General features: G+C 69.6%; 56 protein-coding genes (1 of these 56 only partly in view). 38 read left to right on the forward strand and 18 right to left on the reverse strand.

Annotation, left to right across the window (positions count from 1 at the left end):
* Positions 1-73 precede the first annotated feature (73 nt).
* On the forward strand, positions 74-1,147 hold the full coding sequence (locus VGB24_RS10535; RefSeq protein ID WP_331072904.1) for a M28 family metallopeptidase: 1,074 nt from the start codon (positions 74-76) through the stop codon (positions 1,145-1,147).
* A gap of 81 nt (positions 1,148-1,228) precedes the next feature.
* Here the strand turns inward: VGB24_RS10535 and VGB24_RS10540 are convergent, their stop codons facing one another.
* The 7 genes from VGB24_RS10540 to VGB24_RS10570 all read right to left on the reverse strand — a co-directional run bounded on the left by VGB24_RS10540 (position 1,229) and on the right by VGB24_RS10570 (position 5,344).
* Positions 1,229-1,516 carry a hypothetical protein gene (locus VGB24_RS10540; RefSeq protein ID WP_331072905.1) on the reverse strand — a complete coding sequence of 96 codons (288 nt, stop codon included), beginning with the start codon at positions 1,514-1,516 and terminating at the stop codon, positions 1,229-1,231.
* An 86-nt stretch (positions 1,517-1,602) separates the two neighbouring features.
* Positions 1,603-2,550, reverse strand: a complete 948-nt coding sequence (locus VGB24_RS10545; RefSeq protein WP_331072906.1) for a zinc dependent phospholipase C family protein — start codon at positions 2,548-2,550, stop codon at positions 1,603-1,605.
* Positions 2,551-2,552: 2 nt separating this feature from the next.
* Entirely contained in the window at positions 2,553-2,957 is a 405-nt protein-coding gene (locus tag VGB24_RS10550) for a hypothetical protein (protein ID WP_331072907.1), read from the reverse strand.
* A 17-nt stretch (positions 2,958-2,974) separates the two neighbouring features.
* Positions 2,975-3,502, reverse strand: coding sequence for a hypothetical protein (locus VGB24_RS10555; RefSeq protein ID WP_331072908.1), 528 nt, complete (start codon positions 3,500-3,502; stop codon positions 2,975-2,977).
* A complete protein-coding gene (locus tag VGB24_RS10560; protein ID WP_331072909.1) occupies positions 3,499-4,137 on the reverse strand; it encodes a hypothetical protein in 639 nt (212 codons plus the stop codon). Before VGB24_RS10560 ends, VGB24_RS10555 begins: the two co-directional genes overlap by 4 nt.
* Entirely contained in the window at positions 4,134-5,000 is an 867-nt protein-coding gene (locus VGB24_RS10565) for a nitrilase-related carbon-nitrogen hydrolase (RefSeq protein ID WP_331072910.1), read from the reverse strand. The genes VGB24_RS10560 and VGB24_RS10565 overlap by 4 nt, the downstream gene beginning before the upstream one ends.
* Complete coding sequence (locus VGB24_RS10570) at positions 4,997-5,344, reverse strand: P-II family nitrogen regulator (protein WP_331072911.1); 348 nt, start codon at positions 5,342-5,344, stop codon at positions 4,997-4,999. Before VGB24_RS10570 ends, VGB24_RS10565 begins: the two co-directional genes overlap by 4 nt.
* Before the next feature lie 266 nt (positions 5,345-5,610).
* On the opposite strand from VGB24_RS10570, the gene murA reads away from it, so the two are divergent.
* Genes murA through VGB24_RS10585 form a run of 3 tightly spaced genes read left to right on the forward strand, consistent with a single transcriptional unit; the run spans position 5,611 to position 8,159 of the window.
* The gene (gene murA / locus VGB24_RS10575) at positions 5,611-6,945 is read left to right on the forward strand and encodes a UDP-N-acetylglucosamine 1-carboxyvinyltransferase (RefSeq protein WP_331072912.1); all 1,335 of its coding nucleotides are present in this window, start codon (positions 5,611-5,613) and stop codon (positions 6,943-6,945) included.
* A 14-nt stretch (positions 6,946-6,959) separates the two neighbouring features.
* The gene (locus VGB24_RS10580; RefSeq protein WP_331072913.1) at positions 6,960-7,373 is read left to right on the forward strand and encodes a hypothetical protein; all 414 of its coding nucleotides are present in this window, start codon (positions 6,960-6,962) and stop codon (positions 7,371-7,373) included.
* Complete coding sequence (locus VGB24_RS10585; protein ID WP_331072914.1) at positions 7,374-8,159, forward strand: polyphenol oxidase family protein; 786 nt, start codon at positions 7,374-7,376, stop codon at positions 8,157-8,159.
* Between the two features lie 33 nt (positions 8,160-8,192).
* Here VGB24_RS10585 and VGB24_RS10590 read toward each other — a convergent pair whose 3' ends face one another.
* From VGB24_RS10590 to VGB24_RS10610, 5 genes are all read right to left on the reverse strand, one after another.
* Entirely contained in the window at positions 8,193-8,591 is a 399-nt protein-coding gene (locus VGB24_RS10590) for a type II toxin-antitoxin system VapC family toxin (protein WP_331072915.1), read from the reverse strand.
* The gene (locus VGB24_RS10595; RefSeq protein ID WP_331072916.1) at positions 8,591-8,824 is read right to left on the reverse strand and encodes a hypothetical protein; all 234 of its coding nucleotides are present in this window, start codon (positions 8,822-8,824) and stop codon (positions 8,591-8,593) included. The genes VGB24_RS10590 and VGB24_RS10595 overlap by 1 nt, the downstream gene beginning before the upstream one ends.
* Before the next feature lie 86 nt (positions 8,825-8,910).
* On the reverse strand, positions 8,911-9,732 hold the full coding sequence (locus VGB24_RS10600) for a LytTR family DNA-binding domain-containing protein (protein WP_331072917.1): 822 nt from the start codon (positions 9,730-9,732) through the stop codon (positions 8,911-8,913).
* Positions 9,729-10,898 carry a sensor histidine kinase gene (locus VGB24_RS10605; RefSeq protein ID WP_331072918.1) on the reverse strand — a complete coding sequence of 390 codons (1,170 nt, stop codon included), beginning with the start codon at positions 10,896-10,898 and terminating at the stop codon, positions 9,729-9,731. The genes VGB24_RS10600 and VGB24_RS10605 overlap by 4 nt, the downstream gene beginning before the upstream one ends.
* Positions 10,899-10,978: 80 nt before the next feature.
* Positions 10,979-13,723: a DUF5916 domain-containing protein gene (locus VGB24_RS10610; RefSeq protein ID WP_331072919.1), complete on the reverse strand. Its 2,745-nt coding sequence runs from the start codon at positions 13,721-13,723 to the stop codon at positions 10,979-10,981.
* A gap of 405 nt (positions 13,724-14,128) precedes the next feature.
* On the opposite strand from VGB24_RS10610, the gene VGB24_RS10615 reads away from it, so the two are divergent.
* The gene (locus VGB24_RS10615) at positions 14,129-14,356 is read left to right on the forward strand and encodes a hypothetical protein (protein ID WP_331072920.1); all 228 of its coding nucleotides are present in this window, start codon (positions 14,129-14,131) and stop codon (positions 14,354-14,356) included.
* 103 nt (positions 14,357-14,459) lie between these two features.
* Here the strand turns inward: VGB24_RS10615 and VGB24_RS10620 are convergent, their stop codons facing one another.
* The gene (locus tag VGB24_RS10620; protein ID WP_331072921.1) at positions 14,460-14,699 is read right to left on the reverse strand and encodes a hypothetical protein; all 240 of its coding nucleotides are present in this window, start codon (positions 14,697-14,699) and stop codon (positions 14,460-14,462) included.
* Between the two features lie 200 nt (positions 14,700-14,899).
* On the opposite strand from VGB24_RS10620, the gene VGB24_RS10625 reads away from it, so the two are divergent.
* Complete coding sequence (locus VGB24_RS10625; RefSeq protein WP_331072922.1) at positions 14,900-15,139, forward strand: hypothetical protein; 240 nt, start codon at positions 14,900-14,902, stop codon at positions 15,137-15,139.
* Between the two features lie 130 nt (positions 15,140-15,269).
* On the forward strand, positions 15,270-16,784 hold the full coding sequence (locus VGB24_RS10630) for a hypothetical protein (protein ID WP_331072923.1): 1,515 nt from the start codon (positions 15,270-15,272) through the stop codon (positions 16,782-16,784).
* A 114-nt stretch (positions 16,785-16,898) separates the two neighbouring features.
* Here the strand turns inward: VGB24_RS10630 and VGB24_RS10635 are convergent, their stop codons facing one another.
* Complete coding sequence (locus VGB24_RS10635) at positions 16,899-17,132, reverse strand: hypothetical protein (protein WP_331072924.1); 234 nt, start codon at positions 17,130-17,132, stop codon at positions 16,899-16,901.
* Between the two features lie 433 nt (positions 17,133-17,565).
* Between VGB24_RS10635 and rimP the strand changes: the two genes are divergently transcribed.
* From rimP to VGB24_RS10685, 10 genes are all read left to right on the forward strand, one after another.
* Positions 17,566-18,057 carry a ribosome maturation factor RimP gene (gene rimP, locus VGB24_RS10640; protein WP_331072925.1) on the forward strand — a complete coding sequence of 164 codons (492 nt, stop codon included), beginning with the start codon at positions 17,566-17,568 and terminating at the stop codon, positions 18,055-18,057.
* Between the two features lie 44 nt (positions 18,058-18,101).
* Positions 18,102-19,553 (forward strand): transcription termination factor NusA, encoded by a 1,452-nt coding sequence (gene nusA, locus VGB24_RS10645; protein ID WP_331072926.1) that lies wholly within the window; start codon positions 18,102-18,104, stop codon positions 19,551-19,553.
* A gap of 52 nt (positions 19,554-19,605) precedes the next feature.
* On the forward strand, positions 19,606-19,923 hold the full coding sequence (locus tag VGB24_RS10650) for a L7Ae/L30e/S12e/Gadd45 family ribosomal protein (RefSeq protein WP_331025194.1): 318 nt from the start codon (positions 19,606-19,608) through the stop codon (positions 19,921-19,923).
* Positions 19,923-23,048 (forward strand): translation initiation factor IF-2, encoded by a 3,126-nt coding sequence (infB, locus tag VGB24_RS10655; RefSeq protein WP_331072927.1) that lies wholly within the window; start codon positions 19,923-19,925, stop codon positions 23,046-23,048. Before VGB24_RS10650 ends, infB begins: the two co-directional genes overlap by 1 nt.
* 19 nt (positions 23,049-23,067) lie before the next feature.
* On the forward strand, positions 23,068-23,349 hold the full coding sequence (locus VGB24_RS10660; RefSeq protein WP_331025196.1) for a DUF503 domain-containing protein: 282 nt from the start codon (positions 23,068-23,070) through the stop codon (positions 23,347-23,349).
* A gap of 126 nt (positions 23,350-23,475) precedes the next feature.
* Positions 23,476-23,925, forward strand: a complete 450-nt coding sequence (gene rbfA / locus VGB24_RS10665; RefSeq protein WP_331072928.1) for a 30S ribosome-binding factor RbfA — start codon at positions 23,476-23,478, stop codon at positions 23,923-23,925.
* Positions 23,922-24,800, forward strand: coding sequence for a tRNA pseudouridine(55) synthase TruB (gene truB, locus VGB24_RS10670; protein ID WP_331072929.1), 879 nt, complete (start codon positions 23,922-23,924; stop codon positions 24,798-24,800). The genes rbfA and truB overlap by 4 nt, the downstream gene beginning before the upstream one ends.
* Positions 24,801-24,802: 2 nt before the next feature.
* Complete coding sequence (locus tag VGB24_RS10675; protein WP_331072930.1) at positions 24,803-25,768, forward strand: bifunctional riboflavin kinase/FAD synthetase; 966 nt, start codon at positions 24,803-24,805, stop codon at positions 25,766-25,768.
* A gap of 131 nt (positions 25,769-25,899) precedes the next feature.
* Entirely contained in the window at positions 25,900-26,298 is a 399-nt protein-coding gene (locus VGB24_RS10680) for a hypothetical protein (RefSeq protein ID WP_331072931.1), read from the forward strand.
* A 19-nt stretch (positions 26,299-26,317) separates the two neighbouring features.
* Positions 26,318-28,117, forward strand: a complete 1,800-nt coding sequence (locus VGB24_RS10685; RefSeq protein WP_331072932.1) for a S8/S53 family peptidase — start codon at positions 26,318-26,320, stop codon at positions 28,115-28,117.
* A gap of 167 nt (positions 28,118-28,284) precedes the next feature.
* On the opposite strand, the gene VGB24_RS10690 is transcribed toward VGB24_RS10685, so the two are convergent.
* Complete coding sequence (locus VGB24_RS10690) at positions 28,285-28,434, reverse strand: hypothetical protein (protein ID WP_331072933.1); 150 nt, start codon at positions 28,432-28,434, stop codon at positions 28,285-28,287.
* A gap of 303 nt (positions 28,435-28,737) precedes the next feature.
* Complete coding sequence (locus VGB24_RS10695) at positions 28,738-28,977, reverse strand: AbrB/MazE/SpoVT family DNA-binding domain-containing protein (protein ID WP_331072934.1); 240 nt, start codon at positions 28,975-28,977, stop codon at positions 28,738-28,740.
* Between the two features lie 205 nt (positions 28,978-29,182).
* On the opposite strand from VGB24_RS10695, the gene rpsO reads away from it, so the two are divergent.
* Both rpsO and VGB24_RS10705 read left to right on the forward strand, forming a co-directional pair.
* A complete protein-coding gene (rpsO, locus tag VGB24_RS10700) occupies positions 29,183-29,452 on the forward strand; it encodes a 30S ribosomal protein S15 (RefSeq protein ID WP_331025201.1) in 270 nt (89 codons plus the stop codon).
* 257 nt (positions 29,453-29,709) lie between these two features.
* Complete coding sequence (locus tag VGB24_RS10705; RefSeq protein ID WP_331072935.1) at positions 29,710-31,857, forward strand: polyribonucleotide nucleotidyltransferase; 2,148 nt, start codon at positions 29,710-29,712, stop codon at positions 31,855-31,857.
* Positions 31,858-32,352: 495 nt separating this feature from the next.
* On the opposite strand, the gene VGB24_RS10710 is transcribed toward VGB24_RS10705, so the two are convergent.
* Positions 32,353-32,973 (reverse strand): RNA polymerase sigma factor, encoded by a 621-nt coding sequence (locus VGB24_RS10710; RefSeq protein ID WP_331072936.1) that lies wholly within the window; start codon positions 32,971-32,973, stop codon positions 32,353-32,355.
* A 152-nt stretch (positions 32,974-33,125) separates the two neighbouring features.
* Here VGB24_RS10710 and VGB24_RS10715 point away from each other — a divergent pair, with 152 nt between their 5' ends.
* The 17 genes from VGB24_RS10715 (at position 33,126) to VGB24_RS10795 (ending at position 53,624) form a co-directional block, all read left to right on the forward strand.
* Positions 33,126-34,259, forward strand: a complete 1,134-nt coding sequence (locus VGB24_RS10715) for a citrate/2-methylcitrate synthase (protein WP_331072937.1) — start codon at positions 33,126-33,128, stop codon at positions 34,257-34,259.
* A gap of 100 nt (positions 34,260-34,359) precedes the next feature.
* The gene (gene icd / locus VGB24_RS10720) at positions 34,360-35,616 is read left to right on the forward strand and encodes an NADP-dependent isocitrate dehydrogenase (protein WP_331025205.1); all 1,257 of its coding nucleotides are present in this window, start codon (positions 34,360-34,362) and stop codon (positions 35,614-35,616) included.
* Between the two features lie 115 nt (positions 35,617-35,731).
* Positions 35,732-37,252 (forward strand): leucyl aminopeptidase, encoded by a 1,521-nt coding sequence (locus VGB24_RS10725; protein ID WP_331072938.1) that lies wholly within the window; start codon positions 35,732-35,734, stop codon positions 37,250-37,252.
* Entirely contained in the window at positions 37,252-39,201 is a 1,950-nt protein-coding gene (locus VGB24_RS10730; protein ID WP_331072939.1) for a Plug domain-containing protein, read from the forward strand. Before VGB24_RS10725 ends, VGB24_RS10730 begins: the two co-directional genes overlap by 1 nt.
* 568 nt (positions 39,202-39,769) lie before the next feature.
* Positions 39,770-40,663 (forward strand): YicC/YloC family endoribonuclease, encoded by an 894-nt coding sequence (locus VGB24_RS10735; protein ID WP_331072940.1) that lies wholly within the window; start codon positions 39,770-39,772, stop codon positions 40,661-40,663.
* Positions 40,660-41,307 carry a guanylate kinase gene (gmk, locus tag VGB24_RS10740; protein WP_331072941.1) on the forward strand — a complete coding sequence of 216 codons (648 nt, stop codon included), beginning with the start codon at positions 40,660-40,662 and terminating at the stop codon, positions 41,305-41,307. Before VGB24_RS10735 ends, gmk begins: the two co-directional genes overlap by 4 nt.
* 37 nt (positions 41,308-41,344) lie before the next feature.
* Positions 41,345-41,587, forward strand: a complete 243-nt coding sequence (rpoZ, locus tag VGB24_RS10745) for a DNA-directed RNA polymerase subunit omega (protein WP_331025209.1) — start codon at positions 41,345-41,347, stop codon at positions 41,585-41,587.
* Positions 41,588-41,592: 5 nt separating this feature from the next.
* Positions 41,593-42,831 (forward strand): bifunctional phosphopantothenoylcysteine decarboxylase/phosphopantothenate--cysteine ligase CoaBC, encoded by a 1,239-nt coding sequence (gene coaBC / locus VGB24_RS10750; protein ID WP_331072942.1) that lies wholly within the window; start codon positions 41,593-41,595, stop codon positions 42,829-42,831.
* The gene (locus VGB24_RS10755; protein ID WP_331072943.1) at positions 42,828-43,745 is read left to right on the forward strand and encodes a uracil-DNA glycosylase family protein; all 918 of its coding nucleotides are present in this window, start codon (positions 42,828-42,830) and stop codon (positions 43,743-43,745) included. Before coaBC ends, VGB24_RS10755 begins: the two co-directional genes overlap by 4 nt.
* A gap of 74 nt (positions 43,746-43,819) precedes the next feature.
* Positions 43,820-47,200: a replicative DNA helicase gene (dnaB, locus tag VGB24_RS10760; RefSeq protein WP_331072944.1), complete on the forward strand. Its 3,381-nt coding sequence runs from the start codon at positions 43,820-43,822 to the stop codon at positions 47,198-47,200.
* Between the two features lie 20 nt (positions 47,201-47,220).
* Entirely contained in the window at positions 47,221-48,603 is a 1,383-nt protein-coding gene (radA, locus tag VGB24_RS10765) for a DNA repair protein RadA (protein WP_331072945.1), read from the forward strand.
* Positions 48,578-49,285 (forward strand): 2-C-methyl-D-erythritol 4-phosphate cytidylyltransferase, encoded by a 708-nt coding sequence (ispD, locus tag VGB24_RS10770; protein WP_331072946.1) that lies wholly within the window; start codon positions 48,578-48,580, stop codon positions 49,283-49,285. The genes radA and ispD overlap by 26 nt, the downstream gene beginning before the upstream one ends.
* 208 nt (positions 49,286-49,493) lie before the next feature.
* Positions 49,494-50,903, forward strand: a complete 1,410-nt coding sequence (locus VGB24_RS10775; RefSeq protein ID WP_331072947.1) for a competence protein CoiA family protein — start codon at positions 49,494-49,496, stop codon at positions 50,901-50,903.
* 79 nt (positions 50,904-50,982) lie between these two features.
* The gene (locus VGB24_RS10780) at positions 50,983-51,534 is read left to right on the forward strand and encodes a low molecular weight protein arginine phosphatase (RefSeq protein WP_331072948.1); all 552 of its coding nucleotides are present in this window, start codon (positions 50,983-50,985) and stop codon (positions 51,532-51,534) included.
* The gene (aroE, locus tag VGB24_RS10785) at positions 51,531-52,385 is read left to right on the forward strand and encodes a shikimate dehydrogenase (RefSeq protein WP_331072949.1); all 855 of its coding nucleotides are present in this window, start codon (positions 51,531-51,533) and stop codon (positions 52,383-52,385) included. The genes VGB24_RS10780 and aroE overlap by 4 nt, the downstream gene beginning before the upstream one ends.
* Before the next feature lie 66 nt (positions 52,386-52,451).
* Entirely contained in the window at positions 52,452-53,168 is a 717-nt protein-coding gene (locus VGB24_RS10790) for a hypothetical protein (RefSeq protein ID WP_331072950.1), read from the forward strand.
* A 69-nt stretch (positions 53,169-53,237) separates the two neighbouring features.
* Positions 53,238-53,624, forward strand: a complete 387-nt coding sequence (locus tag VGB24_RS10795) for a VOC family protein (RefSeq protein ID WP_331072951.1) — start codon at positions 53,238-53,240, stop codon at positions 53,622-53,624.
* Positions 53,625-53,670: 46 nt separating this feature from the next.
* Here VGB24_RS10795 and VGB24_RS10800 read toward each other — a convergent pair whose 3' ends face one another.
* Positions 53,671-53,952 (reverse strand): hypothetical protein, encoded by a 282-nt coding sequence (locus VGB24_RS10800; RefSeq protein WP_331072952.1) that lies wholly within the window; start codon positions 53,950-53,952, stop codon positions 53,671-53,673.
* Between the two features lie 155 nt (positions 53,953-54,107).
* On the opposite strand from VGB24_RS10800, the gene VGB24_RS10805 reads away from it, so the two are divergent.
* Positions 54,108-54,464: a hypothetical protein gene (locus VGB24_RS10805; RefSeq protein ID WP_331072953.1), complete on the forward strand. Its 357-nt coding sequence runs from the start codon at positions 54,108-54,110 to the stop codon at positions 54,462-54,464.
* A 65-nt stretch (positions 54,465-54,529) separates the two neighbouring features.
* Positions 54,530-56,037 carry the 5' portion of an NAD(P)/FAD-dependent oxidoreductase gene (locus tag VGB24_RS10810; RefSeq protein WP_331072954.1) on the forward strand. 43 nt of this gene lie beyond the right edge of the window, so 1,508 of the gene's 1,551 nt are visible here — the first part of the coding sequence; it begins with the start codon at positions 54,530-54,532; the stop codon falls past the right edge of the window.

Below are 56,037 nucleotides of genomic sequence, written 5' to 3' on the forward strand. Positions count from 1 at the left end.
GCGTCCTTCCGTGGAGCCGTGACGCGGGGCGGGCCGTCCGGCTCGCTCCGGTGAACCATTCGGAGCGAGCCCCATGACCCGACCCACGTACGCCGTCCTTTCCGCCGCGCTGGCACTTGCTGCCTGCGCGGCGCCCGTTTCTCCCCCCGCGTCCGCACCGGCTCCGGCGCCGGTCTCCATCCCGCTCTCGGCCTCGGGACTCACGGCGGAGCAGGCGGCGGCGACCATCACCCCGCAGGACGTCTACGCTCGCATCGAGTTCCTGGCGTCGGACCGCATGCGCGGGCGCAACACGCCCAGCCCCGAGCTGGAGATCGCGGCCTCGTACCTGGTCAACCAGTACAAGCTGTGGGGGCTGCAGCCGGGCGGGGAGAACGGCACCTTCTACCAGTGGTGGCCCTTCCGTGGCCGGGGCGCGGCGGCGGGCACCGCCGGGGTGCCGGTGCCCAACGTCGTCGCCGTGCTGCCCGGGAGCGATCCCGCGCTGCGCGACGAGTACGTGGTGCTCTCCGCGCACATGGACCACGTGGGCGTGGGCCGGGCGGTGAACGGCGACAGCATCTACAACGGGGCCGACGACGACGCCAGCGGCACCACGGGGCTGCTGGAGGTGGCCGAGGCCTTTGCGCGCATGGGGGTGCGCCCGCGCCGCAGCATCGTGTTCCTGCACGTGAGCGGCGAGGAGAAGGGGCTGCTGGGCTCCGCCTGGTACGCCGACCATCCCACGGTGCCGCTGGCGCAGATCGTCGCCAACGTGAACGTCGACATGATCGGCCGCAACGACCCCGGGATGGTGGTGGTCATCGGCAAGAAATACTCGAGCCTGGGTCCCCTGGCGGACCGGGTGGGCGCCGCGCGCCCCGACCTGCGGCTGCGCCTGTCCGACGACCTCTGGCCCGAGGAGCGCTTCTTCTTCCGCTCCGACCACTTCCACTTCGCGCGCAAGGAAGTGCCGGCCCTCTTCTTCTTCAGCGGCGTGCACGAGGACTATCACCAGCCCTCGGACGAGGTGGAGACCATCGACACCGATAAGGCGGCGCGCATCGCCCGGATGGTGTTCTACGTGGTGATGGAGATCGCCAACGACCCCGAGCGGCCGCGGTGGGACCCGGCGGGGCTGGAAGAAGTGCGGCGCATGCGGCGGTAGAAGTCCGAACCGCGCACGACGAGAGAGGCCGGCGGCTCCACGGGGGAGCCGCCGGCCTCTTTCACATCAGGAGCGTGCCGATCAGTAGCAGAGCCGCTGCGATGCCGGGGCCACCGTCACCTGGCCCGGCTTGCGGATCTGGTTGCTGAACCGCGTGTTGGCGATCATCGCCTTTTTCTGGTACGCCTGCATCTGCCCGATCTGCTGGTGGCGCATGGCGGACACGTTCAGGCGGCTGGCCCCGTCGGTCATGGGGTCCATGGCGTTCATCCCGCAGCCGTTGCTCAGGCTGAGCCCGGCGCACCCGGACGCGCCGAGGGTCACCAGCAGGGCGAGCGCGGGGGCGGCGATCCGGCGTGTGATCATCATGCGGGTCCTCCGGGATGCGTGGGTTCCTGGTCGGGCGGACGGGCCTGCAAGGCGCCGGCCACGTCGGTACGATCAACGCGCGAAGGTCAGGCTTCCTGACGCGCGGGGTGCTGCAGGCGGTGCCGCGAGCCGTCCGGGAGGGTGCGCAGGTGCCCGAACGGCGCCTCGGGAAGCGGAAAGAAGTTGTCGGCCATCTCGCGCAGCAGCGACGGGTTCTCCCACGCGCCGTCGCGCATGGCCATCCGCCGCACCTGCTTGCTCATGGCCAGGTTGCGCTCGCCGATGGGGTCCAGCGCCGCGCACAGGGCCTCGCCCCGGCGCGACAGGTAGTCCACCACGTAGTCGAACGAGCGCTCCAGGTAGGCGTGCACCGCCGCGTCCGTCAAATCCCACCGCGAGCGGGCCACCATCGTCCCGAACACCGTCTGCCAGCGGTCGTTGTCCTGAAAGCGGATCATCCCGCGGAACAGCCGGCGGTTGGTGCGGAACGAGAAGAGCGTGGCGCTCAGCACCTGGTCGAACAGCGCGTCGGCCTCGCTGTGGTCGTGCTCCATCACCACGTGCCGCGCCAGGGTCCGGTAGCGCTCCGGCAGGTGCGTGTCCATCCTGGCTTCCCAGTAGCCGTGCCCCAGCCCCTTGGTGGACGAGGTCAGCAGCAGCTGGCGGGGGACGAAGTAGTTGTGGGCGATGGTGTCGGCGGCGAGGTGCGCCAGGTAGCCCAGCCCCATGGCCTTCAGCCGGTCCGTCGGCGCGCTCGCCTGGATTTCTTCGCCGATGTGCCAGTGGTGGCAGTGGCGCCCCTCGGGAACGTACTTCTTGGCCAGGGAGATGTCGGCCGCCAGCGAGCCGTAGAGGAAGTCGTACGGGTACGCCGCCACCAGCACGCGCACGGCCTGCGGCACCAGGTGGAGCGAGTCGAGCAGCGCGCTTCCCAGGTACACGTGCGTGGCCGGGCCCCAGGCCCACGCCGCGGCGGGAAAGAGCGCGACGGCGGCCAGGGCCGCGCAGGCGGCCCACGCGAGCCGGCGGCTCACGGTCAGGCGTCCACCCCGGCCGCCGGGGCGGGCGGCTGCCCCGCGTCGAGCCCCATCGACCGCAGCTCCTCTCGCGCTTCGTCCAGAATGCGCTGCACCTCGGCGCGGAACTCGGCCAGCAGCTCGCGGCCGGTGGCGATCACCTCGCGCGTCATCTCCTGCGTCGCGTCGGCGCCCATCCCCGCCGCGGCCCCCAGCCCCGCCACGGCCGCGTCGCCGCCCTCCAGCCGCACGGAGCGGATGCGGCTGCGGCGGGCCAGCCTGCGCCCGCTCCGCGGCTTCAGGCGCTTCGCCAGCCGCTTGCGCGGGTTGGGTCGCGCCGGGCGCAGCAGCAAAATGGCGCCCGCGCCCAGCGCCGTGCCGATGGCGAACGCGGTAAGGAAGTCGCTGGTGTCGTTGCTGGCCATCGTGGCTTCTCGTCGGGTCAGTCGAGGATGGTGCGCCGCCGCGCCCGCGGGGCGGCGGCGTCCACCGTGTCGTCGTCCATCGCGCCGTCGCGCCGCTGCATCCGCGCGAACGCACCCGCACCCGCTTGCACGCCCCGGACCGCGGACGCCGTGCGGATGAAGATGTCTTCGGCCTCGGCCTGCACCACGTCCATCAGCGCGTTCAGCTCCGCCAGCCGCTTGGCCGCCGCGTCGGCCGCGTGCTGCACGCGGTCGCTCGTGCTCTTCACCGTCTTGCTGACGGCCTCCACGTCCTGCCGCACGGCGAGGCTCACGTACTCCACGTTGGCGGCGGCTGCCTCCAGGTGCTTGCGGACGGGGGCCAGGTCGCCGCGGAAGCGCTTGGCCATGCCGCGCACCTTGAGCGCCACCGCGATCACCGCCAGGCCCACGACGATGATGGTGAGGGCGATGATGATGGTGGCCACGTCGGCCATCACGTCCACCACGCGCTCGAAGCCGCTGGCCTGGATGGCGAGAAGCGGGGGCTGGATCACGGGCATCATTCGAAAAGGTCGGTGCGGAGGGTGCGGCTTCCCAGCTTCGGGACGATGAACGGGTCGCGCCGCCACGCCGCGCCGGCGCCGATGGCAAGCCGCACCCGTTCGCGGACGGTCGGGGGCAGGCCATCGTCCCAGCCGATAGAATCGCGGCGGTCCACGAGCCGGCGCAGCGCCGCGTCCAGCGTCGCGATGCCGCCGGCCTCATCCGCGATCGACCGCAGCTCGGCGGTGCCGGACCAGGCGGCGCCCAGGGCCAGCACGTCCGTCGCCCACAGGTCGCCCAGCGGCAGCATCGGCTCGGGAGGCAGCGCGCCGCCCATCATCAACTCGGTCTTGCTGGCGGGATGCGCGGCGAGCGCGTCCGTCAGCCGTGCGCGCATGCGGCGGAGCTCGTCTTCCACCCGATGGCGCGGTACGCCTTGGCAGGCAGGCAAGAGCGGTTCCACCTCCGCGGCCGTGACGGTGACGCGCTCCACCGCCGACTCGCCGAGCACGTGGACAAGCAGCCGCGCCGCGAGATCCGCCTGCTCGTTCCCGTCGTCAAGGAGGGCAATGCGCGACAGCCCGCGGTCCGCCAGCGCCTGCCGGGCCACCGCGCCGACGATCTCCGCGACCCGAATCCAGCGCGCGTCGCTCATCGATCTGCGAGGACGCGGGCCAGCTCGCGCGCCACCAGGTGCGGGTCGTCGTCGCGGGCGTGGGCGTAGGGGCGGCGCGCGGCGGCGACGGCGTTGAGCGACAGGTCGGCCGTGATGCGATCCTCGGCCAGGTCGTCCGCGCGGGCGATCACCGCGCCGTCGGGGCCCACGATCATCGATCCACCCGCGAAGCAGAGGGGGCCCTCCACCCCGACGCGATTGGCGAGCACCACGTAGACGCCGTACGCGATGGCCGCGGCGCGGGCCAAGTGCTCCCACGCATCCCAGCTGGCGAATCGCCCCCCGTTGACGCCCCCGTCCCACGAGCCCCGCCCGGCCGCGGCGGACTGGACCACGAGGAGGTTGGCGCCCTGCGTGGCCAGCAGCCAGGCCAGCCCCGGGTGCCAGAGGTCTTCGCACACCAGCAGCCCCACCCGCCATCCGCCGCCTGCGTCGTACGCCCGCACGTGCTGCCCCGCGCCGAACCAGCGGGCCTCGTCGAACATGCCGTACGTGGGCAGGTACACCTTGCGATGCCGGTGCAGCACGGTGCCGCCGCGCAGGTGCAGCATTCCGTTGTACGGAACGAACGCCGCGTCGCGCTCGATGGCGCCGACCACCACGTCGGGGCCAGCGGCCAGGGCGGGGAAGGGGTGCGGCGACTCCGCGACGGCCAGGGAGTGCACCGCGTCGCGCACGTCGTAGCCCGTCACCGACAGCTCGGGGGTTACCACCAGGTGCACCCCGTCCGCCGCCGCGTCCGCCTGCGCCTGGGCGATGCGGCCCAGGTTGGCGCCGGGATCGGCCAGCGCCGGGGCGAACTGCTCGATGCGCAGCCGCAGCGTTTCGCCAAACTCCGTCATCCGCCCGAGAGTTCCGGCTTCAGGCCCACGACGCGGGTGACGGGGACGGTGAAGGCGATGCCGCGCGCCGGCTCGTCGAAGCTGCCGCACACCTCCTGCAGCAGGCGCAGGGCGCGCTCCACCTTGTCGTCGTCCTCGATCACGCTGAACAGCGTCTGGTTGCGCGGGCGCGTGCGGTCGGCGAACGCCTCCAGCCCGGCGAAGATGGGCACCTCCGACGAAAGCAGGCGCCCCATCCCCTCGCTGCTGATGACGGTGGCGCCCGTAACGCCGATCTCCATGAACCCGGACAGCACCTCTTCGAGCTTTTCTTCCTGGTTCACCACGGCGATCAGCAGGTGCACGGGCGGCCTCGCGTACGGTGCGGACAAGGGCGGCGGTCCCGGCAATTGTACGCCGCGTGCAGGGGCGGGTCAAGCAACGGCGGGGCCGGATTCGGGTCCTCCGCGGACGTCGATGGAGGGTGCCTGTGACGCCCCTGCTACGGTCCACGACGCGCACGATCCTTGCGCCTGTGCGCGTCCCGATCGCCATCCTGGACGCCGACGGCCTTCCACCGGGGAAGGCCGGGAGCGTTTTTTTCTGAAATCTCGATCTCTCGGAGACGCGAGTGCCCAAGTTCATCGTCCACGGCGGCAAGCGCCTGCAGGGAACCGTTCGGCCCAATGGCAACAAGAACGCGGCGCTGCCCATGCTGGCGGCCACCCTCCTCACCGACGAGGAGGTGATCCTGGAGAACGTCCCCCGCATCAAGGACGTGCTCACCCTGATGGACCTGCTGCGGGTGCTGGGTGCCGAGGCCGAGTGGACGGGCGACAACGAGGTGCGCGTGCGTGCCGTGAACATCGGCAACACGCAGCTGGACGCGGGTGCCGCGGCGCGCATCCGCGCCAGCATCCTGCTCGCCGGGCCCATGCTGGCCCGCGCGGGAGGGATGCAGCTTCCCCCGCCGGGCGGCGACGTCATCGGCCGCCGCCGCGTGGACACGCACTTCTTCGCGCTGCAGAAGCTGGGCGCCGAGGTGGTGGAGGAGAACGACGTCTGGCGGCTCCAGTCCAGCGGGCTGAAGGGCGTCAACATGTTCCTGGACGAGCCCAGCGTGACGGCAACGGAGAACGCCGTGATGGCCGCCTCGCTTGCCGAGGGCGAAACGGTCATCCGCAACGCCGCCGCCGAGCCGCACGTCCAGGACCTGTGCCACATGCTCGTGAAGATGGGGTCCGAGATCGAGGGCATCGGCACGGGCACGCTGCGCATTCAGGGCAAGAAGCGCCTGGGCGGGTGCCGCACGCGCATTACGGCCGACCACATCGAGGTGGGATCGTTCATCGGCCTGGCGGCGGTGACGCGCGGCGAGATCACCATCGAGGACGCGGCGCCGGAGCACCTGGACAGCACCCTGAACGGCTTCCGGCGGCTGGGGCTGACGATCGAGGTGCGCGGCCAGGACCTGTTCATCCCCGGCGACCAGGACCCCGAGGTGGTGCTGGACCTGGGCGGCCACATCCCCAAGGTGGATGACGGCCCCTGGCCCGCGTTCCCGGCCGACCTGACGTCCATCGCGCTGGTGACGGCCACGCAGGTGAGGGGCACCATTCTCATCCACGAGAAGATGTTCGAGTCGCGCATGTTCTTCGCCGACAAGCTGGTGGGGATGGGCGCGCGCCTGGTGCTGTGCGACCCGCACCGCGTGCTGGTGATCGGCCCCAGCCAGCTGCACGGCGCCATCGTCGAAAGCCCCGACATCCGCGCCGGCATGGGGCTGCTGATCGCCGCGCTGGGCGCCGAGGGGCGCAGCGAGATCTTCAACGTCGGGCAGATCGAGCGCGGCTACGAGCGCATCGACGAGCGCCTTCGCGCGCTGGGCGCCGACATCCGCCGCGCCGACTCGCGCGGCGACGTGGACGACGCGCACGAAGCGGTGGCGCGGGCCGGCCGGCACTGATGGAGGGGGACGGGATGGACGAGCAGAGGCGCAGGCCTGGGATCGGCGAGGGGATCCGCTCCGGCATCGGCATGCTGACGGCGTTCAAGGAGGCCATCGAGGAAAGCATCCGCGAGGCCTCCGAGCGCGGCGACCTGAAGCCGGAGCGCGCGCGGCAGTTCCTGAACGACGCCATGGAGCGCGCGCAGGACGCCGTGGGCGACGTGCGCGAGCGGCTGGACTTCGTGCCGCGCAAGGAGTTCGATGAACTCCGGGCCCAGGTGGAGGAGCTTCGCCGCCGGCTGGATGCGCACCAGGGCAGCCACGGCGGCGGGTCGCCCACGCTGGTGCTGCCGCCCGTCTCCGGGTTCGGCGGCACCACCGCGGCCGAGCCGGCGTCGACGGAGCGCACGGGGGGCGAGGGGCCCACCGAGGCGAGGATGGCGTAGGTGGCGGCTTCTGCGGACGTGCGCGTCGTCGCCGAGGAGCTCGCGCCCGGCGACGTGCCGTTGTGGGTGCACCCGGAGTGGCGCGAGCGGTTCCCCTGGCTGGTGCAGGGCACCACGGGCCGGGGAAACGCGGAAGACCCGTTCGACCTGGGCCTGTCGAGCGCGCAGCCGGTGTCGACCGTGCTCGGGCGGTGGCGGAAGCTGCTGGAAGCGACGGGGATGGAGACGGTGGCGCACGCGCGCCAGGTGCACCAGGCGGACCTGTGGATCCACCGCGAGGCCGGCGCGCCGGGGATCGTGGTGATGGACGGCTTCGACGGGCACGTCACCGACCGCCGCGGGCTGCTGGTGACGGCCAGCGTGGCGGACTGCGTTCCCGTATTCGTGGTGGACCCCGCCTCGTACGTCGTGGCGATGGTCCACTCCGGATGGCGTGGAACGGCGGCGGGGATCGTGGAGCGCGCCGTCCACCGCGTGGTGGAAAGCTGGCAGTCGGACCCCGCGCGGCTGTTCGTGCACTGCGGCCCGGCCATTTGCGGAGAATGCTACGAGGTGGGCCCGGAGGTGCACGCCGGCGTCCGCCCCGGCGCCGATCCTCCCGCGGGACCCACCTGCATCAACCTGCGCGCGGCCATCGCGGAGCGGGTGATGGCCATGGGCGTGCCGGCCGCGCAGGTGACGGTGTCCGCCCACTGCACCCGCTGCGGCGAGCCCGACTTCTTTTCGCACCGTGGCGGGTCGAGTGCCCGGCAGATGGGCATCCTCGGCATGCGCGCCCTGGACTGACACTGCTTGGCCTCACGCACTACGGCAGCCGCTTCATCTCAGCCAGTTTTCTACCGGCAGTTCCAGGATCCGCGTGAACTCCCGCTCATTGTCGGTGACCAGGGTGTAGCCGAGGGCAACGGTCTGCGCGGCGATGAGCAGGTCATTGCCGCCGATCGGCTGACCCAGCCGTTCGAGGCGCGCGCGCAGGTCCCCGTACACCGCGTCCGCGGGGGCCTCAAGGGCAAGGACGTCCAGGACCCCGAGCACCGCTTCCACCTGCCCGGTCAGCCGTGCCGAGCCCTTTTTCTCGGCGCCGAACCGGAGCTCCGCCGCCACGACGATGCTCGTGCAGACCTTCGCCTCGCCGATCTGGCGAATGCGCTGGGCGACGGGTCCCTGCGGCCGGCGTACCAGGTCCGAAACGATGTTCGTGTCCAGCAGGTAGCGCATCAGAGATCCACGGAATCCATCGGTAGCTCCGGGATCGGCGGGAACGCCTCGTCGATCGGCTCCAGGGTCGCCAACAGGGCCAGCAACGAGGGCGGCGGCGGGGCTTCGATGATCAGCCGCTCACCCTCCTTGCGCAGGATGGCTTCGTCGCCGGGCAGTTCGAACTCGCGAGGGATGCGTACGGCCTGGTTCCGGCCGTTCCTGAACAGCTTGACGCGACGTTGTGCGCTCACGAGTCATCTCCGGTTGGCATATGCTCAACCATATGCCAACCTCTGTCAAACGTCAACCACCCCACCATAAGCAGCCCGGCCGGCGGCTACAGCGCCTCGTCGATCAGGTGCTGGAGGCGCCGGCGGTAGCCGCGGGAAAGGTTGAGCCGGGTGCCGTCGTGCAGCAGTACGGCGTACTCGCCGCGGAACGATGGGCGCAGCTCGCGGATGCGGTCCACGGCCACGATGGCCGAGCGGTGGATGCGGACGAAGCGCGCCGGGTCCAGCCGCGCCTCCATCTGCGCCATGGTGCGCCGGATCAGGTGCTGCCGCGCCCCGCAGAAAAGGCGCACGTAGTCGCCGTCGGCTTCCACGCGGTCCAGTTCCGCCACGGGGACGAAGGCGATGCGGGCACCGTCGCGCACCACCAGCCGCTCGGCGTAGCACCGCGCTTCTCCCGCATCCTCATCGCCTGCCACCGCGCCGCCGCGTGCCCCGCTCCCCAGCCCCAGCTCGGCCATCAGCCCGGAAAGCCGCTCGCCCACGCGGCCGGCGTGGCGCTCGGCCACGCGCTCGCGCACGCGGCGCAGGGTGGCAGCAAAGCGGTCGTCGTCGAAGGGCTTCAGGACGTAGTCCAGCGCGTGCGCCTCGAAGGCACGCAGCGCATACTCGTCGTACGCGGTGACGAAGACCACCACCGGCGCCTGCCGCGGATCGATCTCCTCCAGCACCTCGAAGCCGTTCAGCCCCGGCATCTGCACGTCCAGGAAGACCACGTCCGGAGCGTGGTCGTGGATCGCCTCCACGGCCTCCAACCCGTTCGCGCACTCCCCAACCACCTCGAACCCCGCCTCGCGCGCCAGCCGCAGCCGAATCCCCTCGCGGGCCAGCGGCTCGTCGTCCACCACCAGCGTGCGCACCGTCATCATCGCCCCACCTCATCCGGCACGTGCGCTCCCGGCTCCGCGCCAGTCTCGGCAGTGCGGAAGGGCACCTCCACCGTGACCACGGCGCCGCCTTCCGGCGCGTTCTCCAGGGTGAAGCGGCCCTCCTCGCCGTACAGGCACGCCAGCCGGTCACTCACGTTGGCGAGCCCGATCCCCTCGCGCTGCACCCCCGCGGGGGGAAAGCCGGGACCCGTGTCGCGCACCTCCATCCACAGCCGATCTCCACGGCGCTCCGCACGCACCTGCACCCGCCCGGCGCCCACCGTCTGCGCGATACCGTGGCGGATGGCGTTCTCGACCAGCGGCTGCAGGAGCAGGGCGGGGACAAGGGCGTCGTACGTTTCGGGGGCGGCGTCAACGCGCACCTCCAGCCGGTCGGGAAAGCGCACACGCTCGATGTCCACGTAGCGCTCCAGCATCGCCAGCTCCCGCCGTAGTGTCACCTCCTGTCCCGGCGCGCCGTCCAGCGTAAGGCGCAGCAGCTCCGACAGGCGCGACAGCATGCGCACCACCGCCTGCGTCTCGCCCTTGAGCGCCAGCACCGACACGGCGTTGAGGGTGTTGAAGAGAAAGTGCGGCTGCAGCTGCGTGCGCAGCGACTGGAGCTGCGCCTGGGCCAGCCGGGTGCGCAGCTCGGCGGCGGCGGCCTCGCGCTCCTGCAGCCGGCGGTGGTACTCCAGCGCGTGGTGCACCCCCACCAGGGCTGCATAGATCAGCAGGTTGACGTGCAGCCGCCTTGGCAGGTAGCGCTCTACCAATGTACCCCAGGTGTGGCCGCCGGCCGCCGGCCACCCCAGCCCGATGGCGATGGCGGAAACGGCCAGCGCCCACACCGACACGAGCGCCAGCGCCGCCACCAGGTGCAGGGGCAGTACGCGCCGCAGGTTGCCCCGCTCCAGGGGAACGCGCGCGGCCACCGCGAAAACCACAGGGGTGAGCAGCGCCCAAACCGCCCACGAGGGCACGGCGCGCTCCATCGCGTTGATCCACCCCAGGTGGGGCTCATGGTCGCGGTAGTAGAATCCCAGCTGCGTGGTGTCGATCACCGCCATCAGCGTCCACGCACACACCACCGACGCCCAGAGGAGGCGGCGGTTGCCGGACGGGGCGGGGACCGGCTCCGAGGTGGACGGAGGGAGTGGGGGCATGGGCGGGGCCGGGGATGGGGAGACGCGCGGACCCGGAAATATGCGTGCTGTCCCACCGTAGGAGTAGCCCCGCCCGCCGCTCACAGGCTCAGCCAGTAGTTCATCTTCAGGATCAGGACGTTGTCCGGCTGCTCGTCCAGAAGCCGGCCGAAGTCCTGCCGCAGTCCGAACTCGTTGGCCGCCCGGTCTTCGAAGTACCGCCGCTGCTGCCATACGAGGAAGAGCGTGGAGCCCGGCCGATACTCCCATCGCAGCACCGCGTTGCCGCGCAGGCTCCGCACGCGGAAGTCGCGCTCGGTGAAGGAGAAGTCGCTCGCCCCATCGCCCTGGAAGTCCACGTAGCGCGTATCACCGGACCGGCAGGTAGTGCCGCCCACGCAGCGAACCGGGGTGCCGGCGAGGTCCGCCGTCCCCTCCGCGAAGGGCTCGAACCGGTCGGTCCCCGCCTGCGCGAACTGCTTGTAGGTCACGAACTCGCCGGCCGACAGGAGGGGCTGGGCGAAGAGCTGCAGCGTCAGCCGCGGCGTGAAGGTGACGTTCAGGCGGGTGCCGAGAGAAAACGTGGTCCGGTCGATGTCCGCAAAGATGAACCGCTGCCCGAAGGTGGGGGCGAAGGACGGGTCGTTGGCCGTAGCCACGTACTGCCGCGGGTCTCGCTCGCGCGCAAGCGACGGCTCCACCCGTATGTCCACCTGCGGCGACGGACGATAGCCGACCTCCAGGTTGAGAGACGAAGACCACGCCTGGGGGGTAGACCGCGTGAACTGCGCGGCGGGAGTGAGGGTGAGCCGCGCCCGCGGATCGGTGTTCGCGCGCAGGCTGTACGTCACACGAGCCGGTTCCAGCATCAGCGGCCCACCGCGGGTGGGTACCTCCGAGCGCACCTCGGGGCCGTAGCTGACGCCCGTGATCAACCTCCAGTAGTTGAGAAAGGTCAGGTCCGCGGTCGCCGAGACGGCGCCCGCCTTGTGCGCGTCTCCCCACGTGGAGTAGGAGAAGGGCTCGCGCAGCGCCTCGTGCCGCCAGTTGTGGAAGGTGACTCCCGTCAGCCGATAGCTGCGCAGCACGCGCCCCGGTGTAATCTCCTGGTAGGAGACCCGCACCCCGCCGTCCAGGCGCTCGCTCCCCTGGAAGTAGCCGACGTCGCTGACCTCGAAGCCGGGCGTGCGCTGCGCCGCCCACACCGCGCCCGTCCAGTGCCGGCCGCTGCGTCGCTCCAGCTGCAGCCGCCACTCCGCGCCCGTCAGGCTGGTGGCGCTCGAGTCCACGCCCAGCCGGTACGCGTCCGGCCGTTGCCGGTAATGGTTGGGGCCGCGCTGCAGGCGGATCATCGCCTGCTCCGACCCCGCCGTGTAGCTCCCGGCGAGAAAGCCCCAGAACGCCCACGCTCCCTGGCTCCAGGTGTGCTGAAAGTTCACACCGCCATACGCGGCGCTGGACGGGAGGAAGTCGAGCGATCCGTCGCCCGGCAGGCCGCGGTGCATGGTGCTCAGGATGCCGCCGACCACCGACGCGCCGCCTCTCAGCTCCTGCTGGGCGCCAAAGACCGCATACTGGCTGGGCGGCTCGGCGACGAACCGCGTGAGGCTGTCTCCGCCGGCGAAGTAGGCCCGCCCCTCCTCGCGACCCGTCAACGCCCCCAGGACGCCCAGCGAGAGTCCGCCGGCGGTCCGGCCGGTGAGCTTCATCGCGCCCAGGATGCTCGTCTGCTCAGCCACGTCCACGTAGCTCGCGCCGCTGAACGACGACCGCTGCGGCTTCCGGCCGATCCGGCGGCTGTAGAAAAGCGAGTTCTGCCCACCGGAGAGAGCGAAGTCGAAGATGCGGGCATCCTCCACGAAAAAGGGCCTGCGCTCGGGGTAGAACGTCTCGAACGCGCTGAGGTTGATGACCGCGGGGTCCACCTCCACCTGCCCGAAGTCGGGATTCGCGGTCACGTCCAGCGTGAAGTTCGCGCCGATGCCGTAGCGCGCATCCAGGCCCGCGCTTGCGTTCGCGTCCCGCGGCTGCTGGAAGGGATTGCCGTCCTGGACGGGGCCGGCCCGTCCGCGTGTCAGCACGTAGGGGCGCAGCTCCAGCCTCGACACACCCTGCGCGAGCTGCAGCCCGCCCAAACGGCCGAAGACGCTCACCCGCCCATACCGCTGCCGCGATTCCAGGGAGAAGTAGCTCCGCTCGTTGGACGCCACGCGCCGGCGGGAGAAGTTGATCCCCCAGTCCTGCGGGTTCGGCGAGGGAAGGTAGCGGATCTGCGAGAGGGGGATCCGCAGCTCCGCGGTCCACCCCTGCTCGTCCACCTGCACCGCCGACTCCCAGACGGCGTCCCACGACCGGTCCTCGCGCACGTCCTCGAACAGATAGGCGTCGCCCTGGACGCCGGCTGCCGAGATCTGAAAGACGTAGCCGGTGCGGAGATCGAGGTCGGGGTCCAGCGAGAGCTCGAAGAAATCGAACTGACCCGTCTCGTCGCGCCGCACCAGCTGCCGGCTGATGGCATTCGGTGCGTCGTCGTACATCCGGGCGCCCACGTACAGCGCCTGCTCGTCGTAGAGCACGCGCACCTCGGTGCGCTGCTGCGCGGGCGCGCCCTCGATCGGCTCGCCTTGCACGAAGCCGGTCGCCGCCGGAGCCGCGGTCCACACCTGGTCGTCGAGCCGCCCGTCGATCCGGACGGGAGATGTGCTGCGATGCACCTGCAGCACCGGAACCTCGCGGGAGGCGGCAGGCACCGGGGCTTCCTGGGCGAGTGCGGCGGCGGGCTGGGCGGAGGCCAGCGCCAGTAGCACGGCGGCCAGGACGGATCGGGGGGAGACGGGGAGCCGCATGCAGAAGAGCCTTGCTGGATGTGGGCGCAAACGGTCGTGGAGCGGCCGGCGTCGCACAACCTGAGGGGTTTCGCGTACAGGCGCAGCGGACGCGCGGCGAAACTGTGGCCCGGTGCGGCGGGCGGTGCGCCGCGCGCGACGAATGTGCAGCCGTGTCGCGTGCCCGGAAACCATCCGGCCCGTCGACTTACACTGCTGGAGGTCACGCGGAAGCGCGGGGGGACGCGGAAGAGGTGGGGCCGTGCCTTCTGACTGCGCGGGGGACGGTCTGCTTGTGAGCTGGTGGGTCCAGCGACTCCGGCGAGAAATGATCGCGCGGAGGCCGACAGAGTGTCGTAGGAGAGTTCGCGAATGCAGCTCGCCACGTTCGTGGACTGTACAGTAACCGCCTAGAAGGAGAATCAGATGGCACTCTACAAGCACAGCGCGTATGTGAAGACGTCTACCAGCGACGAGTTCGACAAGGTGTACTCGCCTGGTGCCAGCACGCCGCATTCCGGTATCTACCGGTGCGAGGGCTGTGCGAACGAGATCGCCGCGAATCAGGGAAATCCCCTGCCGCCGCAGAATCATCACCAACACACCTCAGCGCAGGGCAGCATCCGCTGGCGGATGATCGTCTACGCGCAGTAGATCCATTCGACCAGTAACCAGCGGCTAAACAGTCGCTCCTGACGGCTGGTTGCTCGCAGGCACGCACGACCGGCCCCGCGGCGACGATGCCGCGGGGCCATGATCACGCGAGCGGTGCCACTCCCCGCGCCCGCGCCCACTCCATCGCGCCGTCCCCCGCCTCGCGGAGGCTGCTGCCGAACTCCAGCACTGCCTCCGCAACGAGCAGATCCATCGCCAGTTCGTCCTCCGGTGCGTAGCGGGCCAGCTTGATTGACGAGTTGGCGACCGCTTCGAGCGCGCCGAACCTGTCCTTAAGGATCTCCAGGAGCCGCATAGGCGAGGGTGGGTGCTGCTGTTCCATGCTGTACCTCCTTCTCTTGACCCGCGCCGCCGAGCAGGGGTATCCTTTGCAGGCGCGCAGGCTTGCGGGTCTGTTCGCATCCAAGGCTGGCCGCGACTTCGTGATGGGAGGAGCGGCCAGCCTTGTCTCTTTCCCCTGCTGTCAGTAATCTACCTGACAGAGTACGGGTTGTCAAGTGCGCTCCTGACACAGGCGGAGAGTTGAACTTCAAAGCAGCGACCGATCGGCTGATCACCAGAGTGACGCTGCCTGAGATCGCCGCAGCATGTGGCGCCGCGGTCAACTCGATCGAACGTGCCAGAATGGATCCCGCGAGCGGTTCCTACCGAAGCCCGCCCCCAGGTTGGGAGCTTGCCGTCGCCAAGCTCGCTCGGGAACGGAGCGGTGATCTTCAATCCCTTGCCGAGGATCTGGAAAAGCAGCACCGCAGCCGGGCCTAATGATCGGCTGCAGGTGCGCGAGGCCGGCTGCGTGTCCAACGGAACTTGAGCGCTGAGATATGACGGTAGGCTGTTGTTATAGCGCACTCCTGAAGGCAATGGTTATCGCGAGCATCCCTCAAGACAAGAGTTGACTACACAAATGGTTGAAGAGCACAACCCTGCTACCGATGTTCTCCAGCGGCAGCGAGCCATCCGTTTCGACGATCTGGACGAAGTGTTCCTCGCGCGTCTATTGCTTCGAAAGGTCTTATCGCCTCGTGATGCCGGCTTGATCACCATCAATGTTGATTTGAGTACCCTCTTTCAGACGATGAAGTCACATGAAGAGGCGCTCGAAATGGCTGACGTTCGATTCCTTCACTCTCCTCGGATGGTGGAAGATGTGTTCGGCATGCTTGCGTCGATTACTGGTCCAATTTCTCCGCCCAGACAGGAGTACGTTGCTAAAGATTTCTATCTTGATAGACTCCGAAAGCACTTGCATTTCCTCCAGTGCGGAGATCACCTTGGGTTTCCGCCGATCATCCGCGCATGGAAAGAAGACGATGCTGGTCGATTTTCCATTTCACTTGATGCTGCGGAAGCCATAGAGCGCCTTGGCCAAGCTATAACGTGTCGGCTGACGTTGGCCAATGACCTACTGGCGAAGCTGCCTGCTGGAGTTACGGCGGGGCTCCCGCGGATTGACCTTAGTAAGGAACTCGACCTCTTGCGTGGGTTTCTCGAACGTCGGCAGGAGCTAACCGGCGAGAACGTTATCACGTTTGCCATTAGTGAAGTACCATTCCGGCATGCTATTGCGAGGTACGGTGATTCTGGGGCTATGCCGTCTCCCGCCACGTGTGGGCCTGCCGAGCGCGTATTGCTTCCCCTGTTCCTCGAAGCAAGCGGAGTACTAGATATAATCGATGTCGGTCTAGCCAGCTCGCCGGCTGAGCCGAATGATCTATCCGTTGTCTACTCGATCAGGATCCCCCCACGGGATAACCTGTACTCTGTCGAGTATCAGGGGCTGTCCCCTGCCGACCGTCGCGGAATGTCGGAATTCCACTTATCGGTTTATCAGCGGATTCACAAAGAAATGCAAGCTCGTTGGGTGTTTGCCGGCCGTCCTGAACTCGAGCGATCCTTCGCTGCGCTTGCTTGTTGGTTGATTCGCAAACTCGACTTTTCACTTGAGCAGAGTTCCTTTCTCTGCAAGCCTGCACGGGAATGGCTTGCGTCCCAGGATTCTGACCAAGTGAGGATGGAAGACGAGTTCTTCCTACCCTTTGTTCACGAGCGCCTCTTCGAGTCTTTCGGCACGCGGGTAAAGAGAAAGCCTGAGGCGTTTGCGGGGGAAGTCGATCTCCTCATTGACGAGATTCCGCTTGAACTCAAAGTTCGGCGGGGAAACACTCGTCCACTCGGGGACGCGATCGTAGACGACACCTACCGCCCCGCAAGCCAAGCGGCCGCATACGCTGCTCGCACTCGCCTGGGTATGATTGCCGTGTTAGATATTCTCACTGGACCTCCAACTGTAACCAACCTCGATACCTGTGTTTTCGTAAAGGAGAGGAATTCCGATACCTCGTTTCCGACGTGTATTGCAGTGTTTGTTTTCCATTGCCACCCTACGGTGCCAAGCAGGCTGAAGTAGGTGAGGACCGCCAGGAGGGCCGCGTATCGAGCGCGAGAAAAGCTCCGGTTCATTCTGAGCAGGCGCTCCGCGTATAAGTGCCGCTCGGCGCAGCCGTGGTGAGCGGGTAGCGCATCAGAGATCCATGGAATCCGTTGGTAGCTCCGGGATCGGCGGGAACGCCTCGTCGATCGGCTCCAAGGTCGCCAGCAACGCCAGCAGCGACCGGGGCGGCGCGGCTTCGATAATCAGCCGCTCACCTTCTTGACGCATGAGCGCTTCCTCGCTGGGCAGTTCGAACTCGCGGGGGATGCGTACGGCCTGGTTCCGGCCGTTCCTGGATAGCTTGACGCGACCTTGTGCGCTCACGAATCACCTCCGGTTGGCATATGCTCGACCATGTGCCAACCGGTGTCGGACGTCAATTACCTTCGACCCGTGCTCGACACACGCCCGGCCGCGGGTTCGAGCCGCGCCGACCGGAGAGGTTGATGCAAGAGTTGCAGTCGGGGGACGTACACTGGCTCACGAGAAGAAGCCCGGGGCCCGCGACGGGATCCCGGGCTTTATCCATCTAGGCAGGAGAGGTGGCCCGTGCCTCTCCGCGGCTCCGCGGCTCTGCGTGACGTCCGTCGGAGTTCGGAGCGCGAGGCGCCACGGGTTGCACTCAGGCGAGACAACGCCTATATTCCTTGTTGTCCGAGCATGGCGAGGGGCGCCACGGACGGTTCGCGCAGCGAAGTGGGGTGCGGTTGCCCCGCTTTTTTTATTGCCCTGAAAACGGCAACGAGGGGGAGGCGGCGTGGCGGACGAAACCCTTGCCGCGGAGATGGCCCAGCGCGTCGAAGAGCTGGGCTACGAGATGGTGGAGCTGGAGCAGGCCGGAAGCCGCGCGCGGCCCATCCTGCGCCTTTCCATCGACCGCCCCGACAGCAAGCCCGGCGAGCCCGCCGTCAGCCTGGACGACTGCAGCCGCGTCAGCCGCGCGCTGGAGCCCTGGCTGGACCAGCGCGAAGGGCTTTCCGACCGCTACGTGATCGAGGTGTCCTCGCCCGGCGTGGAGCGCCCGCTGACGAAGCCCCGCGACTGGGACCGCTTCGCCGGCGCCGAGGTGTCGGTCAAGACGCGCGTGCCGATCGAGGGACGAGGCAAGAAGGTGCAGGGAACGCTGGTCGGGCTGCGCGACGGAGAGCGCGTGGCCCTGCAGGTGGACGGCGACGAGGTGGAAATCCCGCTCGGCGAGATCGAACGGGGGAACCTGGTCTTCCGGTGGGAGCGCGGCCAGAAGCGCTGACGGATGGCGCCCGCGCGCCCGTGACAGAAAAGGGACCGACTTCCATGAACAACGCAACGCAGGTGCTCGCGGCCTTCCGCGAGATGACGGCCAACAAGGCGATCTCGCGCGACGAGCTGTACGACCTGATCAAGGACGGCATTCTCGCCGCCCTGGCCAAGCGCTACGGCCCCAACGTCGAGGCCGAAATCGAGATCGACGAGGCCACCGGCAAGATCGGCATCACCGTCCTCAAGGAGGTGGTGGCCGAGGTGCAGGACGCGTCGCGCGAAATCCTGCTCGAAGAGGCGCGCTGGGACGACCCCGAGTTCGAGGTGGGCGACATCCTGGAGGTTCCCGTGGAGTTCGCCCAGTTCGGGCGCAACGCCGTGATGGCCGCCAAGCAGCGCATTCTGCAGCGCGTTCGCGAAGGCGAGCGGCAGAAGATCCGCGACGAGTACGAGCACCGCGTGGGCGAACTGCTTTCCGGCGAGGTGCAGCAGGTGGAGCGCGGCAAGATGGTGCTGCTGCTCAACCGCAGCCGCGACGCCGACGCCATCGTGCCGTGGAAGGAGCAGAACCCCCGCGAGCGGTTCCGCCAGGGCGAGCCCATTCGCGCCGTGCTCAAGAAGGTCGAGGAAACGCCCAAGGGCCCGCGCCTGATCCTGTCGCGCGCCGACCCGCTGTTCGTGGCGGCGCTCTTCAAGCTCGAGGTGCCCGAGATCACGCAGGGGATCGTGGAGATCCGCGGCGCCGCCCGCGAGGTGGGCTTCCGCAGCAAGATCGCCGTCAGCTCGCGCGACGAGAGCATCGATCCCGTGGGCGCCTGCGTGGGCCTCAAGGGCAGCCGTGTCCGCGCGGTGGTGCAGGAGTTGGGCGGCGAGCGCATCGACATCGTGCCCTGGCACCCGGACCCCGAGACGTACGCCAAGCGCGCGCTGGCCCCGGCCCGCGTGGCCAAGGTGATATCGGACTACGAAGCCCGCACCATGACGGCCATCGTGGATGAGGACCAGCTGTCGCTGGCGATCGGGCGGAACGGCCAGAACGTGCGCCTGGCCAGCCAGCTGATCGGCTGGCAGATCGACCTGTTCGGCTCGCGCGAGTGGCTGGAGCGGGGCGCCGAGCGCGCGCTCTTCGGCGGCGGCGACGAGGCCGAGTACGAGAGCACCGACTTCGCCCTGCGCGACCTGGACCTGGCGCCCGCCACGCTGGCGGCGCTGGAGGCGGCCGGCTACAACACCTTCTTCGACATCATCGACCTGGAGCGCGAGGACTTCCTGCGCATCCCGGCCATCGGCGCCGCCGAGGCGGACCGCCTGGTGTCGGAAATCGAGCGGCTGACGGTGGAAGACGAGGACGAGGCCGCCGGCGGGTACGATGAGGGCACGGGCGAAGCGTTCCCGGTATCGGACGAGGGGAACGAAGGCGGGGGCGAGGCCTGGACGGAGGACGGAGAAGCTGCTCCGGACTTGACTTCGGGCGCGGAACCGGAGAATTTGCCGCATTCCGACTGAGCCGATCGACGGACCCGCGCCGGGCCAGGGGGAGCGCGCGCTGCTGAACCTGATGGGGCTGGCCGCGCGCGCGCGCAAGCTGGTGTTCGGCACCGACATGGCCCGCGGCGCCGCCCGCGACGGGTCGCTGGCCGCCGCGCTGGTGGCGGCCGACGCATCGCCCACGCAGAGCAAGAAGCTGGTTCCGCTGCTGCAGGCCCGCGGCATACCCTACGCCGTCTGCCTTACGAGAGCCGACATCGGCGCCGCCATCGGGCGGGGGCCGGTTTCGGCCGTTGGATTCACTGACAAGAGTTTTGCGCGCCGTGCCCTGGAGTTGGCGGGCAGTCCGCCACAGGTGCAGGAACGAGCTGGAGGAGAGCCGTACTGATGCGAGTCTTAGAAGTCGCCAAGGAGCTGGGCGTTCCGGCAGAGGCCTTGGTGCACCTCCTCCGGGAGATGGACGTACCCGTTCGCAGCCACATGAGCGACGTGCCCGAGCAGGCCGTCGCCCGGGTGCGCACCGTCATCGAGCGGGAGCGCCGCCACGGCCACGCCGAGGCCGCCGAGGCGGTTTCGGCCGCCCTGGGCGACGCTTCCGCCGCGCCGCGCCGCCGCCGCCGCCGTCGTGAAGACGAAGGCGAGGACATCCCCGCCGAGGCTTCGGCCGAGGTGGCGCCGCCCGCCGCGCCCACGGCCGCCGCGCAGACGGACGTCGACGCCGGCCCCGCCGCCGGCCAGAAGCCGGCGCAGGCCGACAGCACCGCGTCGCCCATCGCCGACGCGGCCGAGGCCATCGCCGCCGAGGCGGCCATGGAAGCCGCGGACCGCGGCGCCGACCTGGTGACCCGGGGCGGCCAGCCTCCCAAGGACGTCACCGTCGTCGTGGAGTCCACGGACACCGATTCGGCGCCGCCGCGCGTGGATGCGGCACAGCCCGCCGTTCCCGCGCCGCCCGCGGGCATCGTCGAGGACCGCCCGGCCCGCGCCGACGGCGACGAGCGCCCGGCCCCGCCGCGGCGCGACGAGCTGCGCCCGGCCGCTTCCGCGCGTCCCGGCCCGCAGTCCGCCCGTCCCGGCGGTCCGCAGTCGGCTCGCCCCGGCGGCCAGCCGGGTGGACCGCAGTCCGCTCGCCCCGGCGGCCAGCCGGGTGGACCCCAGTCGGCTCGCCCCGGCGGCCCGCAGGGAGGACCGCAGTCGGCCCGTCCCGGTGGGCAGCCCGGCGGCCCGCAGTCCGCGCGTCCGGGTGCCGACCGCCGTCCGTCACCGCCGCCGTCGGTGCGCCCCGGCGCACCCGCCGGTCCGCGCCCCGTTCGCCCCGAGGGGCAGCAGGCTGGGGGTGACGCGGCCCGTCCGCCGCGTCCCGAAGGGTTCGTACCGCGCTCGGCGCGCAGCATGGCTCCGCCCGCGCCGCCGTCCTCGGCCCGCACGCAGTCGTTCGGCGGCCGTCCCGGCGACACCGCCGGCACCACGCCCACGGGAGGCGGCACCGCCGGTGCGGGCAGCGCCGCGGGGAAGAAGAAGGACCGCAAGAAGGGCAAGAAGGGCCGGGCCGGCGTCGACCAGGGAGCGGTGGACGACAACTTCCGGAAGACGATGGCCGCGATGGAGACCGGCGGGCGCAAGAAGCGCCGGTCCCCCCGCGACCAGGGCCCCTCGCAGCACGAGCGCCGCGAAGAGGAGATTTCGCGCCGCCGCGCCGAGGAAGCCACCACGGTCCGCGTCAACGAGTTCCTTACCGTGGCGGAGCTGGCGGAGCTGATCGACGTTCCGCCCACGCAGCTGATCGGGTCGGCGTTCAAGAACCTGGGGCTGATGGTCACCATCAACCAGCGCCTGGATTTCGACCAGATCGAGCTGCTGCTGGACGAGTTCGGCTACAAGGCCGTCCGCGAAGAGGAGTACGGCGCGGACATGGAAGAGGCCGTGGAGGCCGACGCCGACGAGGACCTGCTGCCGCGTCCCCCCGTGGTCACCGTCATGGGCCACGTGGACCACGGCAAGACCTCGCTGCTGGACTACATCCGCAAGACCAACGTCATCGCGGGCGAGGCCGGCGGCATCACGCAGCACATCGGCGCGTACCATGTGGAGCTGCAGGACGGCCGCTCCATCGCCTTCCTCGACACCCCGGGCCACGCGGCGTTCACCGCCATGCGCGCCCGCGGCGCCGAGGTGACGGACGTCGTCATCCTGGTGGTGGCGGCCGACGACTCGGTGATGCCGCAGACCATCGAGGCCATCAGCCACGCCCGCAACGCCGGCGTGCCGCTGATCGTGGCGGTGAACAAGGTGGACCTGCCCGACGCAAATCCCAACCGGGTGAAGCAGGACCTGCTGCAGCACGGGGTGGTGCTCGAGGACTTCGGCGGCGACGTGATGAGCGCCGAGGTCTCGGCCAAGAAGGGGCAGGGGATCGAGGCGCTGCTGGAAAAGGTGCTGCTGCTCGCAGACCTGCAGGAATTGACCGCCAACCCCAACCGCGACGCGGTGGGCACGGTGATCGAGGCGCAGCTGGACGTGGGCAAGGGCCCGGTGGCCACCGTGCTGGTGACCAACGGCACCCTTCGCGTGGGCGACCACGTGGTGTGCGGCATGTACAGCGGCCGCATCCGCGCCATGCTCGACGAGCGCAACAAGCCGGTGGCCACGGCGGGGCCGGCCACGCCCGTCCAGATCCTGGGCCTTCCCGGCGTGCCGGGGGCGGGCGACCAGCTGATCTCCATGGAAGCCGACCGCGCGGCCGAGATCGCCCAGACGCGCCAGCGGCTGGAGCGCGAAAAGCGCATGCGCATCAAGAGCCGCGGCGTGAAGCTGATGGACCTGTCGCGCATGCTGGCCAAGGGCGAGCAGGCGCACCTGAACCTGGTGATCAAGGGCGACGTGGACGGCTCCGTCCAGGCCCTGGGCGACGCGCTGGAGCAGCTGTCGACCAACGAGGTGAGGGTGCAGGTGATCCACCGCGGCGTGGGCGCCATCAACGAGTCCGACGTGCTGCTGGCCACCACCTCGGGCGCCATCGTCATCGGCTTCCACGTCCGCCCCACGGGCGAGGCGCGGGCCGTCGCGGAGCGCGAGGAAATCGACATCCGCCTGTACAACATCATCTACGAGGCGGTCGAAGAGGTCCGCGCGGCGATGGAGGGGCTGCTTACGCCCGAGGAGCGCGAGGTCATGCTGGGCACGGCGGAGGTCCGCCAGCTGTTCAAGGTGCCGCGCGTGGGCACGGTGGCCGGCTGCATGGTCACCAGCGGCGTGCTGGACCGCCGCGGCAAGATCCGCATCGTGCGCGACGCGGTGCAGATCTACGAGGGCGAGCTGGAAAGCCTCAAGCGCTTCAAGGATGATGCGCGCGAGGTGCGCGAGGGCTTCGAGTGCGGGTTGAACATCCGCAACTTCAACGACGTCAAGATCGGCGACGTCCTGGAGTGCTACCGCGTGGAAGAGGTGGCCCGCACGCTGGCTGGTGCGGCTGCCGCTTCGGCGGCGGCGGCCGAGGCCGCGCGCAACGCCTGACCGGCACGGCGGCCGCGCGATGGTCGTGGGGCTGGTGGTCTGGGAGCTTCACATCCCCGGCTGCGCCTCTCTCAAGGAGAAGCGCTCGGTGGTGAAGAGTCTGAAAGACCGCCTGCACGCCAAGTTCAACGTGTCGGCCGCCGAAACGGCGCACCAGGACCTGCTCCAGCGGTCCGAGATCGCCGTCACCGTGGTTTCGGGAGACCGGAAGCACGCCCAGTCGGTGCTTTCCTCGGCGGACCGGCTGGTGGCCGAAGAGGGCAGGGCGCGGATCATCGATTCGTACACGACGTTCTACTAGACGGCGGGGGGACGGAGCGCGGAACCGGGGACGCTGGCGGCAATGGCCTTGCTGTTGCCTGCTGTCCCCGGTCTTCCGTACCCTGTCCCCTCGCCTTTTTCTTTTTAGCCGGGAGGCTGTGCGCATATGCCCAAGTTCAGGCGGACCGACCGCATCAACGAGCAGCTGAAGCAGGAGATTTCGCTGCTGATCCGCGACCAGGTGCGCGACCCGCGGGTGGGGCTCGCCACCATCACGGCCGTGCAGACCTCGCCCGAGCTGGACCACGCCAAGGTGTACATCACCGCCCTGGGCGACGAGGCCGAGCGCGAGGAAATCCTCGTCGGCCTGCGTAGCGCGGCGCCGTTCATCCGCCGCGAGCTGGGCAAGAGCCTGCAGATGCGCCGCATCCCGGAGCTTCACTTCGAGATCGACCGCGTGCTGGCCGAGGCCATGAGGATCGAGCAGCTGCTTCGCGAGGCGCTTCCCTACGACGCCTCCGCGTCGGCCGATGGCGGTTCGGACGACGCCGCCGCCGAAGAGTCGGCCGACGAGCAGCCGTCGGGCGACCAGGCCGAGGGAGAGGGCCGGGAGTGAACGGTGTTCTGCCGGTAGACAAGCCCGTGGGGCCCACCTCGCACGACGTGGTGGGCGCGGTTCGCCGTGCGCTACGCATCAAGCAGGTGGGGCACACGGGAACACTGGATCCCTTCGCCTCCGGGCTGCTGCTGGTCTGCATCGGTCCGGCGACGCGGCTGGCGGAGTACATCACGCCCCTGCCCAAGACCTATCTGGCCACGATGCGCCTGGGCGAGGCGACCGATACGGACGACCACACGGGAACCGTCGTCTCGTCGTCCGAGTCGTGGCGCGACGTGTCCAGCGACGCGATCGAGGCGGCGCTGATGGCGCAGGTGGGCGAGATCGGCCAGGTGCCTCCGGCGTACTCGGCGAAGAAGGTGGCGGGCGAGCGGATGTACGACGTGGCGCGCCGGGGCGGGGAAGTAGGTCTTCCGCCCGTGCGCGTGACCATCCATTCGCTCCAGGTCGTCTCCATCGACCTTCCCGATGTCGTCTTTGAAGTGGAGTGCGGCAGCGGCACGTACATCCGGGCGATCGCCCGCGACGTGGGGCGCGCGCTGGGTGTGGGCGGCCACCTACGCGAGCTGCGGCGCACCCGCATCGGCGCGCACGACGTCGCCCGCGCGGTGCCCATCGATCAGCTGGGCGACGAATCGCTCGTCGCGTCCGCGCTGATCGCTCCCGCGGACGCGGTGTCGCACCTCGCGCACGGGCGCGTGGACGAGCGTGGCGTGGCGGACCTGGGATTCGGCCGCGCGGTCCACGTCGACGCCGAGATCGCTGAGGGTGAGACGGTGGCGGTGCTCGGGCCGGATGGCGCGCTATTGGCGATCGGTGAGGCGGCGGGCGGGCGGGTGAGGCCGCGCAAGGTGTTCGCGGCGGGCGCGTGAGCATGCGATCCACCGGACTGGCCCCGTTTGCCATCGACCCCGCGCTCCCCCCGGCGCTTCCGCGCGACGGGCGGCCGGCCATCGTGACGGTGGGCACCTTCGACGGCGTGCACCGCGGCCACTGGGAGGTGCTCCAGGAAATCTGCCGCCGCGCCCGCGCCACCGGCGGACGCAGCATCCTGGTGACCTTCCATCCGCATCCCCTGCGCGTCGTCCGTCCCGAACACGCCCCGCCCCTGCTGACCACGCTGGCCGAAAAGCGCGAGGTGCTGGCCGAGTCGGGGCTGGAGTACGTGGTGTTCCTTCCCTTCACGCGGACGCTGCAGCACTACCCGGCGCGCCGGTTCGTGGAAGAGATCCTGATCGGGCGCATCGGGATGAACGAGCTGGTGATCGGGTACGACCACGGGTTCGGCAAGGACCGCGAGGGGGGCGTCGATACGCTGCGGGAGATCGGCCGCGAGATGGGGTTCGACGTGGACGTGGTGGATGCGTTCGAGGCGGAGGGCGGCGCGGTGTCGTCCAGCCGCATCCGCGGGCTGCTGGGCGAGGGGCGGACGGACGAGGCCGCGGCGCTGCTCGGGCGGCCGTACACGCTGTCGGGCGTGGTGGTGCGGGGCGAGCGGAAGGGGCGCGAGCTGGGGTTTCCCACGGCCAACGTCGAGTTGGGCGACGCGGAGAAGATGCTGCCGAAGGAGGGCGTCTACGCGGCGTACGGCCGCGTGCGCGGCGAGCGCGTCCCCGGCCTTCTGCACCTGGGCCCGCGCCCCACGTTCCCCGGCTTTTCACCGACGATCGAGCTTCACCTGCTGGACTGGAGCGGCGACATCTACGGCGACCACGTCCGCGTGGAGGTGATGGGCCGCATCCGCGACATCCTCCCGTTCTCCTCCGTGGACGCCCTTGTCGAAGCCATCCGTGGGGACGAGCGGGACGGTCGCGAGATGCTGGGGCTCGCAACCGGGTAAAGCCCGCGTGGTCCGTCCCGTCACGTTAGCTAACAATGAGCCAAGAACATTGCGCACGTGGACGCACGCGTTTACCGTAGAACAGCACCGCCCCCCCCGCTCCTAAACGTGCATTCCTGCAGCGAGATCATATGCGAGCAACACTCGTCGCCGCCCTTGCTCTGGCGTTTGTCCTGACCACCCCTGCCGCCAGCCAGCAAGTGGAATCCCAGCCGGTGGAGCGCGCTGGTTCATCGACGATTCGAGCGGCTCCGGACGGGCTTCTCGCATCTGTGGATGCATGGTTTCTGCCGGATTCCAGCGCTGTTGTCGTTCGGCCTCCGGTTACGATTCATGCGCTCACTACCGCAGGGGAGGGGCGCCCCGGCTGGGCACTGCCCGTTGCGGGGGCGGTGATCGGCGGTCTGCTCGGGGCCCTCAGCCAGCAAGATTGCCACGAATGCATGGTTTCGATCCCGGCTCCTCTCACGGGCGCTTTGTACGGTTTGACCGCCGGAATTCTTATCGAGCTGATCCTTCCCAACGAATAGGCGTTCAGGAGGTCCCAGAATGCGTTCATCCACACTGCTGGCGGTGCTCGTCGTGGCGCTCACTGCGTGCTCGGACGATGCGGATCGATTGATGGATCCTGTCCGGTCTATCGCTCGCGCGGACAACGTTCCCGCGCGAACAGCCGAACCGGCGACTTCATGGGTCCATCGCTCGGACGTAGAAGTGTGGAACGAATCGGCAGAACTGGACTCCACCTTCCTCGTTGGGCTCAAGGCACCGGGCCAGCCACGCGGGATTTGGGAAGCCACGATTCTTGTCGACCGCCGTGAAGCTGAAGACTTCAAGCGGGCGCTTGCCGCGCAGCCCGGCGTAGAGCTTGTGAGAGCGGACCCGGTAGTGCCGATCGTGCTGTTGCGGATCAGTGATTTCTCAACGCTCGCCGCAATTCGCCGCCTGCCTTTCGTAGACTACGTGGAGCCGCACCACGGGAGGCGGCGGGCACCGTCTCGTCAGGAGGCCGCAGCGGTGAGTCGGCCAACGCTCGTAGCGCCACGGTTCAGCGAGAGCGGGTCGTCGTCCCCAGGCTGCTCGAACCCGGACGTGTATACTGAATACGGCGGCTACACGGCACTCGGCGATCCGTACTCGTGGAGCTACACTGAGCGATACAACAACATCGTTGGCGCGTGGCGCCGCAGCCAGGGAGACAACGTCCGGATCGCCCTGATCGACACGGGTGTCGATTCGGAGCAGCCGCAGTTGACCAGCCGCTTCGGGTTCACCTCGGATGCCACTTGGTCGCGGCAGATCTGGTATGAGTGGGTGCGGCCATCCGGCCGCTCGCCCGCGTGGCGGGACGATTGCGGCCACGGCACGCGCATGGCGGGTGTGATCGCCGCTCCACACGACGGACAGAACACCGTCGGCACTGCCTGGAAGGCGGATCTGATCAGTATTCGTACCGATGACGACGTGAATATGCGGTTGTCGGAGTCCGAGGTTGCCGACGCCATCCACAAGGCGATGGACCCGTGGCGTCCCGCGCACGTAATTGTGTTTGCCTTCTGGAGCGACGACGACAACTGGGTCACGTCATTGGCCGACGTCATCAGGTACTACTATTACCGCACCGACTCCACAGGGCGCCGCAACGGGCCGCTTTTCGTGGGCGCCGCGGGCACGTCCAGTGCCTGGGATCCGTTCGTCAACTGGAACGTCGTCTTTCCAGCCGAGATGGAAGAAGTGATCGCGGTGTCCGGCGTGAACTCAAACCGGATCCTCGATGACGAATCCCACTACGGCCCAGAGGTGGATCTTGCAGGGTATACGCCGCAGATGACTGTCGGGGTACCTGGAGTTCACTACCAGAGCGCGTTGCTCACGAGTATCCGGGGCAGTTCCGGACCCACTGCGTCAGTCGGTGCGATCGCCGCCTTGGTCTGGTCGCGCTATCCGCATATGACGAACGTGGAGGTTAGGCAGCGTCTGATATGGGCAGCGCTGCGCCCTCAGGAACGGCGCAGCGATGACGGCTATGGTCCCGTCAACGCGTATAAGGCGGTCGGAGGGTTTTCGGGGCTGGCGATTCACGGTCCGGAATTCGTCCCGCCGTACACGACGTTCGCAGTCGAGGCCGTCAGCTCCGGCGATGGTCCCTTCACCTATCGTTGGAACAACGGCGCAACCACCAAGCGAACCAGCTACCGGTCTACGACGGCGGGGTACACCGTTCCGGTCCGCGTCGATGTTACCGACACCTTCGAGGGTGTCACCCGAACAGCCTACCTGAACGTGGCGGTACAGAGCAAGCCGTCGCCGAACACGTGTGACCCCAATGTCGAGTTCTGTCCGAAATGAACCGCGATGTACGACCTGCGTTTGTCGGAGAGATCCTGATTGGGCGCATTGGGATGAACGAGGCTGGGATTGGGTGATCGGGTACGCCACGATTTCGAATACGCGTAGGCGGCGACGAGCGGAAAAGACGCCGACGTGGGACTCGCCCGAGTAGTCAGATCAAGGCCTCACTTCGTGCTGACGTGCCGCGCCTGGGCTTTCGCGCGATAGAACTGGGCCCGCTCTTCCGGGGTGGCATCCTGCAGTTGCTCGTGATGCGCGTGGCGGACGCCACGCGTAAACGCGACCGCATCAAACGCCTTGATCTTCCGCTTCATAGCGCATCACCTCACGCGGCAAGTAGGCAGCCTGCACTGTCATCCCGATGGAGCGACCTCAAGAAGCCTGTCGTAACAACATACTGCGCAGCGACTGAGGGATCCACCACACACTACGCGGTACGCGCCAAGGCAGAGGCCGATCCGATCCATCTTTCTCGATCCGCGGAAACAACGGGAGCGGGCGCAATCGGACGGACCGGTGCCCTTCGGAGAATGTGTGGCGGATCCCTCAGTCGCTGCCATCAACGGTGCGCAGGCAGGTTCGGCTTGGCCGCTCCATCGGGATGACAGCGAGGCGCCTCAGCGTTCCGACGGCCCAAGTGGGCGGCCGGTTTTGCCCCACTCGGCATCCCGTTCGAAATCGGTCGACATGCCTTTGAGGAAGCCGCGCATTTCCACTGGCGGACGCAGCGGGATGAACTCCATGCGGTTCTCATAGGCGATCACCTGTACTTGCTGTCCCGGCCTCAAGTGTAGTCGCTCGCGGACGCTGAGGGGGATGACGACCTCAAAGCCTGGTGAGATGGTTACCACTTCCACGGCATCCTCAATCGTCAGGTGACAGTCGCGAGGGGCTACGAGCTCTCCGCGAACTCCGCGCCTCCCTGTGAGACCCGTGTCCGGGTTGCAGGAATCCGTCCGCTTCGTTAGATTCCTGGGCTTGTTGTTGATCCGCTCGGACGAATGATCTGATTGGATCGGCTGACTTCCCGACCAGCATCGACTCTTCAGGAGGCTCCGATCGATGGCACTCACGGCTGAAAACCGCGACGAAATCGTCAAGAAGTACCAGCTGCACGAGAACGACCGTGGCAGCACCAAGGTTCAGATCGCGCTGCTGACCGCGCGCATCAACGACCTGACCGGGCACTTTCGCGCCCACAAGAAGGACCATCACAGCCGCCAGGGGCTGCTGAAGATGGTGGGCCAGCGCCGCAGCCTGCTCGACTACCTGCGCCGCAACGACCTGGACGCCTACCGCGCGCTGATCGCGGACCTGGGGCTGCGCCACTGATCGGCACGGCGGCGGGCCCGCGGCGGGAACACGGGGTGGCGCACACGCGCCGTCCCGTCCTGAACGCGTGTCCCCGCCTGGTGGAACGCAGGGAATACTAGAAGGAAACACGCCGGCCGCACGGGCCAGTTCCGTGCGGCCGGCGTGCGTTTTTGCACAGCGGCGACGAAGTGAACATCAAAGCGACCGGGCCCCGCCTGCGGGGGAGTGGCGTCCGGAGTGCGGCTTCCCCCGAGCAATCAAACAGGAAAGACCCAATGGCAAAGCTGGAAAGGCAGTTCGCGGGCCGTCCCCTGATCATCGAGACGGGCAAGATGGCCCGGCAGGCAGACGGCTCGTGCACGGTGCAGTTCGGCGAGACGATGGTGCTGTGCACGGCGGTGGCCCAGGACAAGCCCACCCACCTTCCGTTCTTCCCGCTCACCATCGAGTACCGCGAGCGCACGTACGCGGCCGGCAAGATCCCGGGCGGCTTCATCAAGCGCGAGGGGCGCCCCTCCGACAAGGAAATCCTGTCGGCGCGCCTGATCGACCGCCCCCTGCGCCCGCTGTTCCCCGAGGGGTTCTACAACGAGACGCAGGTCTTCATCTACGTGATCTCGGCCGACCAGGAGAACGACGCGGACGTGGTTGCGCTCACCGGCGCCTCGCTGGCGCTGAACATGAGCCGCATTCCGTTCGCCGAGCCGGTGGCCGCAGTGCGCATCGGCCGCATCCAGGGCCAGTGGGTGCTGAACCCCACCTTCGCCCAGCTGGAGTACTCGGACCTCGACGTGATCGTCGCGGGGAGCGAGGACGCCATCCAGATGGTGGAGGGCGGCGCGCTGGAAGTGCCGGAAGAGGAGATCGCCGAGGGGCTGGTGGTGGCGCACGCCGCCATCAAGGAGCTGATCGGCATCCAGAAGGAAGTGCTGGCGGCCATGGAAGTGCCCGCCAAGATGGAGTGGACGCCGCGCGCGGTGGACGCGGCCATCCGCGAGCGCGTGGAGAGCGCCGCCGGCGACCGCGTAAGCGAGGCGCTGAAGGTGCCCGGCAAGCATGAGCGCGCCGACGCCCTCAAGGCCATCCGCACCGAGATCTCCGCCGCGCTGGCCGAGGAGTTCCCGGACAGCGACAAGGACGTGGGCGACGTGCTCAAGGACCTCGAGAAGCGTGGGACGCGCGAGATGATCCTGGGCACCGGCACCCGCTCGGACGGCCGCGGCCTCGACGAGGTGCGTCAGATCAGCGTGGACGTGGGCGTGCTGCCGCGCGCGCACGGCTCGGCGCTGTTCACCCGCGGCCAGACGCAGGCGCTGGGCGTGGCCACGCTGGGCACGCAGGGCGACGAGCAGGCGTACGACACGGTGGACTTCGCCACGCAGCAGAAGAAGTCGTTCATGCTGCACTACAACTTCCCCCCGTTCAGCACGGGCGAGGTGAAGCCCGTGCGCGGCACCAGCCGCCGCGAGATCGGGCACGGCGCCCTGGCCGAGCGGGCGCTCGAGGCCATGCTGCCGCCGTTCGACGAGTTCCCGTACACCATCCGCGTCGTGAGCGACGTGCTGGAAAGCAACGGCTCGTCGTCGATGGCCAGCGTGTGCGCGGCGTCGCTGTCGCTGATGGACGCGGGCGTGCCCATGCGCGCGGCCGTGGCCGGCGTGGCGATGGGGCTGATCGCCGAGGGCGACCGGGTGGCGGTGCTCACCGACATCCTGGGCTCCGAGGACGCCCTGGGCGACATGGACTTCAAGGTGGCGGGCACCCGTGACGGCGTGACCTCCATCCAGATGGACATCAAGATCGAGGGGCTGACCATCGAGCTGATGCGCGAGGCGCTGCAGAAGGCCAACCGCGCGCGGATGCACATCCTCGACGAGATGGAGAAGGTGCTGAACGCGCCGCGCACCGAGCTGTCGCAGTACGCGCCGCGCATCATCACCATCAAGATCGACCCGGCCAAGATCGGTGAGATCATCGGGCCCAAGGGCAAGACGATCCGCGGCATCCAGGAGGCCACCGGCGCCACCATCAACATCGACGACGACGGCACCATCACCATCGCGTCGGTGAGCGGCGAGGGCGGCGAGCGCGCCCGCAGGATCATCGCCGGGATGACGGAAGAGGCCGAGGTGGGCCGCATCTACGAGGGCCAGGTGAAGAGCACCACCACCTTTGGCGCTTTCGTCGAGATCATGCCGGGGACCGAGGGGCTGCTCCACATTTCCGAGCTGCAGGCCGGCCGGGTGGAGAAGACCGAGGACGTGGTGAAGAAGGGCGACATGGTGCAGGTGAAGCTCCTCTCCATCGACGAGAAGGGCCGCCTTCGCCTGTCGCGCAAGGCCGCGCTGGCCGAGCTGGCCACGGGCGACGGCGCCAGCGGCGCCAGCGCCACCGGCGCCCCGGCACCGGGCGGAGCCGCGTAAGGGACTTCCCCGGCGTCACGGTACGACGAAGCCCCCGCCCGGTTCGCCGGGCGGGGGCTTCGTGCGTGAGTGCGTGAGTGCGTGAGTGCGTGAGTGCGTGAGTGCCGGCGAGGGGCGGCTCGGTTGGATAAGGCGCGTGCCTCGGCGCCCCCCATCCCCAACCCTTCCCCCGCAAACTGCCGCGGGGGAAGGGCGCCAGTGCCGTGCGCTTCGAGGGCTGCGGTGGTTGGGCCGGGCTTGCTCACGGGCGCTGGAGAGGTTCGATCTGCCGCGGCGCATGCCTCGGCCGCCCTCTCCCCCCGGCCCCCTCTCCCGCAAGCGGGAGTGGGGGAGAATTCGACCGCGCTTCGGCAATTTCGGCGGACGTGCAGGTGAAGCCCCGAACGGACGCGCGAGCGGCCGTGTCGGGGCTTTCCGCGTTTCCAGCGGCGGGTTCACCCGCTCCCGGAGGGGGCCGCACCCGCGTCTGGTCGCTACCCCTCGTTCCGCCGCGCCTCAGATCTTGTCCCGCAGCAACTCCTGTAGCGCCTCGCGCGCCCGCATCACCCGCATCTTCAGCGCGCTGACGCCGGTGTCCAGCATGTCGGCCATCTCCTCGTACGAGCGGCCTTCCACGTGCTTCAGGAGGAAGGCCTCGCGCTGGGCCTCGGGAAGCCGCGCGAGCGCGGCGGAGACCACCTGGCCCAGTTCGGTGCTTTCCAGCGTGCGGAGTGGGTCGTCGGACGAGGGGGCGGCGTGGGCGTCGTCTACCAGGGGGACGTCGCGGCGGCGGCGGCTCTTCAGCCAGTCCTTGCAGCGGTTGCGCAGGATGCGGAAGAGCCACGCCGCGAACCGGTCGGGGTCGCAGGTGCCCAGCCGCGTGTAGGCCTTGACCAGCGAGTCCTGCACCAGGTCGGCCGCGGCGTCGGCGTCGCCCACCATCCCTAAGGCGTGACGGAACAGCGATTCCTGGTAGCGCCCCACCAGGACTTCGTAGGTGGGTGCGTGGCCGCCCAACACCCGCTGAACCAGCTCCGCGTCGCTCGCCGCCTCCACCGCCGCCCGTGGTTCGCCCGTGTGCTGGATGGCCGCCGCTCCGGACGCCCGGAGAAGCGCGTGCGTGCCTTGCTCGTGCACTCCGCAACCCGCACGCCGCGGCGGCTTGCGGGCGTCGCAGGCCGTTGCTATGTTGGCGCTTCCGTTGGCCCGGACCGTGCTGCGAGGCACGCCATTCGTTCCGGCGGCGGAGCCGGAAAGTCGTCACGGAATCGCGTTACGAGAAAGCTGAAATGGCTGCCAAGGGTCTCGAGGGGGTCGTCGTCGCACAGTCTCGGCTGAGCGACATCAACGGCGAAGTGGGAGAGCTGATCTACGCGGGGTACGACATCGACGACCTCGCCCGCAATTCCACCTTCGAGGAGGTGTGCTACCTCCTGTGGAACGGCGAGCTCCCCAACCAGCAGCAGCTGGAGGAGTTCCGCGCCCAGATGGAGCCGCAGTACGTGCTGCGCCCCGAGGTGCTGGAGATGATCCGCAACTATCCCCGGGACGCCGACCCCATGGCCGCCGTGCGCACGGCCGTGTCGGCGCTGGGGATGTTCGATGCGGACGCGGACGACATCTCGCCCGAGTCGGTGCGCCGCAAGGCGATGTTCCTCACGGCGCAGACGCCCTCCATCGTGGCCGCGTTCGACCGCGTGCGGAACGGCAAGGAGCCGCTGCAGCCGAAGCCGGGCCTGAGCTTCGCGGGCAACTTCCTGTACATGCTGAACGGCGAAGAGGCCAACGACACCCGCTGCCGCACCATGGACGTGGCGCTGGTGCTGCACGCCGAGCACGGCATGAACGCCAGCACCTTCGCCGCGCGCGTCACGGCGGGCACCCTGTCGGACGTGTACAGCGCCGTCACCTCGGCCATCGGCACCCTGAAGGGGCCCAGCCACGGCGGCGCGAACGTCGAGGTGATGAACATGCTGCGCGAGATCGACGAGAGCGGCCAGGACCCCCAGGAGTGGGTGCAGAACGCCCTGTCGAGCGGCAAGAAGATCATGGGCTTCGGCCACCGCGTGTACAAGGCCACCGACCCGCGCGCCACGGTGCTGCGCGAGCTGGCCGACAAGATCATGGCCGAGGCGGGCGAAACCCGGTGGCTGGACCTTTCCGACCGCATCCGCGCCGTCATGGCCGAGGAGATGGAGCGGAAGGGCAAGAAGATCTACCCCAACGTCGACTTCTTCTCGGCCTCGGTGTACACCACGCTGGGCATCGGGATGGACCTGTTCACGGCCGTGTTCGCCATCGCCCGCATGCCGGGGTGGACGGCGCACCTGATGGAGCAGTACGTCGACAACCGGCTGATCCGGCCGGGGAGCGACTACATCGGCCCGCGCGACCTGAAGGTGCGCCCGATCTCGGAGCGCTGACGGGCAGCGCGATCTCGCGCGTCCGGGGCGCGGCGGGCTCCCCGCCGCGCCCCGGTTTTCGTTTACGGCACCATTCACCTCCACTGACGCAGATACAGCAATGGCGAGCGACTGGAAGCCCACCGTCCCCCAGGACGGCGAGCGCATCACCATTCGGGACGGGAAGCTGCAGGTTCCCAGCACCCCCGTCCTTCCCTTCATCGAGGGCGACGGCACCGGCCCCGACATCTGGGCCGCCTCGCAGCCGGTGTTCGACGCCGCGGTCGAAAAGGCCTACGGCGGCGAGCGCCGCATCGTGTGGATGGAGGTGCTGGCGGGTGAAAAGTCGTTCAACCAGACGGGCGACTGGCTCCCCGCGGCCACGCTCGACGCCTTCCGCGAGTACCTGGTGGGGATCAAGGGCCCGCTGACCACCCCCGTGGGCGGCGGCATCCGCTCGCTGAACGTGGCGCTGCGCCAGGAGCTGGACCTGTACGCCTGCGTGCGCCCCGTGCGCTGGTTCGAGGGCGTGCCCTCGCCGGTGAAGGCGCCGGGCGACGTGGACATGGTGATCTTCCGCGAGAACACCGAAGACATCTACGCCGGCATCGAGTTCGAGGAAGGCACCGAAGACGCGGCGAAGTTCCGCGCCCTGCTGGCCGAGAACTTCGGCCCGCGCTTCAAGAAGGTGCGCTTTCCCGACACGTCGGGCTTCGGCATCAAGCCCGTGTCGCGCGAGGGAACGGAGCGCCTCGTCCGCTCGGCGCTGGACTACGCGTTCGCCAACGGCCGCTCGTCGCTGACGCTGGTGCACAAGGGCAACATCATGAAGTTCACCGAGGGCGCCTTCCGCGACTGGGGCTACGAGCTGGCCAAGCGCGAGTACGGCGCCGTGGACTATGAGGGCGGCCCCTGGCAGGTGATCCGCCGCGACGGCCGCGAGCTGATCGTCAAGGACGTCATCGCCGACGCCTTCCTGCAGCAGATCCTCACCCGGCCGCGCGACTACGACGTGATCGCCACACTCAACCTGAACGGCGACTACGTGTCGGACGCGCTGGCGGCGCAGGTGGGCGGCATCGGCATCGCGCCGGGCGCCAACATCAACTACCTGACGGGCCACGCCATCTTCGAGGCCACGCACGGCACGGCGCCCAAGTACGCGGGCAAGGACATGGTGAACCCGGGCTCCGTGATCCTGTCGGGCGAGATGATGCTTCGCTTTCTGGGCTGGGGCGAGGCGGCGGACCTGATCATCAAGGGGCTGGAGAAGTCCATCACCCAGAAGACGGTGACGTACGACTTCGAGCGGATGATGGAGGGCGCGACCAAGGTTTCCTGCTCCGAGTTCGGCCGGAAGATCATCGAGAACATGTAAGGGAAGTGCCGAGTACAGAGTGCCAAGTACCAGGAAAGACCCGGTACTTGGCACTTTGTACTTGGAACTTGGTACTTCCTCGCACAGACCTTTTTTCATCACCGGACCCGTGCCCATGAAGATCACCGCGCTGCGCGCCGACCCCGCCGGCCATGCCGCCCCGCTGCTCGCCGTTCCCGTGCTGGAGGGCGGCGACCAGGACGCCGCGTTCACCGCGCTCGACCAGGCGCTGGGCGGGCAGCTCGGCGCCCTGCGCACCCGCGGCGACCTGCGCGGCACCCTCGGCGAGGCGGTGCTCTTCTTTCCCGCCGCGGGCGCTGTCCCGGCCGAGCGGGTGCTGCTGGTGGGCATGGGCAAGGCGGCGGACCTGACGGCGGAGCGCCTGCGCCGGGCCGCTGGCTCCGCCGCCAAGCAGGCCGCGAAGTCCCGCGCGGCGTCGCTGGCCTTCGCCCTCCCCGCGTCCATCGTCGCGGACCGGGTGGCGGCTCGCGCCGTGGCCGAGGGGCTGGTGCTGGGCGCGTACGACTTCCGGGAGATGAAGTCCACGGACGACACGAAGCCCGCTCCCGTGGCGCTCGACGAGGCCGCCATCCTGCTCCCCGACGGCGCGGACGCGGGCGAGGCGACGGAGGGGGCGCGCGTGGGCGAGATCGTCGCCCGGGCCGAGAACCTGGCGCGCACCCTCGGCAACCTGCCCGGCAACGTGGCGACGCCCGCCTACCTCGCGCAGACGGCGGAACGCATCGCCGGCGAGCAGGGGCTGCGGGTGACCATCCTGGGGCCCGAGGAGATGCGTGCCGAGGGGATGGGCGCGCTGCTGGCCGTGGCACAGGGGAGCGAGCAGGAGCCGCGGCTGATCGTGCTGGAGCACCGCGGCGGAGCGGAGGGCGACAAGCCGCTGGTGATCGTGGGCAAGGGGCTGACGTTCGACGCGGGCGGCATCTCCATCAAGCCCGCGCAGGGGATGGAGGACATGAAGTTCGACATGTGCGGCGGCGCGGCCACGCTGGCGGCCATGCAGGCCATCGCCGAGCTGGACGTTCCCGTGAACGTCGTCGGCATCGTCCCCTCGTCCGAGAACCTGCTCGGCGGCGCGGCCATGAAGCCGGGCGACATCCTTCGCGCGCACGGCGGCAAGACCATCGAGGTGGTGAACACCGACGCCGAGGGACGGCTGATCCTGGCCGATGCCATCTCCTACGCGAAGCGCTTCGACCCGGCCGCCATGCTGGACGCGGCCACGCTCACCGGTGCCTGCGTGATCGCGCTGGGCCACGCGGCCACGGGGGTGATGGGCAACGACCAGGCCCTGGTGAACGAGGTGCTGGCCGCGGGCGAGGCCACCGGCGAGCGCTGCTGGCAGCTGCCCATGTTCGACGATTACCGCGAGCAGATCAAGAGCGACTACGCCGACATCAAGAATTCGGGCGGCCGGCCGGCGGGGGCCATTACCGCCGGCTGGTTCCTGCGCGAGTTCGTGGGCGACTGGCCGTGGGTGCACCTGGACGTGGCGGGAACGGCGTACGGCGACGGCAAGGTGTCGTACCTGACCAAGGGAGGCACGGGCGTCCCCACGCGCATCTTCGTGGAATGGGTGATGGGCCGCGCCGCGGCTTCGGAGCAGCCGTCCGCGTGATGCTGCGGCGTTCTCTCGTCGCGCTGCTGGGGTCCGCCGCCGCCGTCCTGCTGGCCGCGGCGGACCTTCGGGCGCAGGATCCCGTTCCGCGCGACACGCTTCCCCGCGACAGCACCACCATCGCCATCCCCGGCGAGGCGGTGCGCTCCGACACACTTCCCGACCGCCGCCCGAAGCCCGACAGCGTCCCGGCCGATTCCACGCTTCCCGCGCCGAACTTTCCGCTCTTTCCCGAGGGCCGGTTGGAGGGGTTCGGCGCGGGCACCTGGGTGTTCGGCCCCGAGGAGCTGGGGCGCTTTCACGGGCTTTCGCTGCTGGAACTGCTGGACCGCATCCCCGGGCTGGTGATCACCCGCGAGGGCAGCCCCGGCCGCCCGGCGGGGGTGGCCAGCTACGGCGGGGGCGGCGGCCGGCTGCGCGTGTTCATGGACGGGTGGGAGCTGCCGGCTCTGGGCGCGTCCAGCCCCGAGCTGCAGCGCATTCCCCTGGTGGACGTCGCAGAGGTCCGCGTCACCCGCGGGCTGGCGGAGACGCGCGTGGACATCCAGACCATCCGCCTGTCCGACCGCCGCCCGTTCGCGCAGATCGACGGCGGCGAGGGCGACCTGTCCACGCGCGTGTTGCGGGGCCTCTTCACTCGGCCGCTCGGCGGACGCCTGATCGGCGCGGTGGGGCTGGACCTGGTGGAGACGCGCGGGTATCGCGGCGCCGAGCCGTTCAACGAGAACACGGTGTTCACCCGGCTGAGCTACGCGTTCACCCCCAACCACGCGCTGCAGCTGGACTACCGGACGACGGCAATCACCTCCAACCGACGGCTGGTACTGCTGGGCAGCGACTCGCTGCCACGCGAGGAGTACGACCGGGGCGAGCTGCTGCTGCGGGGCCGTGGACGGTTCTTCGGCCGGGTGTGGCTGGACGGGGCTGTGGGCCGCAGCTGGCAGACGACGGTGGACGACGTGACCCTGGAGCGCGAGGCCGTGCAGGCCTACGCGCGGGCGGCGCTGGACGTGCCGCTGGGCACGGTGACCGGGGCGTTCCGCTGGCGCCAGGTAGACGCCGAGGGCTTCACGGCGAACGGCACGGAGCTGTCCGCGCGCGCGGAGCTGGCGCCGCTCCCCTTCGTGGCGGCCTGGGGCGAGGTGCGCGCCACCTCGTGGGGCGGCGTCACCGGGCTGGAGGTGGAGGCGGCGGGACGGGCGGGGCCGTGGGGCGGGCTTTCCGTCTTCGGCTCGCTGGCGTCGGGGAACCGCGGGATCAACGCGTGGGTGAACGACACCAGCATCGTTCCCAACCTGGGGCACGCCGTCAACCCGGAGCTTCCCGAGTTCGACACGCTGACGGTGGTGCGCTTTCCGGGGATCGACGCGCGCGTCAATGGCGTGCGCGCGGGTGCCGAGTGGTCGCGCGGCCCCCTGCAGGCGGGTGCCGCGTTCGTGGCGCACGACCTGAACACGGTGGCGCCGTTCGGCTTCTGGTTCGACCGCGGGCAGCCCACCGTCAGCGGGGGCACGGTTTCCGGGATCGAGGCATATACCAGCTTTCCCGTGCTCGTGCGGCAAATCCGGGCCGACGTGCAGTACACGGACTTCTTCATCACCCCCGAGCGGCCGTACACGCCGGCGCGGTTCGGGCGGGCGGCGCTGGAGTATCACTGGGTCTATCGCAGTGGCAACCTGGAGCCCACGATCCGCGTGGAGATGATCGGGCGCGATGAGGCGACGCTGCTGAATCCCGAGACGGGCGCACCGGACGTGCGGACGCCGCGGTACGCGCTGATGAACCTGTTTGTGCAGGTGCGGGTGCTGGACGTGCGCGTCTTCTGGCGCCTGGATAACCTGGCGAACTATAACTCCGCGTTCGACGTCGTGCCCGGCGACCTGACCGGCGTGGCGGGGCTGCCGGGAGTGCGGGCCCTATTCGGCGTGAGATGGTTCTTCCGGGATTGATGCGGAGGCCCTCGGCTGCCGTGGGGGCCCTCACCCGGCCGCGCTGACACGCGTGCCACCCTCTCCCACAAACAGCGTGGGAGAGGGGGTACACTTCGGGTTTGGGTGCGTGGAGCCGGGGTGCGGTGCTCGGGCCGGCGCCCCCCGATCCGCAACCCTTCCCCCGCAAACTGCCGCGGGGAAGGGAGCCAGTCTGCACTCGAATTCTCCTCTCCGCCATGGGGTTTTATGGGGGAGAGGCCGGGAGAGGGGGGCGGCCGCGGCATGCGTCAGTCTTAGCCCAATCCGGCAGCAGGTCTCCCTCTCCCCTGCGCAGCGGGGGCCGGGGGGAGGGGGCTCCCAAGGCATGCACCGGCCCCCAGTCGACCCCCACCCGACGTTCTCCCCTCTCCGCACAGCAGTACCGTGCGGGGAGGGGCCGGGGGAGGGGCCTCCCGCCCCGACATCTCCAGTCCCCGCCCCGAAATCGCATCCCCAGACCCCGCCGACACTTGCAAGTGGCCCGTTGTCAACGGATTGACGCGCCCCGCGCACTCCGGTAAACTTCCGGGTCCCTGACGGAGGCGCGATGATCCGGAGCATGACGGGGTTCGGGGAAGCGGAGCGGGAAACCGAGGCGGGTACGCTGCGCGTCGAGATCCGGACCGTGAACCACCGGCACCTCAGCGTAAACTTTCGCACCCCCGCTTCGCTGGCGAAGTGGGAGCCGCAGATGCGCGAGTGGCTTCGCACGCAGCTTTCGCGCGGCCACGTGAACTGCGCGGTGCGGCTGGAGCCCTCGGGCGCGGCGGGCGCCGCGGCCATCGGCCTGGCGCTGGACGAGGAGCGGGTGCGGGCGTACCTGTCGCTGTTCGGCGAGCTGCGGACGCGCTTCGGCGTGGGGGGCGAACCGGACCTGGCGTCGCTCCTTCGCTTCAACGACGTGATCGTCCGGGACGACGATGGCGCGCGTGCCGAGGTGCCCGTGGACGACCTGCGGGCCGTGGTGGAAGACGCGGCGCGCGCCACCACCTCCATGCGCGAGGACGAGGGGCGGCGCCTGGCGGCGGACCTGGACGGCCGCATCTCCGCCATCGAGACGGCGCTGGACGCCATCGCCGAGCTGGCGCCCTCGCGGCTGGCGGCCGAGCGCGACCGGCTCCGCCAGGCGGTGCGCGAGCTGGCGGGTGGGGTGGCCGTGAGCGAGGACCGGCTGGCGCAGGAGATCGCCTACCTGGCCGAGCGCTGGGACATCAACGAAGAGCTGGTGAGGTTTCGCTCGCACGACGAGCTCTTCCGCGAGCTGATGGCGGCGAACCCCGAGGAGCCGGTGGGCAAGCGCCTGTCGTTCCTCGTCCAGGAGATGCACCGCGAGGCCAACACCATCGGCTCCAAGGCCAACCACGCGGGGATCGCGCACCGCGTGGTGGCCATCAAGGAAGAGGTGGAGCGGCTTCGCGAGCAGGTGGAGAACGTGGAGTGAGCGGCCGGCGGACCTTTCCGCTGGTGCTTTCGGCCCCGTCCGGTGCCGGCAAGACGACCATCGCCAATCGCCTTCGCGATCGCAGGCACGACGTGGCGTTTTCCGTCTCTGCCACCACGCGGAGCCCGCGCGATGGCGAGCAGGACGGGGTGCACTACCACTTCGTGAGCGCCGACGAGTTCCGGCGGATGATCGCCGCCGACGAGCTGATCGAGTGGGCCGAGGTGCACGGCAACTTCTACGGCACGCTGCTGCGCGAGGTCGATCGGGCCCGGGATCGGGGCGAGTTCCTGCTGCTGGACATCGACGTGCAGGGCGCCGCGCAGATCCGCCACAAGGTGCCCGACGCGGCGCTCGTCTTCATCCTTCCACCCTCCGGCCAGGTGCTGGTGCAGCGGCTGGTGGGGCGGGGGAGCGACGCGGCCGAGGTGGTGGCGCGGCGGCTGCGCAACGCGCGCGACGAGATCCGCGAGGCGCCGAGCTTCGACTACGTGGTGGTGAACGACGATCTGGACGCGGCGGTCGGCGACGTGGAGGCCATCATGGACGGGCGCACGCACGATCTTCGGCCTCACCCGCCGCTGGACGTGCTGGCCGACCGGATGGCGATGGAGATCGACAGGCACCTGCGCCCGTCCGCGTGACGGGCACGGGGCTTTTACTTCTGAGGGAGCGGAACAGATGCGAGTGGTAACTCCGGGCCAGGCGGCCCGACACACCGGCAGCAAGTACCTGGGCGTCCTGGTGGCCGCCAAGATGGCGCGCAACCTCAACGAGCTGCGCCGCAACGAGCTGGCCGAAGACCCCACCGTTTCCGGCGACGAGCCGCGCGAGAAGCTGACCACCATCGCCATCGAAGAGGTGCGCGAGGGCACGGTCAAGTTCACGCTGACCTCGCGCCAGCGCCCCATCATCCCCTCGTAGTCCCGATGCCCGGGTCTCGCGCGCCCCGGCGCCCCTTCGCCGGGCGCCGCGTGGTCCTGGGCGTCACTGGCGGAATCGCCGCGTACAAGGCCATCGCCATCGCCCGCGACCTGACCCTCGCGGGCGCTTCCGTCGACGTCGTCCTCACGGAGGGGGCGATGGAGTTCGTGCGTCCCCTGTCGTTCGAAGCGCTCACCGGCCGGCCCGCCCACGTGTCCATGTATCCCGCCGGCGACCCGCTCCTTCACATCCGCCTGGCGCGCGACGCGGACTGCATCGTCGTGGCTCCCGCGACCGCGAACTTCCTGGCCCGCGCGGCCAACGGCATGGCCGACGACCTGCTGACCGCCACGCTGCTGGCCACGGAGGCGCCCGTCGTGCTGTGCCCGGCCATGAACGACCGCATGTTCGCCCACCCCGCCACGCAATCCAACCTGGCCCGCCTGCGCGAGATCGGCTACCGCATCGCCGGGCCCGCCGTCGGGCCGCTGGCGTGGGGCGAGGGCGAGGGCCCCGGTCGCATGCTGGAGCCGGAGGAGATCGTCGGGCACGCGGGCCGGGCGCTGGAGGGCGCCACCGGCCTCGCCGGGCGCCGCGTCGTCGTCACGGCGGGGGGCACGCGCGAGGCCATCGACCCCGTGCGCTACGTGGGCAACCGCTCGTCGGGGCGGATGGGATACGAGATTGCCGCGGCGGCGTGGCGGCGCGGTGCGGAGGTGGTGCTGATCGCCGGCCCCTCGCACCTGCCCGTTCCCGTCGGCGTACAGCTGCGGCGGATCGAGACGGCGGCGCAGATGCTGGAGGCCGTCCGCGACGAGCTGCCCCGGGCGGACTCGCTGGTGATGGCCGCCGCCGTCGCGGACTTCCGCCCCGCGGATCCCGCCGCGGACAAGATCAAGAAGGAAGCGGGCGGCGTCCCCGAGATCCGCTTGGAGGCGACGGACGATGTGCTGCGCGCCACGCGCGATGCCCGCCCGGCGGGATGCGTCGTCGTCGGGTTCGCGCTCGAGACGGCGGACGCGGTGGAGAACGGGCGCCGCAAGTTGGATGGGAAGGGACTGGACCTGCTGGTGGTGAACGATGCGACGGAGCCGGGCGCCGGCTTTGAGGTCGACACCAACCGCGTAGTCCTCCTCGCGCCCGGGGTGCCCGACGAGGCCCTTCCGCTGCTGCCCAAGTCAGAAGTGGCGGACCATATCCTTGACCGCGTGGAGCAGGTGCTGATGGCGGGGCGCGGCGCGTGAACGACGCGCGCGACCTCCTGCGCTCCTGGTTCCAGCAGCGCCGCGAACTCGGGGACGACGAGCTGGTGCTGGACCAGCTGTCCGTCGCCGAGCTGAGAGAGATCGTCTCCGATCGCCCGGTGCGCGGTGCTCGCCCGGTGGATGCCGCTGAGCCCGCTCGTGCTGTCCGCCCGCGGGAAGCCGCCGAACCTCGTCGTCCGGTGGAAGCGGCGGAGCCCGTCCGCGCCGCCACGGTCGACGTGCCGGTGCCCGGGATCGTCGAGACGCACCGGCGCGCGGGCGCTCCCGTCCCGGGTACCACGCCGCATCCACCGTCTCCGCTGGCCCCCGCGCGCTACGCATCCGCGGAGGAGATCGCCGCGCTACCGGTGCTGAACGCCGTGCGCGAGATCGCCCTGGGCTGTCCGCGGTGCGGGCTGGCGAAGACGCGGACGCACGTGGTGTTCGGCGAGGGAAGCGAGACCGCGGACGTGATGGTGGTCGGCGAGGCACCGGGGCAGGAGGAGGACCGCAGCGGCCGGCCGTTCGTGGGTCGCGCGGGGCAGCTGCTGGACCTGCTGCTGCTTTCCTCCGGCTTTCAGCGGGCTGACGTGTACGTCTGCAACGTGCTCAAGTGCCGCCCGCCGCAGAACCGCAATCCGCAGCCGGATGAGGTGGATGCCTGCTCGCCCTACCTGCTCCGGCAGGTGGAGCTGGTGAAGCCCCGGGTGATCCTGGCGTTCGGCGCCTTCGCCGCGCAGACGCTGCTGGGAACGGACATCACCATCGGCAAGCTGCGCGGCCGCACGCACCAGTACCGGGGGATTCCGCTCGTTCCCACCTATCACCCGGCCGCCTGCCTGCGGCACCCGGCGTGGGTCCGCTCCGTGTGGGAGGACCTGCAGCGGGCGCGCGACGTTCTGGAGGCGGCCTAGGCCGCGGACCAAGCAGTGATCCGCTCACGCGGAATCTTCTGATCGAATTCGCTCTTTAGCAGTACCGGAGCCGCATGTCCATCGCATCTCCCTTCGTTCCCAAGGTGGCCGCGCCGCCGCCGCCCCCGTCGGCGTTCGCGGACCGCTCTCCCCCGTATTCCGCCGAGGCCGAGCTGGCCGTGCTGGGCGGAATGCTGATCGACGCCGACGCGCTGACCAAGGCCATCGAGGTCGTCGACGACACGATGTTCTACCGCGAGGGAAACCGCCGCGCCTTCCGGGCGATGCAGCGGATCTTCGAGCGCGGGGACGTGATCGACGCGCTGACCCTGGCCGAGGACCTGCGCAACCACGGCGACCTGGAATCGGTGGGCGGCATGCAGTTCATCGCGTCCATCATGGACGCGGTGCCCACGGCGGCGAACATCGAGTACCACGCCAAGATCGTTCGCGAAAAGGCGCTGCTGCGCCGGCTGATCGAGGCGGCGACCACCATCATCCAGGACACGTACGACAATCCTGGCGAAGTAGACGAGCTTCTCGACAAGGCCGAGCACAAGATCTTCGAGGTCGCGCAGACGCACGACCGCAAGGGCTTCGTGTGGATCAAGGAGATCCTGTGGCCCACGTTCGAGAAGATCGAGGCGCTGCAGAACAACAACTCGTCGGTCACGGGCGTCCCCACCGGCTTCGCGGACCTCGACGAGTTGACGGCCGGCTTCCAACCCAGCGACCTGATCATCGTCGCGGCCCGTCCGTCGATGGGAAAGTGCCTGTCGTGGGATTCGGAGATCGTGCTCGCGGACGGCAGCGTGGCGACGATCCAGGAGATCTACGAGCGCCGCGAGGCGCGCCTGCTGACGCTGGGAGAGGACTGGAAGCTGGGGATCACCGAGCCCAGCGCGTTCGTGGACGATGGCGAAAAGCCCGTTTTCCGCGTCACCACGCGCCTGGGGCGGCAGATCGAGACCACGCTTACGCACCCGTTCCTGACCATCGGCGGATGGATGCCGCTGGGCGAGATCGGAGTGGGCGACCACGTCGCGGTGCCGCGCACCATTCCGGTATTCGGTACCGGAGAGATGCGCGAGTCCGAGGTGAAGCTGCTCGGCTACCTGATCGGCGACGGCGGGCTCACCGGGACCAATCCCCGCTTCACCAACTCCGACGCACGCGTTCGCAACGACTTCGCGGATGCAGTCGCGGAGTTCGGCGGCGTGTCGGTGACGATGGAGGATTCGCGCGGCACGCGGACGCCGTACCTGAGCGTGCGTCGCGACCGCGCGGTGACGCATGCAGCGCGCGAGTCCGCGCTGGCCTCCGTCGTGGCGATGATGCCGGTTGAGCGTGGAGCCGGCGTGCGCGTCGCCGCCGAGGTGGGCGTCAGCACGGCGTTGGTCAGCCACTGGGCCCGCGGGCGATCCGTCCCCAGCACGGCCAAGCGGCGGGCGCTCGCGCAGGCAATTGGGGTCGACCTCGTGGCGGATGAACAGCTCGATCGTAATCCGCTCGTCTCGTGGCTGGACGAGTTGGGGGGGAAGGGCGCGGCGGAGAAGTCCGTCCCCGCAGGCGTGTTCTCCCTGCGCGCCGACCTGGTCGCGCTCTTCATCAACCGCCTGTTTGCGAGGGATGGCTGGGCGACGGTGCTGGCGAGCGGCCAGGCGCAGCTGGGCTACGGCACCGTCAGCGAGCGGCTGGCGCGGCAGATCCAGCACCTGCTGCTGCGCTTCGGCGTGATCGCGAGCCTGCGCAAGCGGATGGTGCGCTACCGCGAAGAGCGCCGTCCATCGTGGCAGCTCGACATCACCGACGCGCGGTCCATTCGAACCTTCGCTCGTGAGATCGGGATCTTCGGCAAGGAAGCGGCGCTGGACACGGCCGTTCGCGCCGTGGAATCCAAGCGCTACCAGACGAACCGCGACTTGATCCCGGTCGGCGTGTGGGATCGAATCGAGCGTGCGAAAGGTGGCGAGTCGTGGGCGTCGCTCGCGCGCCGTGCGGGGATCGCGGGATGGACGAACATCCACGTCGGCGAGCGTGCGCTCTCCCGCGACCGCCTCGCCAAGCTGGCGGATGCGCTCGACGATGGGGAACTGCGGGCGCTGGCCGCGAGCGACGTGTACTGGGACGAGGTCGTATCGATCGAGCCACTCGGGCTCAAGCAGGTGTACGACCTGACCGTGCCGGGGACGCACAACTTCGTGGCGAACGACGTGTGCGTGCACAACACGGCGTTCACCCTGAACATCGCCCAGCACGCCGCCATCTCGGCAAAGAAGCCGGTCGCGTTCTTCTCGCTTGAAATGAGCAAGGAGTCGCTGGTGCAGCGCGTCCTCTGCGCCGAAGCGCGCGTGGACGCCAGCCGCCTGCGGCGCGGGCGCCTGCTGGACGACGAGTACGCGCGCCTGGCGACCGCCGCGGGGTATCTGAACACCGCGCCCATCTACATCGACGACTCCGCCGGCATCTCGGTGCTGGAGATGCGCGCCAAGGCCCGCCGCCTGAAGTCCGACCGGCAGGACCTGTCGCTGATCATCGTCGACTACCTGCAGCTGATGACGGGCGGCAAGGGCAAGACGGAAAACCGCCAGCAGGAAGTGTCGGAGATTTCGCGAGGCCTCAAGGCGCTCGCCAAGGAGCTGGACGTCCCCGTGGTCGCGCTCTCGCAGCTCAGCCGCGCCGTGGAACAGCGCCCCGACAAGCGGCCCATGATGTCGGACCTGCGCGAATGCGTGACGGGTGACACGCTCGTGGTCCTGGCGGACGGCCGACGCGTGCCTATTCGCGATCTGGTGGGCACGACGCCGGAGGTGATTGCCGTGATTGACGATCACTCCCTCGTGCCCGCTCAGAGCGATCTTGTGTGGTCAGTCGGAACGAAGCCTGTATTCCAGGTCAGCCTCGCTGACGGAAAGCAGATTCGCTGCACGCTTCAGCATCGGTTGCTTGGGCGCGGGGGGTGGCAGCGTCTTGGGGATCTGAGGATTGGGGATTGCTTGGCCGTGGCGGACGCATCCACGCCGACTCAGTCCGAGTTGGCTACGAGTGCTGATCACTGGGCAGCCCGCGGTGGTCTGGCGGTTCTGGAAGCCCCAGCCGTCGCGGCGGAAAACCTCGCCATGGGATGGGCCGAGATTACCGAGATCGTCTCCGCAGGCGAAGAAGAGGTGTTCGACCTGACGGTTCCCGGGCCGTCGTGCTGGCTGGCCGATGGTATCGTCAGCCATAACTCCGGCGCGATCGAGCAGGACGCCGACCTCATCATGTTCCTCTACCGACCCGAGTACTACTTCGGGCCGACGGACAAGGAGGGGAACAACATCGAGGGCCGCGCCGAGGTCATCATCGGCAAGCAGCGCAACGGCGCCACCGGCACCGTCCAGATGATGTTCCTCAAGGAATTCACGCGGTTCGAAAGCTACTCGCCGCGCAACGACGGGCCGCCGGAGTACTGACCGCGGCGGAAACTGACGGAATGGCGAAGACGAAGACGGCGTACTTCTGCCGCGAGTGCGGCAACGAGACGGCGCGGTGGCAGGGGCAGTGCCCCGGCTGCCACGAATGGAACACGCTGGTGGAAGAGCCCACCGCGCCCCGCAAGAGCAAGGGATCTGCGGGGGGCTCGTCCGCGCGCGCGTCGGGCGCCGGCATCTCGGCGCCCGTGCGGCTGCGCGACGTGGAGGGTGCCGAGCGCCCGCGCTGGGCCACCGGGCTGGCGGAGTTCGACTTCGTCCTGGGCGGCGGCATCGTTCCCGGCTCCGTCGTGCTCGTTGGCGGCGAGCCGGGGATCGGCAAGTCCACCATCCTGCTGCAGGTGGCGGGGCGGCTGGAAGGCGCCCAGCGGAGCACGCTGTACGTGTCGGGAGAGGAGTCCGCGCACCAGGTGAAGCTTCGCGCCGACCGGCTGGACGAGGCGGCCGGATCGGTGACGCTGCTGGCGGAAACGGACCTGGACGGCATCCTGATCCGCGCCGCCGAGCTCAATCCCGCCGTCCTGCTGATCGACTCCATCCAGACTGTCTATACGCCGGAGCTGGAGGGCGCGCCCGGCAACGTGGGCCAGGTGCGCGAGTGCGCGGCGCGGCTTCAGCGCTTCGCCAAGCAGACCGGGACGGCGGTTTTCCTGGTGGGCCACGTCACCAAGGGCGGCGGCATCGCGGGGCCCAAGACGCTGGAGCACATCGTAGACACGGTGCTCTACTTCGAGTCGGCGGGCGGGCTGGACAACCGCGTGCTGCGCGCCACCAAGAACCGCTTTGGCGGGGTGGACGAGATCGGCGTGTTCCGCATGACCGCGGCGGGGCTGTCCCCCGTCGGCAACCCGTCGGAGCTGTTCCTGGGCGAGCGCTCCGACGCCGTCCCCGGCTCCGCTGTCGTGGCCACGATGGAGGGCACGCGGCCGCTCCTCGTCGAAGTGCAGGCGCTGGCGGCAAAGGCCGCCTACGGCGCGCCGCAGCGGGTGAGCACGGGCATCGACCAGAAGCGGCTGGCGCTGCTGCTGGCCGTGCTGGAAAAGCGCGCGGGCCTTCACTTCGGCCAGTTGGACGTGTTCCTGAACGTGGTCGGCGGGCTGCGGCTCACCGAGACGGCCACGGACGCGGCGGTGGCCGTAGCGCTCGCGTCCAGCGTGTTCGACCGTCCGGTGCCCTCCGACACCGTGGTCATCGGCGAGCTGGGGCTGGGTGGCGAGCTGCGCCCCGTCGGCCAGATCGAGCGGCGGCTGACGGAGGCCGCGCGCATGGGTTTTCGCGCCGCGTACCTGTCGCCGCGCGCCGTTCCGCAGTCGGTGCCGCCCGGCATCCGCGCCATCCCCGTCGAGGACGTCCGCACCCTTGTCGACCGCATCTTCGCCGCCTGACGCGCCTCGCGCCGCCGCCGTGATCGTCGCGGGCGGCTCCGGGCTGCGCTTCGGCGGGCCCGTGCGCAAGCAGTACCTTGAGATCGGCGGCGTGCCGGTGCTGCTGCGCGCCATCCGGCCCTTTCTCGCGCATCCCCGCATCGGCCAGGTGGTCGTCGTGCTCCCACCGGAGGACGTGCTGCACGCGCCCACCTGGCTGCTGGACGTGCCGGTGCGGATCGTGGCGGGTGGCGCGGAGCGCGGCGACTCGGTCACGAACGGTCTCGCGGCGGTGGAGGATGCCGAACTGGTGCTCATCCACGACGGCGCGCGTCCGTTCGTCAACGGCGGGATCATCGACCGCGTGCTGGATGGATGTGTGGCGGGAGGAGCCATCGCTGCCGTGCCCGTGACGGACACCATCAAGCAGGTGGATGCGGAAGGCGCCATCACCGGCACGCCAGACCGGCGTACACTGTGGCAGGCGCAGACGCCGCAGGGCTTTCCGCTCGCCGGGCTGCGGGAGGCGTACCGCCGCGCGGCGGAGGAGGGCATCGCGGCCACGGACGACGCGGCGCTGTACGAGCGCTACGTGGGCCCGGTCCGCGTGGTGATGGGCTCGTACCGCAACTTCAAGGTCACGCGCCCGGACGACCTGCCCATCGCGGAGGCGATCGCGGCCGAGACGCGGGACGCCACCTGATGCACGGAAGCGCACGCTGACCGACACGCCGGAGCCGAGTCCCCGCCCGGGGCGGCCGCGCGAGGCACGGCTGGCCTGGGCCTACGTCGCCGAGGCGGAGGCCGGTGCCGCCGCGGCCCACGCGCCGCGCCTTGCCTCCGCCCGCCAGCGGTTCCGCCGCGGCGCGGATCGGCTGGATCCCACCGGCTCGGACGCGCCGTTCCTGCTGGTGCCCATCACCAGCTACGCCCACCTCCCCCGCGGCCATCGCCCCGAGGCGTTCTGCCCCGTCTGCCTGGAGCGCGTGTTTCTGCATCTGGGCACGCGGATGCGCCACCACTACGCGCACCGTCCCGAGGCGGAGTGCGCCGCGGCACGGGGCGAGGGAGCGCTGCACCTCTCGGCGAAAATCCACATCGCGGAGCGCCTGGCCGATGGCGGGAAGGGGCTGACGCTGCGGCCCATCTGCGCCCGCGTGCCGGAGGACCGCACGACCGACCGCTGTCCCCCCGCGCCGCTGGACACGTGGGATATCGCATGGGACGACGTGCGGATGGAGAGCACGTTTCCGTCCCTGCGCGCGGACGTGATGCTGTTCCGGGACGGCGTGGAGGTCGGCGCGATCGAGATCTACGCGCATCATACGGTGGATGCGGAGAAGGCCGAGAAGTATCGCCGGCTGGGGCTGCCGTGGATCGAGGTGCCCGCGCGGGGTGTGATCTCCGAAGCGGGAATCGGGTGGACCGTCGACAAGCCGCTGGCCGTGCTGCAGGACAGCCGACATCCGGAACCCTGGCGCTGCGGCCGGCACGAGGCGCTGCACGTGGGGATGCTGGAGCACCAGCGTTCGGGTGTGCACCGGATGGCGGGTCGCGTGGTGCACATCTACCGATCAGATGGGGGCCGGTCGAAGGGGGAGACGCGGGTGCGAGCGACCGCCGTGTACATGATGGAGCGCCGCGAGGGCGGCGAACTCGCCGAGGCGTGGTTGGAGCGCGACGACACCGAGGGGCGCATCGGCTTTCCCATGCGCACGCGGGACCGCGACGACGCCCGCCGCGCGCTCCACGCGCAGTTCGCCGGGTGGGTGCGGTGGATGCGCGAAAACCAGGGCGCCACGGTCGATTCGCCTATGCGCTGGGCGCCGCCGCGCACGCTGGAGGGGTGGAAGAAGTCTACCTCCTTTCCCCAGCGCCTGCGGTGGGACCCGCACCAGGGCTCGTTCGCCGCCGTCCCCAACCTGCCGGCGAGCTCGTGGCCGCGTGTACCGCGAGGGGATCCGTACGTGGCCGATCCCGTCCTGGGGCTGGACGGCTGCACGTGGACGCAGCTTCACCCCGGAAAGCCGCCGGTGATGCACGCTGTGGCGGGTGCGGTCTGGGGCACGCTGCGCATCCAGGCCGGACGCACCGGCGCGGGCGAGGAGACTGCGTACCTGTCGGCCTGCGTGCACGACGGGGAGCGCTGGCGCACGTGCGATGGCGCTCCGTACGTGGCGACGCTCGCGCCGGAGCCGGCCCAGGATTGGGTGCAGCTGCTCCAGGAGTGGGTGCGGCGGCTGGCGGAGCTCGAGCCGCCGGCCGTCCAGGACGGGCAGGCCGCCGTGGACGTGCTCGGGGCGTTGCGGTCCGGCTGCTGACGGGATCGGCGCCTTGTCGCGCGGAAGCCTGCGCCGGGTTGGACGCGGCGCGCGAAAGCCTGTAGATTGGCGGGCTTCCATGGCCCGGCGCCGCGCCGAGCCCATGCCACCGGCCGCGAGCGTGGGACTGCAGATGACCGAGCAGGCGAGCCCGCCCACTACCACCTACAACCTGCTGTTCGTCTGCACGGGCAACACCTGCCGCTCGCCCCTGGCGGAAGGCATCGCCCGGGCGGAGCTGCAGCGCCGCGGCTGGGCGAACGTGCAGGTGAAGTCGGCGGGGGTGTCGGCGCACCCGGGCGTGCCCGCGTCGGCCGAGGCGGTGACGGTGGCGCGGCGCCAGGGCGTAGACCTTTCCGCGCACGCCAGCCAGCCGCTGACGCCCGCCCTGGTGAGCTGGGCCGACGTGGTGCTGACGATGGGCCCCTCGCACCTGCCCAGCGTCGACCGGATGGGCGGCGCGGAAAAGGCGGCGACGCTCGGCGACTTCGCCGCGGGCGGCGAAGGGCTGGGGCCGTCGGTGCCCGACCCGTTCGGCGGGCCGGAATCCCTGTACGAGGAAACGTTCAGCGAGCTCCGCGGGCTGGTGAGCGCCGCGCTGGACCGGCTGGCGCCCATCCTTCACCCGTGACGCCCACGGCCGCCACCCGCCTGTTCGCCCTCCTGGGTGATCCCGTCGGCCACTCGCTCTCTCCCGTCTTCCAGAACGCCGCCATCCGCCACCTGGGGCTCGACGCCGTCTACGTCGCGCTCCGCTGCGCCGCGGACGACGCGCCCGGCCTGATCCGCTCTCTTGCCCGTACGGGCGGTGGCGGAAACGTGACCGTGCCCCACAAGCAGGTTGCCGCGCGCGCCGTCGACGTCGTCAGCGACCGCGTCGTCCGAACCGGGGCGTGCAACACGTTCTGGTTCGCGGAGGGCCGCGTGCACGGAGACAACACCGACGTCGCGGGGGTGGATGGGGCCGTCCGCGCGCTCTTGGGCCGCTCGCCGGTGGGCGCGTCCGTGCTCCTGCTGGGCGCGGGCGGTGCCGCGAGCGCGGCCGTCTGCGCGCTGGCGGATGCGGGCGCGGAGCGGATCGTCATCGTCAACCGCACGCTGGAGCGCGCGTCGGAACTGGCGGAGCGATTCCGCACGCCGGCCATGCGCATCGACACGGCCACGTCCGCGGACGATCTGCGGGGCGAGCGCTTCGACCTGGCGATCAACAGCACTTCGCTGGGCCTGAAGCCGGGTGATCCGCTCCCGCTCGATCCGCACGCGTCCACTTTGACAGTTGGCGCCGCGCTGGACCTTGTGTATTCGCCCGGCGAAACACATTGGGTGCATGAAATGAGGGTATGCGGCATCCCGGCGGCGGACGGCAAGGAGATGCTGATCCAGCAGGGCGCCGCAGCCTTCCGCCACTGGTTCGGCGTGGACGCGCCCGTGGATGTGATGCGCGCGGCGCTGCGGGACACATCCCGGCGAGACGCATCGTAGCGCGCCGCCAACTCTATCGACCGCCCTCTTGGACTCGCCCGCGTATCCATCAGCCTCGATCATCCGATGAACCCGTTCCACACCCGATCCGCTGCCGCACTCGTGTTGCTGGTGTCGTTGTCCGCCTGCGCGTTTGGCTCCATGCCGCCGATGCCCGTTCCGGAGGCGCTTTCGACAACTGACGCGTGGACGGTGGAGATGCGCCACGACCGGCAGAGGGTGCGCTACGGGTTCGGCCCGTACCGCGTGGCGAACGTGCGCTGGCACGACATCCGGCAGCGCGGCGGCGTGGTGGACGCGATCAAGGGAAAGCGGGAGTACCAGGAGCGCTACGAGTTTGCGTTGCGCGATTCCACCGAGGGGAGCGCCATCACGCGCGTGGAGTGCGACAGCCGGGATAGGGATCGCGGCTTCTCAATCGGCTCCATGGACATCGAGCTGGAGTCGGGACTGTCGCTGAACTGCCGCGTGTTCCCGGACGCCGATTCCGCCGCGCTGGCTGGCACGCTGACTCTCGCCGCGCGCAACGACAACGTGCCTCGCGGAACCATCGAGCGAGGCGAGGTGAAATTCGAGATCGCGGGCGAGCGCGAGCGCGGCGATGATGACGAACAGCTTCCGCGCGCTTACCTGGTACGCCGGGGCGAGACGCTCGTGGGGATGGTCGATCGCACGCATCCGGGCATCATCCGCGTCGCGCCGTCGCTGCCGCGCGAGGAACAGGATCTCGTCGTGGCAACGTTGATGGCGCTGCTGATGCAGCGGAAGCTGATCGAATCGTAGGCGGATGGACAGTCCACCACATCCGCACCCGCGCCCCCCGCGCCCCCTCGAACACGCGAGCATCGGCCGATGAACTCATCCCACAAGCCCGAGGGCTACAGCACCGTTTCGCCCTATCTGATCGTCAATGGCGCGAGCGAGACCATCGAGTTCGTCGTCCGCGTCTTCGACGGCGTCCCGTTGCGCCGGTTCGCGGACGAATCCGGCAAGCTGGTCCATGCAGAGGTGCGCATCGACGACACGGTGGTGATGGTGGCGGATGCGGTGCAGGGGTGGCCGCCAGTGCCGTCGCACGTGCACATCTACGTGGCCGACGTGGATGCGACCTACCGGCGGGCGCTGGAGGCCGGCGCATCCTCCGTCCAGGAGCCGGTGCAGCGGGACGATCCGGACAAGCGCGGAGGAGTGAAGGACGCGGGCGGCACCACGTGGTGGATCGCCACGAAGGTCGGTTGAGCCGACGAGCAGTTCCGTCTGCAGGCTGGGGTGTTCGAGTAGAAGCCTACACGTCGTCATCGTCGGCCTCAGCGAGGCTCAGACCTCCGCCGAGGCCCTTGGCGTCCGCCCACTCCAGTGCTGCGCGATACGCCTGCTTCAGGTCGTCCCTGAACTCCAGGATGGCCTCGGCGGTGCCGCGGTCCATCGGCAGGCCGTTCTCCGGGCCCTTGCGGCTCAACTCCAGCGAAGTCGTCGCGATCGCCTCGAACGCGCCGAACCGGAACTCCAGCATCTCCAGCAGCCGCAGCGGCGACGCGAGATCGCCCTGTGCGTTACGCGTTCTCATCGACGTTCCTCCTGAACTCTCGCTGTCCCTTGTAGCGCGATAGAGCCCGCCCTACCTTGTCCAGTGTACACTCTATCAAAGCGATCAAAGTGACCAGGCTAGTCTAGGCCTGAAAAGCCGGGGCGTCAATGGCCTCCGGTGAGCCGCGCATTTCCGTGCGCGTGCTGCGGCAGGCTGCGCGCGAAGCCATGGAGCGCACTTCCTCACGCGCCGTCGCCCGGGACGTGGACATGTCGCCCCTCGGTCTGCGCGAGTTCATCGCGGGTGCCGAGCCGAGAAGCGCGACGATCCGGAAGCTGACGGCGTGGTACATCCGCCAGCGCGAGCACGGGAGCGACGCGCCGGTCGATGCGGAAACCGCCGAGGCCGCCATCGCGTTCCTGCTGGAGCACATCCCCGCTCAACACCGCGACGACACGCGTGCCGCGCTGCTCGAGCTCATCCGGAGCAAGGGCCGGCAGGTTGGCGTTGCGTCTCCCGCCTGGATCGAGGATCTTGGAGGCAGGGGCTGAGGCGGCGCCGTCCCTCAACGGCGCGGATGGATCAGGCCCCTGAACCCCGTCGACCCTGCCCGCCCGTGCCTCAACTTCTCGCCCGTACCGAACGTCCCCGCCGCGACACGTCCACCCGGCCGGCCGACTTCGACGTCGCCGTGATCGGGGCCGGGATGTCGGGGATGACGGCCGCGCTGCTGCTGGCGAATGCCGGGAAACGCGTGGTGCTGCTGGAGGCGCACACCGAGCCGGGCGGATGCGCGGGATTCTTCCGGCGCGGCGCGTTCAGCTTCGACGTGGGCGCCACCACCTTCATCTCCTTCCAGCCCGGCGGCATCGGCCATGGCTTGCTGCGCGAGCTGGGCCTGCCCGCGCCGCCGCTGGAGCGCATCGGCACGTACACGCTGTGCCTGCCAGACCGCGACGTGGCCATTCCCGGCGACCCGGCGCGCTGGGTAGATGCGTGGGCCGGCGCGTTCCCGGAACTGGGCGACCGGGGCCGGCCCTTCTTCCGCGCCCTGGAACGCGCCGCCACCGACTTCTGGCGGATCGCCGGCGGCATTCCGTCGCTCCCGCTGACGAGCGCGCGCGACCTGGCGCAATCCCTTGCCGCGCTGCCGCTTTCCGCCATCCCCAGCCTGCGCTGGTTTTCCCGCACGTTCGCCGATTTCCTGGTGCACCACCGCATCCCGGAGCTTCCCGCCCTGCACGGTGCGGTAGACATGCTGCTGCAGGACACCACGCAGGCCGGGATGCACGAGGCGCCCGCGCCTTACGCGTTCCTGGGGCTCACGCTGATGCACCACGGCCTGTTCCGCCCCGTGGGAGGCGCGCAGGCACTGTGGCGGTACTTTCGCGACGCGTTCGAGGCGCGCGGCGGCGACTTCCGGAAGAAGCACGAGGTGGAGCGCATCGAGCGGCTGGACGGCGGATTCACCCTGCACTTCCGCCGCGGCAAGGCGCCGGTCCGGTGCCGCCAGCTCGTCTCCAGCATGCCCGTGTGGGACACGCACCGCATCGCGCCGCACCTGTTCCGGGGAAAGCTGGATCGCTTCCTGGGCCGCCGCGAGCACGTGGATGGGGCGTTCGCGCTGTACCTGGGGGTGCGCGACATCTTTCCCGCCGACGGGGTGCACCACTTCCAGTTCCTCCGGCGGACCGGCGTGCCCCTCTCCGACGGCAACAACTTCCTGGTCTCGCTCTCGCCACCGGGCGACCTGGGATACGCGCCCGCCGGGCATCGATCCGTGAGCATTTCCACGCACACCGATCCGCGGGAGTGGCACGCAATGGACGAGCCGGCCCGCATGGAGCGCGGACGGCGGATCGTCGGCTCGTTCATGGATTCGGCCGAGCGCCGCTTCCCCGGCTTCGCCGACGCGGTGGTGGCGCCGCACTTCTACCCGGCATCACCGCTCACCTACGGCCGCTTCACCCGACGCTACCTGGGGATGGCGGGCAACCAGCCGCTGGGCCTGGGCAACGCCGCGCTCCGCGCGATCCCCAGCCGCTTCGGCACGCCAGGCTTCGTGCAGATCGGCGACACGACGTTCCCCGGAGCCGGCACCGTCGCATGCATGCTGAGCGGCAT

The organism is Longimicrobium sp. (genome assembly GCF_036399935.1).
GTDB lineage: Bacteria > Gemmatimonadota > Gemmatimonadetes > Longimicrobiales > Longimicrobiaceae > Longimicrobium.

What these genes read in the sequence shown, in the direction of transcription:
- VGB24_RS10535 (WP_331072904.1), top strand. Translation starts at nt 74, where the DNA reads ATGACCCGACCCACGTACGCCGTCCTTTCCGCCGCGCTGGCACTTGCT.
- VGB24_RS10540 (WP_331072905.1), bottom strand. Translation starts at nt 1,516, where the DNA reads ATGATGATCACACGCCGGATCGCCGCCCCCGCGCTCGCCCTGCTGGTG.
- VGB24_RS10550 (WP_331072907.1), bottom strand. Translation starts at nt 2,957, where the DNA reads ATGGCCAGCAACGACACCAGCGACTTCCTTACCGCGTTCGCCATCGGC.
- VGB24_RS10555 (WP_331072908.1), bottom strand. Translation starts at nt 3,502, where the DNA reads ATGATGCCCGTGATCCAGCCCCCGCTTCTCGCCATCCAGGCCAGCGGC.
- VGB24_RS10560 (WP_331072909.1), bottom strand. Translation starts at nt 4,137, where the DNA reads ATGAGCGACGCGCGCTGGATTCGGGTCGCGGAGATCGTCGGCGCGGTG.
- VGB24_RS10565 (WP_331072910.1), bottom strand. Translation starts at nt 5,000, where the DNA reads ATGACGGAGTTTGGCGAAACGCTGCGGCTGCGCATCGAGCAGTTCGCC.
- VGB24_RS10580 (WP_331072913.1), top strand. Translation starts at nt 6,960, where the DNA reads ATGGACGAGCAGAGGCGCAGGCCTGGGATCGGCGAGGGGATCCGCTCC.
- VGB24_RS10590 (WP_331072915.1), bottom strand. Translation starts at nt 8,591, where the DNA reads ATGCGCTACCTGCTGGACACGAACATCGTTTCGGACCTGGTACGCCGG.
- VGB24_RS10600 (WP_331072917.1), bottom strand. Translation starts at nt 9,732, where the DNA reads ATGATGACGGTGCGCACGCTGGTGGTGGACGACGAGCCGCTGGCCCGC.
- VGB24_RS10605 (WP_331072918.1), bottom strand. Translation starts at nt 10,898, where the DNA reads ATGCCCCCACTCCCTCCGTCCACCTCGGAGCCGGTCCCCGCCCCGTCC.
- VGB24_RS10610 (WP_331072919.1), bottom strand. Translation starts at nt 13,723, where the DNA reads ATGCGGCTCCCCGTCTCCCCCCGATCCGTCCTGGCCGCCGTGCTACTG.
- VGB24_RS10615 (WP_331072920.1), top strand. Translation starts at nt 14,129, where the DNA reads ATGGCACTCTACAAGCACAGCGCGTATGTGAAGACGTCTACCAGCGAC.
- VGB24_RS10620 (WP_331072921.1), bottom strand. Translation starts at nt 14,699, where the DNA reads ATGGAACAGCAGCACCCACCCTCGCCTATGCGGCTCCTGGAGATCCTT.
- nusA (WP_331072926.1), top strand. Translation starts at nt 18,102, where the DNA reads ATGAACAACGCAACGCAGGTGCTCGCGGCCTTCCGCGAGATGACGGCC.
- VGB24_RS10650 (WP_331025194.1), top strand. Translation starts at nt 19,606, where the DNA reads ATGGGGCTGGCCGCGCGCGCGCGCAAGCTGGTGTTCGGCACCGACATG.
- infB (WP_331072927.1), top strand. Translation starts at nt 19,923, where the DNA reads ATGCGAGTCTTAGAAGTCGCCAAGGAGCTGGGCGTTCCGGCAGAGGCC.
- VGB24_RS10660 (WP_331025196.1), top strand. Translation starts at nt 23,068, where the DNA reads ATGGTCGTGGGGCTGGTGGTCTGGGAGCTTCACATCCCCGGCTGCGCC.
- rbfA (WP_331072928.1), top strand. Translation starts at nt 23,476, where the DNA reads ATGCCCAAGTTCAGGCGGACCGACCGCATCAACGAGCAGCTGAAGCAG.
- VGB24_RS10675 (WP_331072930.1), top strand. Translation starts at nt 24,803, where the DNA reads ATGCGATCCACCGGACTGGCCCCGTTTGCCATCGACCCCGCGCTCCCC.
- VGB24_RS10680 (WP_331072931.1), top strand. Translation starts at nt 25,900, where the DNA reads ATGCGAGCAACACTCGTCGCCGCCCTTGCTCTGGCGTTTGTCCTGACC.
- VGB24_RS10685 (WP_331072932.1), top strand. Translation starts at nt 26,318, where the DNA reads ATGCGTTCATCCACACTGCTGGCGGTGCTCGTCGTGGCGCTCACTGCG.
- VGB24_RS10690 (WP_331072933.1), bottom strand. Translation starts at nt 28,434, where the DNA reads ATGAAGCGGAAGATCAAGGCGTTTGATGCGGTCGCGTTTACGCGTGGC.
- rpsO (WP_331025201.1), top strand. Translation starts at nt 29,183, where the DNA reads ATGGCACTCACGGCTGAAAACCGCGACGAAATCGTCAAGAAGTACCAG.
- VGB24_RS10705 (WP_331072935.1), top strand. Translation starts at nt 29,710, where the DNA reads ATGGCAAAGCTGGAAAGGCAGTTCGCGGGCCGTCCCCTGATCATCGAG.
- VGB24_RS10715 (WP_331072937.1), top strand. Translation starts at nt 33,126, where the DNA reads ATGGCTGCCAAGGGTCTCGAGGGGGTCGTCGTCGCACAGTCTCGGCTG.
- icd (WP_331025205.1), top strand. Translation starts at nt 34,360, where the DNA reads ATGGCGAGCGACTGGAAGCCCACCGTCCCCCAGGACGGCGAGCGCATC.
- VGB24_RS10725 (WP_331072938.1), top strand. Translation starts at nt 35,732, where the DNA reads ATGAAGATCACCGCGCTGCGCGCCGACCCCGCCGGCCATGCCGCCCCG.
- VGB24_RS10730 (WP_331072939.1), top strand. Translation starts at nt 37,252, where the DNA reads ATGCTGCGGCGTTCTCTCGTCGCGCTGCTGGGGTCCGCCGCCGCCGTC.
- VGB24_RS10735 (WP_331072940.1), top strand. Translation starts at nt 39,770, where the DNA reads ATGATCCGGAGCATGACGGGGTTCGGGGAAGCGGAGCGGGAAACCGAG.
- rpoZ (WP_331025209.1), top strand. Translation starts at nt 41,345, where the DNA reads ATGCGAGTGGTAACTCCGGGCCAGGCGGCCCGACACACCGGCAGCAAG.
- coaBC (WP_331072942.1), top strand. Translation starts at nt 41,593, where the DNA reads ATGCCCGGGTCTCGCGCGCCCCGGCGCCCCTTCGCCGGGCGCCGCGTG.
- dnaB (WP_331072944.1), top strand. Translation starts at nt 43,820, where the DNA reads ATGTCCATCGCATCTCCCTTCGTTCCCAAGGTGGCCGCGCCGCCGCCG.
- radA (WP_331072945.1), top strand. Translation starts at nt 47,221, where the DNA reads ATGGCGAAGACGAAGACGGCGTACTTCTGCCGCGAGTGCGGCAACGAG.
- VGB24_RS10780 (WP_331072948.1), top strand. Translation starts at nt 50,983, where the DNA reads ATGGCCCGGCGCCGCGCCGAGCCCATGCCACCGGCCGCGAGCGTGGGA.
- VGB24_RS10790 (WP_331072950.1), top strand. Translation starts at nt 52,452, where the DNA reads ATGAACCCGTTCCACACCCGATCCGCTGCCGCACTCGTGTTGCTGGTG.
- VGB24_RS10795 (WP_331072951.1), top strand. Translation starts at nt 53,238, where the DNA reads ATGAACTCATCCCACAAGCCCGAGGGCTACAGCACCGTTTCGCCCTAT.
- VGB24_RS10800 (WP_331072952.1), bottom strand. Translation starts at nt 53,952, where the DNA reads ATGAGAACGCGTAACGCACAGGGCGATCTCGCGTCGCCGCTGCGGCTG.